At 69.9% G+C, this 57671-nt stretch carries 53 protein-coding genes (1 of these 53 running past the window's edge); 35 read left to right on the top strand and 18 right to left on the bottom strand.

The genetic code is table 11. From position 1 onward, the window contains the following. Positions 1 to 186 precede the first annotated feature (186 nt). The 3 genes from FG385_RS17790 to FG385_RS17800 all read left to right on the top strand — a co-directional run bounded on the left by FG385_RS17790 (position 187) and on the right by FG385_RS17800 (position 2973). A complete protein-coding gene (locus FG385_RS17790) occupies positions 187 to 1740 on the top strand; it encodes an HD domain-containing phosphohydrolase (RefSeq protein ID WP_235022626.1) in 1554 nt (517 codons plus the stop codon). 73 nt (positions 1741 to 1813) lie between these two features. After that, positions 1814 to 2179, top strand: a complete 366-nt coding sequence (locus tag FG385_RS17795) for a DsrE family protein (RefSeq protein WP_139097882.1) — start codon at positions 1814 to 1816, stop codon at positions 2177 to 2179. A gap of 11 nt (positions 2180 to 2190) precedes the next feature. Beyond that, entirely contained in the window at positions 2191 to 2973 is a 783-nt protein-coding gene (locus FG385_RS17800) for a methyltransferase domain-containing protein (RefSeq protein WP_139097883.1), read from the top strand. Here FG385_RS17800 and FG385_RS17805 read toward each other — a convergent pair. Beyond that, entirely contained in the window at positions 2970 to 3239 is a 270-nt protein-coding gene (locus tag FG385_RS17805) for a DUF2631 domain-containing protein (protein WP_235022627.1), read from the bottom strand. The two genes, FG385_RS17800 and FG385_RS17805, sit on opposite strands and share 4 nt — an antisense overlap. A gap of 92 nt (positions 3240 to 3331) precedes the next feature. Here FG385_RS17805 and dxr point away from each other — a divergent pair, with 92 nt between their 5' ends. From dxr to map, 9 genes are all read left to right on the top strand, one after another. Beyond that, entirely contained in the window at positions 3332 to 4540 is a 1209-nt protein-coding gene (gene dxr, locus FG385_RS17810; protein WP_139097885.1) for a 1-deoxy-D-xylulose-5-phosphate reductoisomerase, read from the top strand. 3 nt (positions 4541 to 4543) lie between these two features. Then, positions 4544 to 5767 carry a M50 family metallopeptidase gene (locus FG385_RS17815; protein WP_139097886.1) on the top strand — a complete coding sequence of 408 codons (1224 nt, stop codon included), beginning with the start codon at positions 4544 to 4546 and terminating at the stop codon, positions 5765 to 5767. Positions 5768 to 5813: 46 nt separating this feature from the next. Further along, complete coding sequence (gene ispG, locus FG385_RS17820; protein ID WP_139097887.1) at positions 5814 to 6959, top strand: flavodoxin-dependent (E)-4-hydroxy-3-methylbut-2-enyl-diphosphate synthase; 1146 nt, start codon at positions 5814 to 5816, stop codon at positions 6957 to 6959. Positions 6960 to 7186: 227 nt separating this feature from the next. After that, entirely contained in the window at positions 7187 to 7435 is a 249-nt protein-coding gene (locus FG385_RS34875) for a hypothetical protein (protein ID WP_235022628.1), read from the top strand. After that, on the top strand, positions 7436 to 7756 hold the full coding sequence (locus FG385_RS34880) for a Uma2 family endonuclease (RefSeq protein ID WP_235022629.1): 321 nt from the start codon (positions 7436 to 7438) through the stop codon (positions 7754 to 7756). A 3-nt stretch (positions 7757 to 7759) separates the two neighbouring features. Beyond that, positions 7760 to 8584 carry a helix-turn-helix domain-containing protein gene (locus FG385_RS17830; protein WP_139097888.1) on the top strand — a complete coding sequence of 275 codons (825 nt, stop codon included), beginning with the start codon at positions 7760 to 7762 and terminating at the stop codon, positions 8582 to 8584. Positions 8585 to 8588: 4 nt separating this feature from the next. Then, entirely contained in the window at positions 8589 to 8981 is a 393-nt protein-coding gene (locus tag FG385_RS17835) for a VOC family protein (RefSeq protein WP_139097889.1), read from the top strand. A 48-nt stretch (positions 8982 to 9029) separates the two neighbouring features. Then, complete coding sequence (locus tag FG385_RS17840; RefSeq protein ID WP_139097890.1) at positions 9030 to 9884, top strand: GNAT family N-acetyltransferase; 855 nt, start codon at positions 9030 to 9032, stop codon at positions 9882 to 9884. Positions 9885 to 9901: 17 nt separating this feature from the next. Next, entirely contained in the window at positions 9902 to 10759 is an 858-nt protein-coding gene (map, locus tag FG385_RS17845; RefSeq protein ID WP_139097891.1) for a type I methionyl aminopeptidase, read from the top strand. Here map and FG385_RS17850 read toward each other — a convergent pair. Next, the gene (locus FG385_RS17850) at positions 10722 to 11414 is read right to left on the bottom strand and encodes a FadR/GntR family transcriptional regulator (RefSeq protein WP_139097892.1); all 693 of its coding nucleotides are present in this window, start codon (positions 11412 to 11414) and stop codon (positions 10722 to 10724) included. The genes map and FG385_RS17850 overlap by 38 nt on opposite strands. Positions 11415 to 11496: 82 nt before the next feature. Here FG385_RS17850 and FG385_RS17855 point away from each other — a divergent pair, with 82 nt between their 5' ends. Beyond that, the gene (locus tag FG385_RS17855) at positions 11497 to 12657 is read left to right on the top strand and encodes a CynX/NimT family MFS transporter (protein ID WP_235022630.1); all 1161 of its coding nucleotides are present in this window, start codon (positions 11497 to 11499) and stop codon (positions 12655 to 12657) included. Here FG385_RS17855 and FG385_RS17860 read toward each other — a convergent pair. Continuing rightward, positions 12587 to 13834 carry an MFS transporter gene (locus FG385_RS17860; RefSeq protein ID WP_235022631.1) on the bottom strand — a complete coding sequence of 416 codons (1248 nt, stop codon included), beginning with the start codon at positions 13832 to 13834 and terminating at the stop codon, positions 12587 to 12589. The two genes, FG385_RS17855 and FG385_RS17860, sit on opposite strands and share 71 nt — an antisense overlap. A 128-nt stretch (positions 13835 to 13962) precedes the next feature. Here FG385_RS17860 and FG385_RS17865 point away from each other — a divergent pair, with 128 nt between their 5' ends. Further along, complete coding sequence (locus FG385_RS17865; RefSeq protein ID WP_139097895.1) at positions 13963 to 14901, top strand: LysR family transcriptional regulator; 939 nt, start codon at positions 13963 to 13965, stop codon at positions 14899 to 14901. 45 nt (positions 14902 to 14946) lie between these two features. On the opposite strand, the gene FG385_RS17870 is transcribed toward FG385_RS17865, so the two are convergent. From FG385_RS17870 to FG385_RS17880, 3 genes are all read right to left on the bottom strand, one after another. Next, a complete protein-coding gene (locus FG385_RS17870) occupies positions 14947 to 15387 on the bottom strand; it encodes an SRPBCC family protein (RefSeq protein ID WP_139097896.1) in 441 nt (146 codons plus the stop codon). After that, complete coding sequence (locus FG385_RS17875; RefSeq protein WP_200834510.1) at positions 15371 to 15721, bottom strand: ArsR/SmtB family transcription factor; 351 nt, start codon at positions 15719 to 15721, stop codon at positions 15371 to 15373. Before FG385_RS17875 ends, FG385_RS17870 begins: the two co-directional genes overlap by 17 nt. Positions 15722 to 15798: 77 nt before the next feature. Next, positions 15799 to 17178: a mycothione reductase gene (locus FG385_RS17880; protein ID WP_139097897.1), complete on the bottom strand. Its 1380-nt coding sequence runs from the start codon at positions 17176 to 17178 to the stop codon at positions 15799 to 15801. A 236-nt stretch (positions 17179 to 17414) separates the two neighbouring features. Here FG385_RS17880 and FG385_RS17885 point away from each other — a divergent pair, with 236 nt between their 5' ends. Continuing rightward, entirely contained in the window at positions 17415 to 18251 is an 837-nt protein-coding gene (locus FG385_RS17885; protein ID WP_139097898.1) for a S1 family peptidase, read from the top strand. A 9-nt stretch (positions 18252 to 18260) separates the two neighbouring features. Continuing rightward, a complete protein-coding gene (locus tag FG385_RS17890) occupies positions 18261 to 18695 on the top strand; it encodes a GNAT family N-acetyltransferase (protein WP_139097899.1) in 435 nt (144 codons plus the stop codon). On the opposite strand, the gene FG385_RS17895 is transcribed toward FG385_RS17890, so the two are convergent. From FG385_RS17895 to FG385_RS17905, 3 genes are all read right to left on the bottom strand, one after another. Then, positions 18658 to 19833, bottom strand: coding sequence for an 8-amino-7-oxononanoate synthase (locus tag FG385_RS17895; RefSeq protein ID WP_139097900.1), 1176 nt, complete (start codon positions 19831 to 19833; stop codon positions 18658 to 18660). The genes FG385_RS17890 and FG385_RS17895 overlap by 38 nt on opposite strands. Positions 19834 to 19914: 81 nt before the next feature. Further along, the gene (locus FG385_RS17900) at positions 19915 to 21279 is read right to left on the bottom strand and encodes a DEAD/DEAH box helicase (protein ID WP_235022632.1); all 1365 of its coding nucleotides are present in this window, start codon (positions 21277 to 21279) and stop codon (positions 19915 to 19917) included. A gap of 218 nt (positions 21280 to 21497) precedes the next feature. Next, positions 21498 to 22376 (bottom strand): serine protein kinase RIO, encoded by an 879-nt coding sequence (locus tag FG385_RS17905; protein ID WP_235022633.1) that lies wholly within the window; start codon positions 22374 to 22376, stop codon positions 21498 to 21500. A gap of 277 nt (positions 22377 to 22653) precedes the next feature. On the opposite strand from FG385_RS17905, the gene FG385_RS17910 reads away from it, so the two are divergent. After that, positions 22654 to 23745: an NAD(P)/FAD-dependent oxidoreductase gene (locus FG385_RS17910; protein WP_139097903.1), complete on the top strand. Its 1092-nt coding sequence runs from the start codon at positions 22654 to 22656 to the stop codon at positions 23743 to 23745. Here the strand turns inward: FG385_RS17910 and yaaA are convergent. Then, entirely contained in the window at positions 23732 to 24463 is a 732-nt protein-coding gene (yaaA, locus tag FG385_RS17915) for a peroxide stress protein YaaA (protein ID WP_139097904.1), read from the bottom strand. The two genes, FG385_RS17910 and yaaA, sit on opposite strands and share 14 nt — an antisense overlap. 137 nt (positions 24464 to 24600) lie before the next feature. Here yaaA and FG385_RS17920 point away from each other — a divergent pair, with 137 nt between their 5' ends. Beyond that, positions 24601 to 25335, top strand: a complete 735-nt coding sequence (locus FG385_RS17920; protein ID WP_139097905.1) for a Stp1/IreP family PP2C-type Ser/Thr phosphatase — start codon at positions 24601 to 24603, stop codon at positions 25333 to 25335. A gap of 525 nt (positions 25336 to 25860) precedes the next feature. Here the strand turns inward: FG385_RS17920 and FG385_RS17925 are convergent. After that, complete coding sequence (locus FG385_RS17925; RefSeq protein WP_139097906.1) at positions 25861 to 26124, bottom strand: S1 RNA-binding domain-containing protein; 264 nt, start codon at positions 26122 to 26124, stop codon at positions 25861 to 25863. A gap of 206 nt (positions 26125 to 26330) precedes the next feature. On the opposite strand from FG385_RS17925, the gene FG385_RS17930 reads away from it, so the two are divergent. Continuing rightward, entirely contained in the window at positions 26331 to 28148 is a 1818-nt protein-coding gene (locus FG385_RS17930; protein ID WP_139097907.1) for a glycoside hydrolase family 2 protein, read from the top strand. Positions 28149 to 29010: 862 nt separating this feature from the next. Here FG385_RS17930 and FG385_RS17935 read toward each other — a convergent pair. Continuing rightward, the gene (locus FG385_RS17935) at positions 29011 to 29391 is read right to left on the bottom strand and encodes a peptidase inhibitor family I36 protein (protein ID WP_139097908.1); all 381 of its coding nucleotides are present in this window, start codon (positions 29389 to 29391) and stop codon (positions 29011 to 29013) included. A 192-nt stretch (positions 29392 to 29583) separates the two neighbouring features. Continuing rightward, entirely contained in the window at positions 29584 to 30657 is a 1074-nt protein-coding gene (locus FG385_RS17940) for a LacI family DNA-binding transcriptional regulator (protein WP_139097909.1), read from the bottom strand. A 66-nt stretch (positions 30658 to 30723) separates the two neighbouring features. Here FG385_RS17940 and FG385_RS17945 point away from each other — a divergent pair, with 66 nt between their 5' ends. From FG385_RS17945 to FG385_RS17985, 9 genes are all read left to right on the top strand, one after another. After that, on the top strand, positions 30724 to 31905 hold the full coding sequence (locus tag FG385_RS17945; RefSeq protein ID WP_139097910.1) for an MFS transporter: 1182 nt from the start codon (positions 30724 to 30726) through the stop codon (positions 31903 to 31905). 21 nt (positions 31906 to 31926) lie between these two features. Beyond that, positions 31927 to 33930, top strand: coding sequence for a cytochrome c oxidase assembly protein (locus FG385_RS17950; protein ID WP_139097911.1), 2004 nt, complete (start codon positions 31927 to 31929; stop codon positions 33928 to 33930). Positions 33931 to 34062: 132 nt separating this feature from the next. Beyond that, entirely contained in the window at positions 34063 to 34536 is a 474-nt protein-coding gene (locus FG385_RS17955) for a single-stranded DNA-binding protein (protein WP_139097912.1), read from the top strand. A gap of 150 nt (positions 34537 to 34686) precedes the next feature. Then, the gene (gene ettA / locus FG385_RS17960; protein WP_139097913.1) at positions 34687 to 36363 is read left to right on the top strand and encodes an energy-dependent translational throttle protein EttA; all 1677 of its coding nucleotides are present in this window, start codon (positions 34687 to 34689) and stop codon (positions 36361 to 36363) included. A gap of 46 nt (positions 36364 to 36409) precedes the next feature. After that, on the top strand, positions 36410 to 39235 hold the full coding sequence (locus tag FG385_RS17965) for a hypothetical protein (protein ID WP_235022634.1): 2826 nt from the start codon (positions 36410 to 36412) through the stop codon (positions 39233 to 39235). Between the two features lie 607 nt (positions 39236 to 39842). Beyond that, positions 39843 to 44771: an NAD-glutamate dehydrogenase gene (locus tag FG385_RS17970; RefSeq protein ID WP_139097914.1), complete on the top strand. Its 4929-nt coding sequence runs from the start codon at positions 39843 to 39845 to the stop codon at positions 44769 to 44771. A gap of 120 nt (positions 44772 to 44891) precedes the next feature. Continuing rightward, positions 44892 to 45293: an acyl-CoA thioesterase gene (locus tag FG385_RS17975; protein WP_235022643.1), complete on the top strand. Its 402-nt coding sequence runs from the start codon at positions 44892 to 44894 to the stop codon at positions 45291 to 45293. Beyond that, entirely contained in the window at positions 45286 to 45945 is a 660-nt protein-coding gene (locus tag FG385_RS17980; protein WP_139097915.1) for a hypothetical protein, read from the top strand. Before FG385_RS17975 ends, FG385_RS17980 begins: the two co-directional genes overlap by 8 nt. Positions 45946 to 46015: 70 nt before the next feature. Continuing rightward, the gene (locus FG385_RS17985) at positions 46016 to 48430 is read left to right on the top strand and encodes an HAD-IC family P-type ATPase (protein WP_139097916.1); all 2415 of its coding nucleotides are present in this window, start codon (positions 46016 to 46018) and stop codon (positions 48428 to 48430) included. 19 nt (positions 48431 to 48449) lie between these two features. On the opposite strand, the gene FG385_RS17990 is transcribed toward FG385_RS17985, so the two are convergent. Then, the gene (locus FG385_RS17990; RefSeq protein WP_139097917.1) at positions 48450 to 48839 is read right to left on the bottom strand and encodes a globin; all 390 of its coding nucleotides are present in this window, start codon (positions 48837 to 48839) and stop codon (positions 48450 to 48452) included. Between the two features lie 22 nt (positions 48840 to 48861). Further along, complete coding sequence (locus tag FG385_RS17995) at positions 48862 to 49824, bottom strand: mechanosensitive ion channel family protein (protein WP_139097918.1); 963 nt, start codon at positions 49822 to 49824, stop codon at positions 48862 to 48864. A 349-nt stretch (positions 49825 to 50173) separates the two neighbouring features. Between FG385_RS17995 and FG385_RS18000 the strand changes: the two genes are divergently transcribed. From FG385_RS18000 to FG385_RS18015, 4 genes are all read left to right on the top strand, one after another. Then, a complete protein-coding gene (locus tag FG385_RS18000) occupies positions 50174 to 50692 on the top strand; it encodes an HNH endonuclease (protein ID WP_139097919.1) in 519 nt (172 codons plus the stop codon). Between the two features lie 78 nt (positions 50693 to 50770). Further along, a complete protein-coding gene (locus FG385_RS34385) occupies positions 50771 to 51031 on the top strand; it encodes a hypothetical protein (protein ID WP_235022636.1) in 261 nt (86 codons plus the stop codon). 309 nt (positions 51032 to 51340) lie between these two features. Continuing rightward, complete coding sequence (ctaJ, locus tag FG385_RS18010) at positions 51341 to 51580, top strand: aa3-type cytochrome oxidase subunit CtaJ (protein WP_139097921.1); 240 nt, start codon at positions 51341 to 51343, stop codon at positions 51578 to 51580. Then, positions 51567 to 52052 (top strand): DUF5130 family protein, encoded by a 486-nt coding sequence (locus tag FG385_RS18015; protein WP_139097922.1) that lies wholly within the window; start codon positions 51567 to 51569, stop codon positions 52050 to 52052. Before ctaJ ends, FG385_RS18015 begins: the two co-directional genes overlap by 14 nt. 70 nt (positions 52053 to 52122) lie before the next feature. Here FG385_RS18015 and pepN read toward each other — a convergent pair whose 3' ends face one another. Beyond that, positions 52123 to 54690, bottom strand: a complete 2568-nt coding sequence (pepN, locus tag FG385_RS18020) for an aminopeptidase N (RefSeq protein ID WP_139097923.1) — start codon at positions 54688 to 54690, stop codon at positions 52123 to 52125. Between the two features lie 128 nt (positions 54691 to 54818). On the opposite strand from pepN, the gene FG385_RS18025 reads away from it, so the two are divergent. Next, the gene (locus FG385_RS18025; protein ID WP_139097924.1) at positions 54819 to 55427 is read left to right on the top strand and encodes a mycothiol-dependent nitroreductase Rv2466c family protein; all 609 of its coding nucleotides are present in this window, start codon (positions 54819 to 54821) and stop codon (positions 55425 to 55427) included. Here FG385_RS18025 and FG385_RS18030 read toward each other — a convergent pair. After that, positions 55414 to 56088 (bottom strand): MBL fold metallo-hydrolase, encoded by a 675-nt coding sequence (locus tag FG385_RS18030; RefSeq protein WP_139097925.1) that lies wholly within the window; start codon positions 56086 to 56088, stop codon positions 55414 to 55416. The two genes, FG385_RS18025 and FG385_RS18030, sit on opposite strands and share 14 nt — an antisense overlap. A gap of 137 nt (positions 56089 to 56225) precedes the next feature. Here FG385_RS18030 and FG385_RS18035 point away from each other — a divergent pair, with 137 nt between their 5' ends. After that, positions 56226 to 56696: a ribose-5-phosphate isomerase gene (locus FG385_RS18035; protein ID WP_139097926.1), complete on the top strand. Its 471-nt coding sequence runs from the start codon at positions 56226 to 56228 to the stop codon at positions 56694 to 56696. Next, positions 56696 to 57499 (top strand): Fpg/Nei family DNA glycosylase, encoded by an 804-nt coding sequence (locus FG385_RS18040; protein ID WP_139097927.1) that lies wholly within the window; start codon positions 56696 to 56698, stop codon positions 57497 to 57499. Before FG385_RS18035 ends, FG385_RS18040 begins: the two co-directional genes overlap by 1 nt. Here FG385_RS18040 and FG385_RS18045 read toward each other — a convergent pair. Beyond that, positions 57496 to 57671: the 3' portion of a hypothetical protein gene (locus FG385_RS18045; protein ID WP_139097928.1), read on the bottom strand. 604 nt of this gene lie beyond the right edge of the window; the window shows 176 of its 780 coding nt (coding positions 605-780); its start codon lies beyond the right edge, outside the window; the stop codon is at positions 57496 to 57498. The two genes, FG385_RS18040 and FG385_RS18045, sit on opposite strands and share 4 nt — an antisense overlap.

The raw sequence follows: 57671 nt of genomic DNA on the forward strand, positions 1-57671 counted from the left end.
GGAGTGGCGTGCACGGTGCGGGACACGCGTGGTCAGGAGATCGCGGCGGCGTGCGGGCAGCTCGCCGCCGAAGGCTGAAGTGGACCTGCAGGCGCGGATCCCGCACCTGCCGGTACAGGTCGGGCCTGGGCGAATGTCCGCGAACTGAAGGGGCTACGGGGCGGATCGCGGAGCTAGGCTTCGCAGGTGGAGTTCGCCGATCGGGATGCCGGGATCAGCCTGGCCGAGCTACTGGCGGCGTTTTCGCTGGCGACAGACCTCGGGCTGGGCCAGCCGATGGAGCACGTCCTCCGGTCGTGGCGGATCGCGGCGCGGCTTGCCGCTTGTACCGGGCTGCCGGAGGACCAGCGGCCGTCGCTGTTCTACGTCTCGATGCTCGCCTGGGTCGGCTGTGTCGCCGACGCCCCGGAGGTGGCCGCGTCGTTCGGCGACGACATCGCCTTCCGCGCGGACAGCTTCCAGGTCGATCTCGCCGGACTGCCGGGGCTCGGGTTCTTCCTGAGCCATGCGGGCAGGGGAGGGCCGGTGTGGCACCGGGCGCGCGTCGTCACCACCATCCTGGCCAGCGGCGGCCAGAGCATCGTGCAGGGCATGCAGTCCCACTGTCTGACGACGTCGACGCTGGCGGAGCGGCTCGGACTCGGCACGGACGTGGTGACGGCGCTTCGCCAGTTCTTCACGCGCTGGGATGGGCGCGGTGTGCCGCAGGGCGTGGGCGGCACGGACATCGCGCCGGTCATCCGGCTGCTGCATCTCGCGGACGTCGTCGAGGTCCGGCACCGGACCGGCGGGATCGACGGCGCGCTCGAAGTCGCGAGGGCGCGCCGCGGCCGCCAGTTCGCCCCGGACGTGGTGGACGCGTTCGTCGCGCACGCCCCCGAGGTGCTGTCCGGCGTCGGCGCCGAGGCGGAGTCGACCGACGATCCGCAGCTGCGGTGCCCGCTGACGGAGGGTCGGCTGGACGCGGCGCTCGAGGCGCTGGCCGACTTCACCGACCTGCGCTGCGCGTCACGGGCCGGGCATTCCCGTGGGGTCGCGGAGCTGGTCGGAGAGGCGGCACGGGCGATCGGGCTGCCTCACGGGGACGTCGTCGCCACCCGGCGCGCGGGACTGCTGCACGACGTCGGGCTGCACGGTGTGCCGGTGACGATCCTCGACCGGCCGGGCCCGCTGTCGGCGACCGACTGGGAGCGCGTGCGGCTCAGTTCGTACTACACCGAGCGCGTGCTCGCGCGGCCCGCGGCGCTGGCCAGGCCGGGCGCGATCGCGGCGGTGGCCCACGAGCGCATGGACGGCAGCGGATACCACCGCGGCCTCAGCGGCGCCGCCGTGCCGATGACCGGGCGTCTGCTGGCCGCGGCGTGCATGTACCGGGCGATGGTGGAACCGAGGGCACACCGGCCGGCGCTGCACGGCAAGCAGGCCGCCGGGGTCGTGCGGGCCGGGGTCCGGGCCGGCACGCTCGACGGCGACGCGTCGGAGGCCGTCCTCTCCGCCGCGGGCAACGGCGGCAGGCGCCGGGTGTCGGGCCCGGCCGGGCTCACCCCGCGCGAAGTCGAGGTGCTGATCCTGATCTCGCGCGGCGCGCAGACCGGCGAAGTCGCCGCCCGGCTGGGGATCTCGCGCAAGACCGCCGGCACGCACATCGAGCGGATCTACACCAAGACCGGGGCCTCGTCACGCTCCACCGCGACGTTGTTTGCGCTGCGCAACGGCTTGCTCGACCCTCTCGATCTGTAGGGAGAACACCCGACGACACAGGCGCTTCCCGCTCCTAACGTCCCATCCGAAGACGAGCGGAAAGGAGCGGACCATGTCGAACAAGGCCGTCATCAGTCTGTCGACGGGACTCGAGGACCCGGAGAAGGTCACTGTCGCCTTCCTCGTCGCGGTCGGCGCCGCGGAGACGGGACACGAGACGCTGATGTTCCTGTCCAAGGAGGCGGTCCGCCTCTCCGCGCCGGGCACGGCCGTGGGCACCGCGTGCGCCGGCTGCCCGCCGCTGGCGGACCTCCTCGAGCGCTACGAGACGGCGGGCGGGCGGTACTACGTCTGCCCGATCTGCTTCAACGCCAAGGAACTCGACGCGGAGAACCTCATTCCCGGCGCGGAGCTGAACGGCACCGTCCCGCTGTGGAAATGGATCGGCGACGAGCCCGCGACCACATTCAGCTACTGAAGGAGCCGACGATGACCAGCACTACACACCGGCTCGACACCGCCGAGCTGGAAACCCGGGTCAAGGCCATGTACGAGCAGGTGGCGCTCGAACCCGGCCAGGAGTTCCACTTCGAGACCGGCCGTGCTCTCGCCGAGCGCCTCGGCTACCCGGCTTCGCACCTCGACGCCATCCCGGCCGCGGCGATCGAGTCGTTCGCGGGGGTGGGCTACTTCCTCGACCTGGCCGGCATCCGGCCGGGTGAGACCGTGCTCGACCTGGGCAGCGGCTCCGGCACCGACAGCTTCCTCGCCGCTTTGGCGACCGGGCCGGCCGGCCGGGTGATCGGCGTGGACATGACACCGGCGCAACTGGACAAGGCGGGCACGCTCGCCGCGGCGGCCGGGCTGGCGAACACCGTGTTCCGCGACGGCCACATCGAAGACCCGCCCGTCGCGGACAGGTCGGTGGACTGCGTCATTTCGAACGGGGTCATCAACCTCTCGCCGGACAAACCGGCGGTGTTCGCCGCCGCGGCGAGGGCGTTGCGCCCGGGCGGACGGCTGGCGATCGCCGACATCGTGACGGCCTCGCACCTCCCGGCGGGCGTCACGTGCGACGCCTCGCTGTGGGCGGCGTGCATCGGTGGCGCCGCGCAGCGCGACGACTACTTCGCCGACATCCACGCCGCCGGGTTCGAGATCGACACGGTCCGCGAGAACGACTACCGATTCCTCTCGGACCGGGCCGCCGGGGCCTCGGAGAAGTTCGGGGTCGCGAGCATCAGCCTGCTCGCCAGGCTGCGGCGCGACTAGCGGCGCCAGGCGGTGCGGCGCTTCTTGATGTCCACGAGCAGGGCGATCGCGATCCCGACCGCGGTACCCACCAGCCAGACGTTCTCGGTGTTGTTCTCGTGGTTGTTGTTGATCATTAGGAGCAGCACCACCACGGTGAGCCAGCCCGCGATGCGCGAGGCCTTGGGGAAACCCCCGTGCCAGCCCCACTCGGCCGAGGGCTCATCGCGCGGGTCCACCTTCGCCGGCTCGGACTTCTGCCGCTTGACGACCGCCTTGGTAGCCACGATCACTCCTCGAGAGCCTGCCATCACCTTCGTCACCGATGATCCCACATGCGCCGACACCATGCGTCAGGCGGTTCGGGACAATGGAGGTGATGAACACGACCCGCACCGTCCTCGTGCTCGGCTCGACCGGCTCGATCGGCACCCAGGCGCTGGACGTCGCCGCCCGCAACAAGGACCTGTTCCGCATCGCCGGGATCGCCGCCGGCGGCAGCGATCCGGCGGCGCTGGCCGCGCAGGCGCTCGCCCACCAGGTGGACGCGGTGGCCATCACGAAGGCCACCGCGGCCGAGGACCTGCAGCTCGCGCTCTACGCCGAGGCCCAGAAGCGCGGCTACGCCAGCGGCGACTTCAAGCTGCCCCGGATCTTCGCGGGCACCGGCGCGGTGGTCGAGCTGATCGGCGCCGTCCCGGTCGACGTGGTGCTCAACGGCCTCCCGGGCTCGCAGGGGCTCGAGCCGACGCTCCGCGCCCTCGAAACGGGCGCCACCCTGGCGCTGGCGAACAAGGAGTCCCTGATCGCCGGGGGCCCGCTCGTGCTGAAAGCGGCCAAGCCCGGTCAGCTGGTCCCGGTCGACTCCGAGCACTCCGCGATGGCCCAGGCCCTGCGCGGCGGGCGGGCCGACGAGGTGGACCGGCTCGTGCTGACCGCTTCGGGCGGCCCGTTCCGCGGCCGCGCCCGGAGCGACCTCGAGCATGTCTCCGTCGAGGAGGCGCTCAAGCATCCGACCTGGTCGATGGGCCGGCTGGTCACGATCAACTCCGCGACCCTGGTCAACAAGGGCCTCGAGCTCATCGAGGCGAAACTGCTGTTCGGCGTGCCGTGCGACCGGATCGACGTGGTCGTGCACCCCCAGTCGATCGTGCACTCGATGGTGACCTTCACCGACGGCTCGACGCTGGCCCAGGCGAGCCCGCCCGACATGCGCCTGCCGATCTCCCTCGCGCTGAACTGGCCGGATCGCGTGGCCGGGGCGGCGCACCCCTGCCGCTGGGACGAGGCCACCGCCTGGACGTTCGAACCGCTGGACGGCGCCGCTTTCCCGGCCGTCGAACTCGCGCGGCACGCCGGCACCGTCGGCGGTTGCCTGCCGGCGGTGTTCAACGCGGCGAACGAGGTGATGGTGGCGGCCTTCCTGGCGCAGAACGCCCGCTTCACGTCCATCGTGGACACTGTTGAACAGGTGGTCCTCGCGGCCGCCGAGTGGCACCGCGAACCGCGTGACCTGGAGGATGTATTCGCCGCGGAGCAGTGGGCGCGCGGTCGTGCCGCTGAGCTGAACTCAACCGAGAGGAAGTAGGGCTTGCTCGCCTACGTTTTCGGAGTCGTGTTGTTCGCGCTGGGCATCTGCGTGTCCGTCGCGCTGCACGAGGCAGGCCATATGGTCACTGCCAAAGCCTTCGGGATGAAGGTGCGGCGCTACTTCGTCGGCTTCGGGCCCAAGGTGTTCTCGTTCCGCCGCGGCGAGACCGAGTACGGCGTGAAGTGGATCCCGCTCGGCGGGTTCTGCGACATCGCCGGCATGACCGCGCTCGACGAGGTGACCCCGGAAGAGGCGCCGCGCGCGATGTGGCGGTTCAAGACCTGGAAGCGCACGGTCGTGATGGCCGCCGGGTCGGTGACGCATTTCATCCTCGGCTTCATCGTGCTCTACCTGATGGCCACGACGATGGGCCTGCCGAACCTGACCGGCACACCCAAGATCGCCTCGGTCTCCGACTGCGTGCGCGACGCGCGGACGGACCAGGAGTACGTCAACCCCGTGTGCCAGCCCGGCGATCCGGCCCCGGCCAAGCAGGGCGGCCTGCTTCCCGGCGACCAGATCGTGTCGGTGGCCGGGGTCAGCACGCCGACGTGGACCGACGTGACCGGCAGGATCCAGCAGCTGTCCGGACCGGTGGCGGTCGACGTCAAGCGGGACGGGCGGACGGTGCCGCTGACGATCGACGTCGTGCAGGTCGACCGCCCCGTCACCGACGCGACCAACCCGCAGGGGCCGGAGAAGATCGTCAAGGTGGGCTCGATCGGCGTCACCATGCTCACCAACTTCACCTACAACCCGATCACCGCGTTCGGCGGCGCGGGCCAGTTCACCGCGGACATGTTCGTGCAGACCTGGGACCGGCTGCTCGAGTTCCCCGAGCGCATCCCGGCGGTCGTGCACTCGATCTTCGGCGGCCAGCGTGACCCGAACACCCCGGTCAGCGTGGTCGGCGCGAGCCGGATCGGCGGCGAGGCCGTCGAGGCGGGCCTGTGGTCGCTGTTCCTGCTCCTGCTGGCGAGCCTGAACTTCTTCGTGGGCGTGTTCAACCTGCTGCCGCTGCTGCCGCTCGACGGCGGGCATATCGCGGTGACCTGGTACGAACGGGTCCGCGACTGGGTGCGCGGGCTGCGCGGAAAGGCCGCCGGCGGGCCGGTGGACTACACCAAGCTGTCGGCGATCACGATGGTGCTGGTGTTCCTCGGCGGGGCCGTAACGCTGCTCACCGTGACGGCGGACATCGTCAACCCGATCCGGCTGCAGTAGGTAGGCTGGGCCCGTACGCATCCCTTCGGAAGCCGTAGAGGATTCGATGAGCGTCGCGCTTGGTATGCCTGCCCTTCCGCCTCCCGTACTCGCCGATCGCCGTCCCACCCGCCAGCTGCAGGTCGGTTCGGTCGGGGTCGGCAGCGAGCATCCGATCTCCGTGCAGTCGATGACCACCACGCTGACCGCGGACGTCAACGCGACGCTGCAGCAGATCGCGGAGCTGACCGCGGCCGGCTGCGACATCGTGCGGGTCGCCTGCCCGTCGGCGGACGACGCCGAGGCGCTGCCTGCCATCGCGCGGAAGTCGAAGATCCCGGTCATCGCCGACATCCACTTCCAGCCCAAGTACGTGTTCGCCGCGATCGAGGCCGGCTGTGCCGCCGTGCGGGTGAACCCGGGCAACATCAAGAAGTTCGACGACAAGGTCAAGGAGATCGCGCAGGCGGCGAAGGACCACGGCACCCCGATCCGGATCGGGGTGAACGCCGGTTCGCTCGACCCGCGGATCATGCAGAAGCACGGGAAGGCCACCCCGGAGGCGCTCGCGGAGTCGGCGCTGTGGGAGGCGTCGCTGTTCGCCGAGCACGATTTCCACGACATCAAGATCTCGGTCAAGCACCACGATCCGGTGACGATGGTCCGGGCCTACGAGCTGCTCGCCGAGCAGTGCGACTACCCGCTGCACCTGGGCGTCACCGAGGCCGGCCCGGCTTTCCAGGGCACCGTCAAGTCGGCTGTCGCGTTCGGCGCGCTGCTGCGGCAGGGCATCGGGGACACGATCCGGGTGTCGCTGTCCGCGCCGCCGGTCGAGGAGGTCAAGGTCGGCACGCAGATCCTGCAGTCGCTGAACCTGCGTCCCCGCAAACTGGAGATCGTGTCCTGCCCGTCGTGCGGGCGGGCGCAGGTCGACGTCTACAAGCTGGCCGACGAGGTGACCGCGGGCCTGGAGGGCATGGAGGTGCCGCTGCGGGTCGCCGTGATGGGCTGCGTGGTCAACGGCCCCGGCGAGGCACGCGAGGCGGACCTCGGGGTGGCCAGCGGTAACGGCAAGGGCCAGATCTTCGTCCGGGGCGAGGTCATCAAGACCGTGCCCGAGCACCAGATCGTGGAGACCCTGATCGAAGAGGCGATGCGCATCGCGGAGGAGTCGGGGGAGGGCTCCGGCGAGCCCGTCGTGACCGTCAGCTGACGCGGAGCGCAGTGGAAGACCGCGGTCAGCGCCTGATCACGGGTGGTTAGTCTCGTTCCTGCCGAGGCATTTTACTAATCCGACCAAAAGTAGGCGGACCCCGAGCAATACGTAACCGTTGCTACGCAAGCCGGATAGCCGTGGCTGTGGTCGGATTAGTGGACGGCACCGCGTGCGCCTTCTGCCGCTATCCTTACGAGTAGTCGAGCGCAGGAACGGGGTGGGTCATGAGCACCGCATTCGCGGGTTCCATGCTGGACTGGAACTACCTTCTGGATACCTGGCGGGAGCTGGAAGTCCCCGAGGGGCGGCGGCCGGAGCTGACCGTCGAGGGGATCCAGATGACGCCACCACCGTGGGGACCGCACAACCTGATCGCCGGTTGGGTCAACAGAGCCCTGTTGCCCGCCGTACCGGACGGCTGCGAACTTTTCCAGACACAGGGCGTGGGTATCAAGCAGATCGGCGGCATCTAGGTGCCCGACTTCTGCGTGGCGCCGCGCGAAGCCATTCCACACAATTCCGATCCGGTTCCGGCGGAGCACGTGCTGCTCGCTGTCGAGATCACGTCGAAGAGCAACGCCGAGCACGACCGCAAGAAGAAGCGGTGGGCCTACGCGCATGGTCCGATCCCGCGCTACGTGTTGATCGACCAGTTCGACGATGACGGTCCCGCGGTCACCCTGTTCTCGAAGCCGAAGGAAGGCGTGTACAACCAGACCATCCGGGTTCCGTTCGGTGACCCCGTCGAGATCGGCGACCCGTTCGACCTCACGATGGACACGTCTCGGTTCTGACCGATGGTCACCGAGATGGCCGCCGGGCAGCCTCATCCAGGGTTGCGGCAGCTCGTCTCGCGCTACCTCGGCTACGCCCAAGACGACGTCCCGCTCGGCCTGCACCGGGGCCTGCCGTCGCGGCACGTGACGTTGATCATCAGCCTCGCCGAGCCCATCCGCCTCGTGGGCATGCCGCGGCCCGGCGAACCGCCGGCGGACCTCATGGCGCCAGTCGGCGGCATGCAGCTGAGCCCGGCGCTTATCCGCCAGGACCGGTTCCAGCGCGGCGTCCACGTCGAACTCGACCCGCTCGCCGTGCGGTCGCTGTTCGGGATACCCGCCGCCGAGTTGAGCGAACACGTCGTCGACCTGGCCGACCTGTCCCCGCGGCTCGAGCGGCTGCCCGAGCGGCTCGCCGAGGCCGGCTGCTGGGAGCGCCGCTTCGGCCTCCTCGACGAGTTTCTGCTGGCCGAGGCCGCGGAAGCCGAGTACTCCCCGGAGGTCGGCTGGGCGTGGCGGCGCCTGCGTGCGGCCGCCGGGCGGATCAGGGTCGGCACCCTCGCCGGTGAGGTCGGCTGGAGCCGCCGGCATTTCACCGAGCGGTTCCGCCGTGAGCTCGGGCTCTCCCCGAAACAGGCCGCCCGGGTCCTGCGGTTCGAGCGCGCCGGAGCTCTGCTCAGGCAGGGGCACGGTGACCTGGCCGGGCTGGCGACGGACTGCGGCTACTACGACCAGGCGCACCTGACCAACGAATGGCGCGCGCTGGCCGGCTGTCCGCCCGGCGTCTGGATCGCCGAGGAGCTCCCATTCCTCCAAGACGCGCCCCTGCCAGAAGACCCACGCTAGGGGCATGACACAACCCACAGTCTGGCCGGCCCTTCGCTACGACGACGCGCCGGCCGCGATCCGTTTCCTCGTTGACGTTTTCGGTTTCCGGGAAGCACTCGTGGTGCCCGACGAGCGGGGCGACATCAGGCACGCCGAGCTGCGCTGGCCCGAAGGCGGCGCCGTGATGCTCGGGAGCACCAAGCGCACCGAGAGCGTGCACGCCGAGATGAAGGCGGGCGTCACGTCGGTCTACGTGGTGACCGACGACGTCGACGGGGTGTACGCGCGGGTGCGGCGGGCCGGTTTCGAGCTTGCGGAAGACCTGCACGACACCGACTTCGGCTCCCACACGTTCACCACCCGTGATCCCGAGGGGAACCAGTGGACCTTCGGCACCTACCGGGGCGCGCCGTGACCACCCTCGGTTTCCCGTAACCGGGGTTCATCTGGCAATCTGGACGGTGTGTTGCGGCTTGCCGGTGCACGGCTGCTCGGTGATCGGGACTATCCCGCGGTTCATGCCGTTCTGGCGGCCGACCCGGTCGCCAGTTGCATGGTCAGCGCACGGGTCGAGGTCACAGGTCTCGACCCCTGGCGGCTCGGCGGGGAGCTGTGGGCGGCCGACCACCGTGCCGCCCGCTCCGGTCGCCTGGCCGGGCTGTGCTTCTCCGGCCCCAACCTGATCCCCTTGCGGGGCAACTCCTCCGCCCTGCGCTCGTTCGCCGACCGGGCCCTGCGCAAGCAGCGCATCTGCTCGTCCCTGGTCGGCCCGGCCGAGCAGGTGCTGGGGCTGTGGGACGAGCTCGAGCCGGAGTGGGGCCCGGCCCGTGAGATCCGCGGCGACCAGCCGCTCATGGCGACCGACCGCCAGCCCGCGGTGGCTCCGGACGCGTTCGTGCGGCCCGTCCGGCCCGACGAGCTCGAGCGGTACCTGCCCGCCGCCATCGCGATGTTCATCGAAGAGGTGGGCGTCGATCCCCGCGCGGGTGACGGGGGCGCGAGCTACCGCGCCCGGGTCGCCGAGCTGATCTCCGGCGGCCGGGCCTTCGCGCGGTTCGAGGGTGGCGAGGTCGTGTTCAAGGCGGAGATCGGCGCGCTTTCCCGCACGGTCGGCCAGATCCAGGGGGTGTGGGTGCACCCGGACCGCCGCGGTCACGGTCTCGGCACGGCGGGCACGGCGGCCGTGGTCAGCAGGCTCGTCAACGGGATGGGCCGCACGGCCAGCCTGTACGTCAACTCGTTCAACGCGCCCGCGCTCGCCGCCTACCGGCGGCTGGGGTTCAGCCAGGTCGGCCGCTACGCCACGGTCCTGTTCTGAGTCGTAGGCTGGGGTCCATGTCCCTGCGTGCTCCGCTGAAGCCCGGCGTCCAGACGCCGCGCCGTCTCGTTCCCGCCAGCATTCCGCGCCCCGAGTACGTGGACAAGCCGGCGCCGAAGCGGGACGGCGGTAACGGCGTGCGCACGCCCGAGGTCATCGAGGCCATGCGGGTCGCGTGCCGGATCGCGGCGCAGGCGCTGGACGAGGGTGGCAAGGCCGTCAAGCCGGGCAACACCACCGAAGACGTCGACAAGGTCGTGCACGAGTTCCTGCTCGACCACCAGGCGTACCCGTCGACGCTGGGTTACCGGAACTTCCCGAAGTCCTGCTGCACCTCGCTGAACGAGGTGATCTGCCACGGGATCCCGGACTCGACGGTGATCGAGGACGGTGACATCTGCAATATCGATGTCACGGCGTTCATCGGTGGCGTGCACGGCGACACGAACGCGACCTTCCTCGCCGGCGACGTGTCCGAGGATGCGCGGCTGCTCGTCGAACGCACGCGTGAGGCGACCATGCGCGCGATCAAGGCCGTCCGGCCAGGGCGCCAGCTCAACGTGATCGGCCGGGTGATCGAGTCCTACGCGAAGCGTTTCGGCTACGGCGTGGTGCGCGACTTCACCGGGCACGGGGTCGGCCCGGCCTTCCACACGGCGCCGACCGTGCTGCACTACGAGGACCCGTCGGTGACCACGGTCATCGAGGAGGGCATGACCTTCACGATCGAGCCGATGATCACGCTCGGCTCGATCGACTACGACATCTGGGACGACGACTGGACGGTCACCACGAAGGACAAGAGCTGGACGGCCCAGTTCGAGCACACCCTCGTGGTCACCGCGACCGGCGCGGAGATCCTGACCCTTCCCTGAGCAGCTGGTCGAGGAACCCGCCGGCCTCGGCCGCGGCGCGTGCCGGGTCGCGGTCGGCGATCGCCGCCAGCAGCCCGCTGTGCCCGATCTCGGCGCGGTCGTGCAGCGGGTCGCGCGAGGTCGCGGCGACGCTCGCGCTGACGGCCTCGGTGAGCCCTCGGTACAGCTCGGTCAGCAGCCGGTTGTGTCCACATCGGACGACGGTGAGGTGGAATTCGGTGTCCACGCGGACGAAGTCCTCGTGGCGTCCTTCGTCCCACGCGCGGTCGCGTTCGGCCAGCACCGCCCGCAGCTCGGCGAGATCCTCGTCGGTGCGCGCTTCGGCGGCCAGCCGGGCGCCCTCGACCTCCAGGCTGCGCCGCACCTGCAGCACTTCCCGCAGTTCGGTACCGCACAACCGGCGGATCGCTCCGGAGACCTCGCTCGTGGCGCGCACGTAGGTACCGTCGCCCTGGCGGACTTCGAGCAGTCCGCTGTGGGCGAGCGCGCGGATCGCCTCGCGGATCGTGTTCCGGCCCACGCCGAGCGTTTCGGCCAGCGCGGTCTCGGGCGGGATTCGCCCGCCCACCGGCCATTCGCCGCCGGAGATGGCCTCGCGCAGCTGGCCGATCACCTGGTCCACCAGACCCGCGCGGCGCGTTGTGGCTAGCGGCACGACAATTGTCCCTTCACCCAATCATCCTACGTCTGCGATAGTAGCGGGCGTGGTCGAAACCCCGGTGAAACAAACTCCCCGCGTGCTGATCGGCGGCGGGGTGCTCGGTGCGGCCGTCGTGCTCGCCGCGCTGAACCTGCGGCCCGCCGTGACGGCCACCGGGTCGGTGCTGGACGAGATGCGGGAGTCGCTCGGTGCGAGCGCGACCTGGGCGAGTGCGCTGACCACCGCGCCCGGCCTGTGCTTCGCGGCGGCGGGTTTGGCCGCGCCGTGGGTGGCGAAGCGGGTCGGGATCAGCGCCTCGGTGGCGGCCTCGCTCGTGTTGCTGACCGGCGGGATGATCCTGCGGGTACTCGACGGCCCGCTCGTGGTGCTCGGGGGCACGCTTGTCGCGACGGCGGGAATCGCGCTGGCCAACGTGCTGATCCCGGTCGTGGTGAAGGAGTCGTTCACCGCCAGGATCGGGCTCGTGACCGGCCTCTACACCGGGGCGTTGCAGGCCGGCGGCGCGCTGGGTTCGGCGGTGACCCCGGCGCTCTCCGGCGCCTTCGGCGGCTGGCGAGAGGGCTTGGTGAGCTGGGCCGTGCTGTCGGGTCTCGCGCTCGTCGTATGGCTGGCCGTCGCCCGGACCCGGCCGGCTTCGGGGCATGGTGCGGGCTCACCGGAGACCACCGAGCGGTCGCTGCTGCGCAACCGGCTTGCCTGGATCGTCACGATCTTCTTCGGCCTGCAGGCGTGCCTCGCGTACATCGTGATGGGCTGGCTGCCCGAGGTGTTCATCGACGCCGGCCTCAGCCGTGCCGACGCCGGGCTGCTGGTCGGCCTGGTCTCGATCATCGGGCTGCCGGTCAGCCTGATCGTGCCGCCGCTCGCCGCGCGTCAGGGCAGCCAGAGCTGGTGGATCCTGGCGCTCGGCGTCTTCGGGCTCACCGGCGTCGCCGGGACCATGGTCGCGCCCAGCGCCGCGCCGGTGCTGTGGGGCATCCTGATCGGACTGGGCATGTCCGTGTTCTCACTCGCGCTGACCACGATCGCCCTGCGGGCCCGCACCGGCGGTGACACGGCGCGGCTTTCCGGGATGGCCCAGGGGTTCGGCTACCTGTTCGCGGCCGCGGGCCCCTTCGTGTTCGGCGTGCTGCACGATCTCACCGGCGGCTGGACGGTGCCGTTCCTCATGCTGCTGGTGATCGTCGCGGTGCAGATGGTGTTCGGATTCCTGGCGGGTCGCCCGCGCTACGTCTAGGCAGCAAGAGCGGGGTGCCGAGCAGGAGGACGCCGGAGACGGTGATCGCGGTGAGCGGGCTGGTCAGTGTCGCGAGGATGCCCCAGAGCACCATGAGCGCCGCCTGCGTGAGCTTGCCGCTGATAGTCCACGCGCTGAGGACCCGCGCGGTCTGATCGGCGGGCGCGCGCCGCAGGCGTTCTGTCGCGTAGATGGGGTTGAAGATGCCCATGCAGGTGATCAGCAGGCCCTCGACGACGATGACCGTGAGAAGTCCGGGGATGGCTGGCCGGGTGAAGGCGAGGCCGAGCGGGAAGAGCGATCGCAGCCAGCCGGAGACGATCATGACCCGGTGCTGGCCGTAGCGGGCGACGAGGCGCGCGGACAAGCGGGAGCCGGCGAAGCCACCGACGGCGGGGATGCCGAAAGCGAGACCGTATTGCCAGGCCGGGAAATGGTACTGGCCCAGCAGGAGGACCGACAGGAGCGGGCCGGTGGCCATGATCAGGCCGCCGACCGTCAGGGAGTTGAAGAACAGGCGCCGTAGGACAGGGTCGCGGAGGATGCATCGCCAACCGCCCAGAAGGCCGGCCCCGCGCACCGTGCCGGCCCGGTCCCGGGGTGCCGCGACGTCTCCGCCACGGATGCGGAGGACCCCGAGCGCGGACAGCAGGTAGCTGACGGCGTCCGCGGCGACGGTGATGACCGGGCCGAGCAACCCGATCAGCGCGCCGCCCAGCGGCGGGCCCGCTGCGGTCGCCACCCACGCCGTGGCCCCGAGTCTGCCGTTCGCGGCAAGGAGGTGATCGCCGCGAACGAGGTGTTTCAGGTAAGCGCCGGACGCGGCGGTGAAGGCGATGCTCGCGGTGGTGCCGGTGACCGAGACCACCAGCAACTGGCCGTAGGACAGAAAACCGAGGGAGTAGGCGATCGGAATGCTCGCCATCGCGAGGAAGCGGACCACGTCCATCGCGATCATCACCGGGCGCTTGGACCGATGCTCGACCCACGGTCCGAGGAGGACCGCGACGATCGCCGCGACGGCGAGCCCGGCGGATTCGAGGAGCGACACGGCGAACGCGGGCGCATGCAGGACACGAACCGCGATGAGCGGGAACGCCCCGAAGGCGATCCACGTGCCGTAGGTGCTCACGGCGTAGGCCGACCACAGCCGGCGGAAGCCGGCCCCCAGCTTCACGTGCACAAGACTCCCTCACGACAACCAGCCGTTGGACCCCGCGAGCACAGCAGCGACCGCGGTGGCGGATCAAACAACCGCGCTCCCGGCGAGCCACAACGATCAGTTGGGCACCTAAGCTGCCCTCGATGGATACCGAAGCGGTGCGATCATTCGTCCGGGCAGCCGAGCTCGGACAGCTGCAACACGCCGCCGACGAGCTGGGCGTGACACAGCAGGCGGTTTCGAAGCGGATCGCCGCCCTCGAGCGCGAGCTGGAAATCCGCCTGTTCACCCGGACCGCCCGAGGGGTGGAGTTGACGCTCGACGGTCAGGCGTTCCTCCCACATGCGCGGAGCATCGTCACGGGTGTCGAGCGCGCCATCACCGCGATCAGGCCGAACTCACGGGCCTTGCGGATCGACGTCCTCGGGTTCCGAAGCGGCCAGGCCGTCATCCTCCACGACTACTGGCGGTCGCATCCCGGAACCGACCTCGACGTGGTGACCTTGAGAGCGGCGGACCCGCAGGTGGCGGTCGCCGCGATCCAAGCGGGCGACATCGACGCGTCGTTCCGCACGATCACCGACCCGGCCGCGCTGCCACGCGACGTCCGGATGGTCCACGTGCTCGACTTCCCGCTGGAGTTCCTCGCGGGCCCGAGGCATCCGCTGGCCGCCGCGCGAACGCTGACACCGGCCCAGCTGCGCGGGCACCGGATCTGGGTGCCGGGCATCGCACCCCGATGCGAATGGGGCGTGTTCTACGACCAGCTCGCCACCGAACTCGACCTCCGCATCGACGGGGCGGGCCCGAACTTCGGCGTCGAAGTCGTCCTCGACACCCTTGCGGACTCGGCCGACGTCGCCACCCTCGTCGGCAACCGCGACCGCCTCGTCTGGCCGGCCGGCTACGACCTTCGCCGCATCCCGGTCGTGAACCCGACGATCGCCTACCCGCTGTCGCTCCTCTTCCGCGCCACGGATCCACCACCCGGACTGCGCGGGATCATCGACTACTTCCGAAGCCTGGCAACACTTCCCGAGCCCGTCTGGCGTCCATTCTGGACACGACGTAGCGCCGCCTAGTGAGTCTGGCCCTCAAGCATCCGGTGCTCCGCCGCGGCTCCTTCGTCAGACGGGCAGGCTCGCGAGATAGGCGTCGAACCGGTCGAGGCTGGTGGCGAACCCGGCCCGCGCCTCGGCGCTGAGGTACGCGGCGGGCACGTTGGTCTGATGCGTGATCACCTCGGTACGGCCGTCGCCGAGGTCGTGAAAGGTGATCTCGGTGCGCATACCGCCCTCGACCTCCGGCTCGATCCATACGAGCAGTTCCGGGCGGCGCACCTCGGCGTAGACCGCCCGCATCGTGTAGGTGCCGCCGTCTTCGCCGACCATGGTCGTCTCGAACGCGCCGCCGGGGCGCAGGTCGACGACGATGTTCTCGACCGGCGTCGTCGTGCCCGCCGGGCCCCAGAAGTGGGCGAGGTGCTCGGGTTTGGTCATACAGTCGAACAGCAGCTCGCGCGAACCGTGGTGGACGCGCCGGATGGTGAGCTCACCGGTCTCGGTCATCGTTCGGCCTCCTCAAGGCGGCAAGGTGGGTGCCAAGGCGGTCGTGGCGATCGGCCCAGATCCGCCGGTGGCGCTCGATCCAGCCGGCGGCCGCCGCCAGGCGTTCCGTTTCGAGTACGCAGGGCCGCGATTGCGCGGCCCGGATACGTGAGATGAGCCGGGCCTGCTCGAGCACCTTCAGATGCTTGGAGATCGCCTGCTGGGTCATGCCGAACGGCTCGACCAGCTGGCCCACGGTCGCGTTGCCCCGGGCGAGCCGTTCCAGGATGGCGCGCCGGGTGGGATCCGCGAGCGCGGAGAACACCTGGCTCAACTCGTCTTCGGCCACTGGCATGCCCGGAACAGTACACACAACCGCAAGTTTGTACAACTATCTGGTTGTTGAAGCCGGGCGGCGGCCGGAAGGGGGACTCAGCCGAGGTCGAGGTTCAGCAGCGCGTTCTCGATCAGCTCCGGCAGCGCCGGATGGATCCAGTACTGGCCCCGCGCCATGCTTCGCGCGTCGAGGCCGAAGCTCATGGCCTGGACGAGCGGCTGGATCACGGTCGAGGCGTGCGGGCCGATGATGTGCGCGCCCAGCAGATGCCCGGTCTCCGGATCCGCCAGGAGTTTCGCGAACCCGGTGGTGTCCTCCATCGCCCAGCCGTAGGCGATCCCGGCGTAGTCCTGTTTGGACGTCACGTAGTTCAGGCCACGCCGGCGGGCCTGCTGCTCGGTCAGGCCGACGGAAGCGATCTGCGGTGAGCTGAACACCGCGTGCGGGACGAACCGGTGGTCCGCCTGGATTCGTTCGTCCGGATGCAGCAGATTGTGTTGCACCACATGGGCTTCGTGATTCGCGACGTGCTTGAGCTCATACGGCGAGGAGATGTCGCCGAGCGCGTAGACACCCTCGGCCGAGGTCTGCTGGTACGCGTCCACCACGACGTGTCCACTGTCCATTGTGGTCACACCGGTGGCGGCCACGTCGAGCAGATCGGAGTTGGGGCGCCGGCCGACCGCGACGAGCAGTTCGTCGGTCTCGATGACGTCCCCGCCGGCCAGTTCGACGGCGATACCCGATTCCGTCCGCCGTACCCGGCGCGGCCTGTGGTTGAGCCGGACGTCGAAACGCTCGCTCGCCAGTTCCGTGAACCGCGCGCTGACGTCCTCGTCCTCGCCGCGCAGGAGGGCGCCCGACCGCGCGACCACGGTGACGTCGACGCCGAACGACGAGAACACGTGCGCGAACTCCGCCCCGATGAACCCGCTGCCGATGATCACCAGCCGTGAGGGCAGCTTGTCGAGCCGCATCACGGTGTCGGAGGTGTGGTAGCCGACCTCGTCGAGGCCCTCGATGTCCGGGATGACCGGGCGCCCGCCCGCGGCGAGCACGAACCGGTCCGCGGTGATCGTCTCGGTGCCCTCGGCGAGGGAGACCGCCATCTCCTTGTGCCCGGTGAAGCGGCCTTCGCCCTCGTACACCGTGACGTTGGCGTTGTCCGCGTGGTTGATCCGGTAGTCGTGACCGCCGAGCGCGATCGGGTCGATACGGCCGAAAATGCGATCGCGGACGTCGCGCCACCGCACGTTGAGCAACTCCTCGTCCACGCCGAACCGGCTGCTGATCGCCGGGGTCGCGGCGAGGTCGGCCGTGTGCACGAACATCTTGGTCGGAATGCAGCCGACATTGAGGCAGGTACCGCCGAAAACGCCCTTTTCGACGATCGCCGTCTTCCAGTCCGCGAATCTCGGGTCGGGAATCGAGTTCCCGGAGCCGGTACCGACGATCACCAGGTCGTAGTGGGGCACGCTCTTCCTCCGCGGTCAGCTGGATCCTTTTCGGTGAACCCGCCGGGCGCGGATCTTGTTCCCGCGAGCCGCTCGTCGCCGGCTTGACAGGCCGCGGGGAGACCACCCGATCCAGTGACACCGCCTCGAATGTCGGTCGACTAGGGTTGCGACGGCCGCATCCTTACGCGCCGGAGTCCAGTGAATGCCGAGCGCGACGACATGCACAGGCCGCATCCGGTAGAGAGGGCAGATCCATGGCGAAGCACGCCCGGCGCGACCGCAAGTTCCGTTTCCTGCTCGCGGGCGCTGCCGCGGTCGCGGCGTCCTTACCCGTCGCCGCTGTCGCGGCCACCAGCGGCCCCGCCACGACTCCGCCCGCGCCGCAGGTGCAGCCGCGCATCGTCGGCGGCGACCAGGCCTCCATCGAGGACTATCCGTACGCGGTCTTCCTGACCGACGCCAAGGGAAACCAGTTCTGCGGCGGCGTGCTCGTCAGTTCCTCGGCCGTCGCGACGGCGGCACACTGCGCGTCGGCGGTGTCACAGTCGGATCTGCGCGTCGTGGCCGGCCGCGAGGAGAAGTCCGGTTCGGACGGGGTCGTCGCGCGCGTCGTGCGGGTCTGGACGGAGCCCGGGTTCACCGACCCCGGCAAGGGCGACGACGTCGCGGTGTTCAACCTGGACCGGCGGCTGCCGTACCAGCCGGTCAAACTGCCCAGCCAGTCCGACACCTCCCTGTACAACGCGGGCACGAACGCGACCGTGGTCGGCTGGGGGCGCACGAGCGACGGAGGCGCCCGCGCGACCTCGCTACGCAAGGCCGTCGTCCCGATCGTCAGCGATTCGAGCTGCCTGTCCAGCTACGGCAACTACGACGCGAAGAGCATGGTCTGCGCGGGCTATCCGCAGGGCGGGGTCGACGCCTGCCAGGGCGACTCGGGCGGCCCGCTCGTCGAGGGTGACACGCTGGTCGGCCTCGTCTCATGGGGCGACGGGTGCGCGAAGCCCGGTAAGCCCGGCGTGTACGCGCGCGTCGGCACCTACGCCGACGACATCAGGGCGCAGTCCCAGCAGCGCGGGCTTCTCTGGTAGCAAGGACCGGTGAACGTCACCGGAACCGAGCTGACCACGAGCCAGCTCTACGACCTGCTCCAACTGCGCGTCGACGTGTTCGTCGTCGAGCAGAACTGCCCCTATCCCGAGCTCGACGGCCGGGATCTGCTGCCGGGGACGCGGCATCTGTGGTTGTCCGGTGAACAGGGCGTCGAGTCGTACCTGCGGGTCCTGGACGAGGGTGGGCGCTACCGCATCGGGCGCGTGGTGACGGCGAAACGTGCCCGTGGCCGCGGCCTCGCCGCGCGCCTGATGACCGAAGCGCTCGAGATCGTCGGGGAAGCCGACAGCGTGCTCGACGCGCAGACGTACGCGCAGGGGTTCTACGCGAAGTTCGGGTACGTCCCCGAGGGTGAAGAATTCGACGAGGACGGTATCCCGCACATCAGGATGTGGCGGCGCGTGGCGGCGCGCACGCGCTGATCACCTTCACCGCGGTGTCCACATCGGACTCGCTGAGGTCCGCGCGCGCGGTCAGGCGAAGCCGGGAGATGCCGTCGGGCACCGATGGCGGCCGGAAGCAGCCGACTCGCACGCCCTGCTCGATGCAGCGCGCCGCCCAGCCGACGGCCTCGTCGGCCGAGGGGGCCTGCACCGACACGACGGCCGCGTCCGGCCGGCTGACCCGGAAGCCCGCGTCGGTGAGCTGTTCGGACAGCCGCGCCGCGTTCGCCAGCACCTTGCCGGCCAGGTCCGGTTCGGACTTGAGCACACCGAGCGCGGCCAGTGCGGCGGCGGCGCTGGCGGGCGCGAGACCGGTGTCGAAGATGAAACTGCGCGCGGTCTCCACGAGATGCTTGATGACACGGCGCGGCCCGAGTACCGCGCCTCCTTGCGCGCCAAGAGATTTCGACAACGTCACCGTGGTCACGACGTCGGGTTGACCGGCGAGGCCGGCTGCGTGCACCGCGCCACGGCCCCCTTCGCCGAGCACACCGAACCCGTGCGCGTCGTCGATGAGCAAGGCCGCGCCGTATTTGCGGCACGCCGTGGAGAGCTCGGTCAGCGGCGCGAGATCCCCGTCGACGGAGAACACCGAGTCGGTGACCACGAGCGCGCGGTCCGTACGCCGCGTCGCCAACGCATGCTCGACAGCGGCCGCATCGCTGTGCGCGACGGCGGCGATCCCGGCCCGGGAAAGGCGGCAGCCCTCGATGAGTGAGGCGTGGATGTACTTGTCGGTCACGATCGCCGATTCGGCGCCCGACAACGCCGTCACCGCGCCGAGGTTCGCGGTGAAGCCCGAGGAGAACACCAGCGCCGCCTGGAACCCGCAGAACCGCGCGAGTTCGTGCTCCAGTTCCGCGTGCAGTTCCGTGGAACCCGTGACCAGGCGCGAACCCGTGGCGCCCGCACCCCAGCGCAGCGCGGCCGCCGCGGCCGCTCCGGCCACCCGCTTGTCCCGTGCCAGACCGAGATAGTCGTTGCCGGCCAGGTCCAGTTCGGCGCTCGACGCAGGGCGCGGGTTGAGCCTGCGGGTCAGGCCCGCTTCAGCGCGCCGGTCCGCCTCCGCGTCCAGCCAGTCGAAAACCTGCTCGGGCGGTTTCTGGGCTGCATCCACCCCCGCAGTGTCTCAGGCCCGTCCCACGACGCGGTGGAGGCCACCGTCACACCTCGACGATGGCCTCCCTGAACTGCGCAGTCAGTCGCGCGTGCGGCGCGCCGGGCCGCGACCGTCGCGCCGCGGCGGACGGCCTTCGCGGAACCCGCCCTGACGGTGCCCACCGAAACCGCGGCCACGGCCGCCCTGGTGGCGGTTACCGCGCGGCCCGCCATCGCGGCGGGGCTGCGGCTCACGGCGCCGCTCGGGCACGGGCACGCCACTGGGCTCGCGGGCACCGGTGACCCGGGCGAGTTCCCGGTCCCCGGGGCGCACGACGGTCGACTCCGCGCGCACCCCGGCGCGCTCGGTCATCCGCCGCACCGTGCGGCGCTGGTCGTGCGTGACGAGCGTGACCACCGTGCCGGACGCCCCCGCGCGCGCCGTGCGGCCCGCGCGGTGCAGGTAGTCCTTGTGGTCGGCCGCCGGGTCGACATGCAGCACGAGGCTCACGTCGTCGACGTGGATACCGCGGGCCGCGACGTCGGTGGCGACCAGCACCGGGGTGTGGCCTTCCTTGAAGTCGGCGAGCACGCGGTTGCGCTGGCCCTGGGTCTTGCCACCGTGCAACGCACCGGCCGCGACACCCCTGGCACGCAGCCGCTCGGCCAGCCGGTCGACGTGGTGCTTCGTGCGCACGAACATGATCGTGCGGCCCTCGCGGGCGCCGATCTCGGTGACGATCGACTGCTTGTCCTGGTGCGACACCTGGAACACGTAGTGGTCCATCGTGTCCACGCTCGCGGTGACGGGCGCGACCGAATGCTCGACCGGGTCGGTCAGGTAGCGGTCGACGAGTTTCTTGACGTCCCCGTCGAGCGTCGCGGAGAACAGCAGGCGCTGCCCACCGGGCGGGGTCAGGTCGAGGATCTCCCGGACCTGCGGCAGGAAGCCCATGTCGGCCATCTGATCGGCTTCGTCGAGGGCGATGAAGTTCACATCCGACAGCACGCAGGTGCCCTGCCGCACGTGGTCCGAAAGCCGGCCGGGGGTGGCGATCAGCAGATCGACGCCCCGGTTGAGCACATCGGCCTGTCGCGTGAAGGCCATCCCGCCGACGACGGTGCGGCACCACAGGTTCATCGCCTTGGCCAGCGGGATGAGCGCGTCGGCGACCTGCATCGCCAGCTCACGGGTCGGGACCAGCACGAGCGCGCGCGGGTGCTTCGGACGGGCCTTGCCGCCGCCCAGCCGGCCCAGCAACGCCAGCCCGAACGCCAGGGTCTTGCCGGAACCGGTCTGCGCGCGGCCCAGCACGTCGCGCCCGGCGAGCGCGTCGGGCAGGGTGGCCGACTGGATCGGGAACGGGGAGGTCATCCCCTGCTCCCGCAGGGCGCCGAGCAGCGCCCGCGGAAGGTCGAGGTCTTCGAACGAGGTCACCGAGGTGGACTCGAAGGTGATGCTCACTAACTGCCTCTCGGACGTGGCACGTCGCAAGGAGGCCCAACCGCCCGCTTCGTTCGGGGCGCAGTGTTGTCCTGGGCGTTCACAGGGACGGACCCGGCGCATTAGGTGCGCCTTTGGTGGGTGGATTACCGCGAGCCACGAAAGCTGGCTTGGCCGCGAAGAACAACACTCCACGCCGCCGGTTGCGGTCTGTGATGAGTCTACCTGAAGGGCTGAACTCACCTGAGACCGGCCCGATCACGCAGCTTGGCGACGAGATCGGGCACATCGAGGTTCAGACCGCGTGAGCTGAACCACCCGGCGAGGTTCGCCGCGTCGCGGGCCAGATATTCGGCGCCGCCGGGGTTGGCGAACACATCGACCAGTTGCGGGGTGTCGATGAGCATCAGCCTGCTCTCGTGGACGAGGACGTTGTAGGCGGACAGGTCGCCGTGCGCGAGCCCCTCGGCGGCCAACTGCTCGAGCGCCTTCTCCGCCTGGAACCACAGGTCGGCCAGCTCGTCCTCGCCGGGCCGGAGCTGCGCGAGCCGCGGCGCGGCAGTCCCGTCCTCGTCACCGAGGAACTCCAGCAGCAGCTCGGTACCGTCGCGCTGCACGGGGTACGGCACCGGCAGCCCGGCCGTCCACAGGCGACCCAGCGCGGCGAACTCGGCCACCGCCCACTGCTCCGCGATGAGGTTGCGGCCGAACGAGGTCCGGTTGGCCATCGCCCGGTTCTCCCTCGAGCGGCGCATGCGGCGGCCCTCGAGATAGCCGGAGTCGCGGTGGAACTGGCGGTGTTCGCTCGAGCGGTAGCGCTTCGCGGCGAGCAGGCATTCGCGGGATCGGTCCGGCAGCCCGCGGCGCAGCAGATGCACGTCGGCTTCCTTGCCGGTCTTGAGGATGCCGAGTTCGGTGTCGACGGCGGCGAGGTCGGTGACGAGCCACTCCGGGTACGGCTGCGGGCCGCGCTCGCCGGTGTCCCAGGTCGAGTAACGGTCCCCGTCGCCGGGGAGATCCTGTTCGGGCGATTCGGCCAGCCGGGCACGTTCGTATTCGGTGAGGCGGCCACGACGGGTGTAGGTGTCGTTGTCGAAACGGTCGCGCTTGTCACGCACTGGTGGGTTCTCCTTGCGAGGGTGCCCCACCAGGCGTGACTTCAGCCGAGCGGGGCGAACGGATGGGAAAGGGCACGAGTCAGCACGGGAACAGCCATCGTGTGCCTCCTTTCGTCCGCCGGAACCGTGATGATCTGCTCGCGGCGGCTGCTGGCGCAACCGAATTACCAGTCCGGCCGAAGGCAGGCGGACACGGTCCGTGGCCGACCTGCTCGTGAACACCCGTGTCCGCCGTCGGGTTGGTAACGAACGGCACAGTCGCGGCAGACTGGCGATCGTGCGTGTTGTCGTCATCGGATCGGGAATCGCCGGCGCGAGCGCCGCCTACCAGCTCACGCGGCGGGACGTGGAAGTGGTCGTGGTCGATGCCGGCCGAAGCGGAGTCGCGACCGCGGCCGGCGCGGGCATCGTGTGCCCCTGGACCTCGCGCGGGCCAGAGGAGCACAACCGCGCCGCGTCGGTCGCCGCGGACTACTACCGGACGCTGGTCGCGGAGCTGGCCGACGACGGGGTGACCGGCTCGTCGTTCGAGGTCGTCGGCGGCATGGTCGTCTCGGCGGATCCTGGCGAGCTGGACGAGGCGCATGAGCGGGTGAGCCGGCGAGCGGCGGCGTCCGCGGTCGCGGGCGAAGTGCGGCGGCTCGATCGGGCACGCGAGTTGTTCCCGGCGCTGGCGCCCGAACTCGGAGCGGTGTACGTGGCAGGCGGCGCCCGCGTGGACGGCCGGCAGCTGCGGGAGGCGCTGCTCACGGCGGCGGCCAAGCGGGGCGCCGAGGTGGTGACCGGGGAGGCCCGGTTTACCGGCGGCGACGTGCACGTCAATGGTGCGACGGTGGCCGCGGACAAGATCGTCGTCGCCGCCGGGGCGTGGAGCGCGGACCTGGTCGAGCCGCTCGGCGTCTCCTTGGGGGTGGCGCCGCAGCGCGGGCAGATCAGCCACTTCGAACTGCCGGGTGTGGACACCGGCCCGTGGCCGGTCGTGCTGCCGGTGTCGAGCCACTATCTACTGGCGTTTCCCGGTTCCCGGGTGGTCGCGGGCGCGACGCGTGAGACGGGGTCCGGCTTCGACTACCGGATCACCGCGGCCGGGCAGCGTGAGGTGCTCGAGAACGCGCTCGCCGTGGCACCGGGGCTCGCCGACGCGACTCTGCTGGAGACCCGCGTCGGGTTCCGTCCGGCATCCGAGGACGGGCTGCCCCTGCTGGGGCCGCTGACCGAACGCCCCGACGTGCTGATCGCCACGGGTTTCGGCCCGAGCGGGCTGACGCTCGCCCCGTTCGCGGGAAGGCTGATCGCGGAGTTGGCGCTCGGGGCACGGCCGTCGCTCGATCTCGAGCCGTACCGGCCGGAGCGGTTCAGTGCACGATGACGAGGTCGATCTCGCGGTCGCCGGTGCGTTTGACCTCGAAGCCCGCCTTCGAGGCGGCGGACAGTACAGCCTCGACGGTGGACGGTGCGCGGCCGGTCTTCGCAAGCGCGGCGGCCAGCCTGCCCTTGTAGGCCTTGTTGTGATGGCTGATCGTCTTCCCGGTCGCCGTGACCACGCGCACCGTGACCGCGCCCGGGATACCGGCGAGTGCGGCGTAGGCGCCGGAACGCAGGTCGACGATCAGCTCGTCCATTCCCGCGAAGACCGGCTCGAGAACGGGGCGCCAGAGCGCGCGCAAGGAGCCGAGCGAGGGGAGTGAGCTGTCGCCGGAGAGCCGGTAGGCGGGGATGCGGTCGTCGGCGCGGGCGACGCCGAACAAAGCGGACGCGACGGCGAGGCGCCCGCGCGCCTTCGCGAGCTGGGCCTTGGTGAAACGGCCGATGTCGAGTGCGTCGTAGAGGACGCCGGTGTAGCGCTCGAGCGCGGGCAGCGTCGGCGACGACCACAGCGCGGCGTTGCGCGCGACCTCGTCCTCCTGCCGGCGGGTCAGGCCCAGCGCGCCGAGGCTCGCGGGTACGTCGGCGGCGAGGTCGACGAGCGCGTCGGCCAGCTTCCGGCGGACAGGGTTGAGCTCGGGGTGCGAGAGTTCGTCGAGGTTCAGCGGCGGGCCGTCCCCGCCGGGTGCCTTGGTCTCGGAAGGGGGCAGCAACATCAGCACCACAGCAGGTTAACCGCCCGTGGTCGCGCCGGGTTCGTGGTGGCCGGCCAGCCGATGATCTTGCTCGTGGCACCGTTCGCCGGTCAGCGGGGGTGACGCCGGTGCCGCGCCGGATCGCCCACTGCTTTACTTCACGTATGGAACCCAGTGGGCCACTGACGCTCCGGTATGCCTCTGCCACCGATGTCGGGCAGCGGCGGGATGCGAACGAGGACTCGGTCTTCACCAGTTCACGGCTGCTCGCGGTCGCCGACGGGATGGGCGGCCACGTGGCCGGCGAGGTCGCCAGCTCGGCGGCGGTCGCCGCTGTCACTGCGCTGGACGAGCGGCTCGAGACCCGTGACCTCGAGCCCGCGGAAGCGCTGCCGGAAATGGTGACCGATGCGGTCCGCCGGCTGACCGCGCTCACCGAGGAGGACCCGGCACTGCTCGGCATGGGTACAACCCTGACCGCGCTGCTGTGGGACGGCGCCCGGTTCACCCTGGCCCATGTCGGCGACTCGCGCGCCTACCGGCTGCGTGACGGTGAGCTCGAGCAGATCACCCGCGATCACACCGTGGTGCAGGAGCTGGTCGATCAGGGCCGGATCACGCGGGAGGTGGCCATGACCCACCCGAGCCGCTCGGTGCTCACGAGGGCGCTGCAAAGCGGTGGCCAGGCCGAGCCGGATGTGTTCGCGGTCGAGGTCAAGGCCGGGGACCGGTACCTGATCTGCTCGGACGGTCTTTCGGACGCGGTCCCGCCGGAGCTGCTGGAAGAGACCCTGGCCGCGACCAGCGACCCGGACGCCACCGTGCGCAAACTGGTCGAACTCGCCAACGCGGGCGGCGGCCCGGACAACATCACGTGCATAGTCGCCGACGTCGGCTGACCGGTCCGGGCGCGCTTGTACGGAGAGCGTGTGGAGGCAGCGCCAACCTGCCTCCACACGCTCCCTTCTCCGGCGGCCGCGAACCCGATCCGCTCAGACGGTCGGGAATCGGCGCTTTTCGCCCGGGCGGCTGCGAATCGGTGCCCTCTGCTCAGGCGGTCGGGATTCGGTGCCGTCCGCTCACGCGGTTGCGAATCGTTGTCCTCCCTTCGGGCGATCGGGATTCGGTGCCTTTCGTTCGGGTGGCCGCGAAGCGGTGCCTTTCGTTCGGGCGGTTGCGAGCCGGTGCCGTCCGCCGAGGCGGTCAGGATTCGGTGCCTTCCGTTCGGGTGGCCGGGAATCGCTGCTCTCCGCTCACCCCGGCCAGGAACCGTTGCCCTCCGCTCAGGCGGCCAGGAACCGTTGCCCTCCGCTCAGGCGGCCAGGAATCGGTGCCGTCCGCTCACGCGGTCAGGAACCGTTGCCCTCCGCTCGGGTGGCCGGGAACCGTTGCCCTCCGCTCAGGTGGCCGGGAACCTGATCCGCTCAGGCGCAGGAACCGTCGCCTTTCGCTCGGGCGGCCGCGAACCGGATCCGTCGTTTCTCGACGTCGATCTCCGCGGCCCGTACCGGGATGGTTGAGCCGACCTGCGGCTCGGTCGCGCCGGTGGAGTGCGGTAGCAACCCGTGGACTCCCGGCGCGACTTCGAGAAGTGCGCCGAACGGCAATACCTCGGTCACCTTCGCATTGACCACGCCGCCGTCGCCGTGCTCCGCGAGGAAGGCAAGCCATTGCGTGGACTGGGACATTTTTCACCTCCTCTCGTCACCCAGTCTGTAGGGGAAAGGGGAAGAGGCGGCGGGCCCCTGGCCCGCCGGAGATTCATCGAGCGGCCGGGAACCTTGTCCGCTCATGGCTTTGCGCCGACCCGGCAGTCACCGGAACACCATATCAACGACTCGCGGCCCGGCTCAACGGCTCGCTCGGACGTCGCCGGTTGCGTATCGTGCCGGTCGTGATCGACGTCGAACCCGAGCACGTCTGCCCGCGCCCGCAACTGGTCCGGCAGGGCTGGATCGACCTGTGCGGGCAATGGGACTTCGCCTTCGACGACGAGGATCGCGGACTGGCCGGCGGCTGGCATACCGACGTGGCGGCGCTCGACCGGCACATCATCGTGCCGTATCCGCCGGAGTCCGAGTTGTCGGGCGTGCACGATCCGGCGCCGCACGCGATCGTGTGGTACCACCGCGAGTTCGATATTCCGCCGCTGGCGCCCGGCTTCCGGTTCATCCTGCACTTCGCGGCGGCCGATTACTCCGCGTCGGTCTGGGTCAACGGGGTTCACGTGGGTGGGCACGTGGGCGGGCAGACTCCTTTCTCTTTCGACATCAGCGAAACGTTGCACGCGGTCCAGCAGTCCATTGTGGTCCGGGTGGAGGACCGGCCGGACGATCCCGCGCAACCCCGCGGCAAGCAGGACTGGCGCGCGGAACCCCACGACATCTGGTATCACCGCACCACCGGTATCTGGCAACCGGTCTGGGGTGAGGTCGTACCGGCGACGCACCTGCGCGATCTACATTGGACTCCCGACCTCGTGCACGCGACCGTCAGGTGCGAAGGTGAGTTGTCCGCCGCTGCCGCGACCGTGCGGGTCGTCCTTCGCCACGACGACGACGTCCTCGCCGACCAGTCGGTCCGGGTCGCCGGCACGAGGTTCAGCTTTGACGTCGCGATACCGGCCCTACGCCATGGCCAGGACAGGCTGCGGTTGTTGTGGTCGCCGGAACATTCGCGGCTGGTCGATGCCCTGGTCGAAGTGCACCCGGACGAGGGCCCGGCCGACGAGGTCACGAGCTACCTCGGACTGCGCGAGGTCGGCACGGCGGATGGCAGGTTCCTGCTCAACCACGTGCCGTACTTTCCCCGCCTGGTCCTCGAACAGGGGTACTGGCCACAGTCGCATCTGTCCGCACCGGACGCGCAGGCGCTCCGCCGCGAAGTCGAACTCGTCAAGGAACTCGGTTTCAACGGCGTGCGGATGCACCAGAAGGTCGAGGACCCGCGGTTCCTCCACTGGTGCGACCGCCTGGGCTTGCTCGTCTGGGGCGAAACCGCGAACGCCTACGAGTTCGGACCCGTCGCCGCCGAGCGGTTGACCCGCGAATGGCTCGAGATCCTCGCCCGGGACAGGAGCCACCCGTGCATCGTTACCTGGGTGCCGCTCAACGAAAGCTGGGGCGTCCCCGATATCGATTCGTCGCCCGCGCAGGCTCATTTCGCGCGGTCCCTCTATCACCTCACAAAGGCCATCGACCCCACTCGTCCTGTCATCGCCAATGATGGCTGGGAAATCGCCGAAGCGGATATCTACGGCGTCCACGACTACGCACCCACTGGCTCCTCCCTTCGCGCTCGGTACGGAAACGCTGACGTCATCTTGGAAACCCTGGCCACTGCCCGCCCCGGCGGCCGGAGGCTCGTCCTCGGTGACATCGATCCGGGCCGTCCGGTGATGCTGACGGAATTCGGTGGTCTCACCTACGGCCCCGCGGCGGGTGAGAAATGGTTCGGCTACTCGATCGTCGCGGGCGGGCCTGAGCTCGTGCGGAAGCTCGACGATCTGGTCAGTGCCCTGCTCGAATCTCCGGCGCTGGCAGGATTCTGTTATACGCAACTCACCGACACCGAACAGGAGCGCAACGGCCTGCTCGCCGAGGATCGCACACCGAAAGCCGACGCGGCGGCGATCAGGGCCGTCCTCACCAAACCGGCGAAAGCGCTGCCGGGCGACGAACTCCGCGCCGATCGCGACGAACAATCGGACTGACGGTGGGCGCCGCGTCCGTCCCGTGTGATCGAGCGGGAGGTCGGCTTTCGACCTGTAGAAGCGGACGTAGCCACAGCAGTTGGCGAGGGAGCGGTGAGCGGTAGGCGGCGCCGTTGAGCTCTTAGCAGATGTGAAGCCGCGTGCGGGCTCGCGGGCTTGGCGGTGGACGGGCCTTTCGTTGTGATCTTCTTGTGTCGTCGGTCCGTCCGTTCCTGTTGATGAGCGGCGCGTAGCTCGGTGTGGACGGTGTGTCGCTCGAGGATGAGGCGGCGGGCTTCGGGGAACGGTGATGTGGCTGCCGTCGGTGCCGGTGAGCTGGTAGCGCTCGCCCCGTCGCCGGCAGGCGGCGATGCGGTGAGCAGCGTTGCCGGGATGTGGTAAAGCGCGGAGTTGTGGTGCTTGCCGGAGGTAGTCACGAGCCGGTCGTGGTTCGCGAGGGTGGGATCGGTGCGGTTGGCTTGCGGGGCTACGGGAGGACCCGCGGGTGCACCGTGACAAATGGGGGGCGGAACGGTGCACCCGCGGGCGGGGCCGCGACAAGCGGCCCCAGGACGGCTCGGCCACCGGACTGTGAGTCCCCAGGAGCGGTGGCCGTCCGCCACAACCGGTCCCGCCGGCACGGCGGGTCAGGCGGCTAGTGTCTCGTGATCTTGTTGTCTTTACGCGCGGGCGTGTTTGCCTGCCAGGGCACCGAGTTGGCCCCTGGCGTCGCCGAATTGGCTCGGGGCGTCACCGAGTTGGCTGACCGCTGCGGCCGTGGGCAAACTCAGCGACCGGACCAGCAAACTCAGTGACGCAGCGGGCAAACTCACCGACCGCACGGGCAAACACGGCAACGTAAACCGGACAGGATCACGCAGCACTAGACCATGTCCCAGATCTTCACCGCCCGCACGACGAAAGGCGCTCGGGGAACGTACGTCCCGTGCCCCGGATACGTGATGAAATCACCTTCGGTACTGCATTCGGTGTCCTGATAGACCGTCACGTCCCGGTCCATCTGGTTGACGAACGACCGGGCCTCGATCTGTCCTGGCAGCACGAGACATTCCTCCGGATTGGCTGTTCTCAGATCGAGGCGCTGCACCGCGTCGGCATAGGACTCAGCGGCCCACGCGCAGAACTCGCCCTGCTCGCAGCCGTTGTCGGGACTGCCGGGATCGGCCTGTGCGATGCCGGATCCGGCAAGCAGTCCGAGCGCGGCGATGACGAAGATACGCGGCAGATATGTACGCAGGTTCATGTTTTTCTCTCCCCATGAAAATGGTGGCGCGGCCGGAATGCCGCGGCTCCCTCGTGAACTCAACAATGCCGGGTCGGCCAGGAAATGTCAGCACGAATTTCTACTTCTGTGGATAAGTAGATCCCCTTCGTCCGATCGGGCTACGGTTATCCACAACTTTCCGGAACCCGTTGTGCGCTCCGGGAGATTCTGCTACCGCACGGGCGCGGTCGATCCGCGCACGATCAGCTCGACGTCCAAAGTGGTCGGTGCCGGCGCGCGGCGGCCGGCGAGCAGGCGCAGGGCGAGTTCGCCGGCCAGCTTTCCCTTGCGCACCAAGTCTTGGTGCACCGTCGTGAGCGGCGGGTCCGACCAGTGCGCTCCTGGTGTATCGTCGAAGCCGACCACGGACAGGGCGCCGGGAACGGAGAGTCCACGTTCCTTGGCGACGGCCATGGCCGCCAGCGCGAGTTCGTCGGACATGCACAGCAAAGCCGTCGGTCGAGGGCCGCGGTCGAGCAGCCCGGCGGCACCGGTCATCGCCTCATCTCGCGAAACCCCCGACGCCTCCCAGATCGGCACCTCGCCGGGAGAAATTCCGGCCTCGGCGACGGTGTCGAGGTAACCGCGAAGCCGTTCCCGGTTGTCGCCGAACCGCGAGCGGGCAGCTTCTTCCGCGGACAGCGGTCCGCCGCGTGGGGTGGAAAGACATTGCGCAGAAAGGATTCCGAACCTCCGGTGCCCCAGGTCCAGCAGGTGCCGCGCGGCGGCGACAGCACCCGCCCGGTCGTCCGTGCTCACGCGCGCCGCTCCCGCGACGGCGGGCTGGTCGATGACGACCAGCGGCAGCCTCCGCTGCCGTACCGCGCGCAACGCGGGCGCCCGGTCGGCAAGCGAATACGCGACAGCGAGATCCACCTGCGCGGCCAGCACCCGGTCCGCACGCGGTCCCCCGTCGTCCCCGCCGGGCAGCAGGAGGAGTGCGAGCCCCTCGGGATCGACGGTCGCGGCGAGGGCATCGAGCGTGATCGACAGCGCCGGGTCGGAGAAGGCCGCGGACAGGCCGGTGTCGAGCATGAACGCGATCGCGCCGGTGCGTTTCGTCGCGAGGCTGCGCGCGATCGGGTTCGGACCCGGGTAGCCGAGCCGCTTCGCCGCGCGCAGCACCTCTTCGCGCAGGCGCGCGGAAAGCTGATCCGGGCGGTTGTATGCGTTCGACACGGTCGCCCGGGAGACGCCGACGGCGTCGGCGACGTCGTCCAGCGTCGGGGCTCGCCGGCCTGTCATCGGCACAGTGTAAACGGATGGACTTTCTGAAGCGCTTAAGCGATGGTGGGGTAAGGAGGTGTTGGGATGGTCGGGGACCGGGTCGCGGTGTTCGTGGTGTTCGCGCTGAACGGGGCCGCCTACGGCTCGTGGGCGCCTCGCGTGCCCGCGCTGGCCGAAAGGCTGCACGCCGCACCGGGTTCGTTGGGGCTGGCACTGCTGGGGGGCAGTATCGGGATGGTCGTCGCCGCGTCGATGTCCGGAAGGCTGGTCGAGCGGTTCGGCACCCGTACCGCGATCATCGCCTCGACGCTGCTGACCTGCGTGTTCCTGCCGTTCGTGGGTGCCGCGGGCTCGGTGCCCGCGCTGGGTTTTGTGATGTTCGGCCTCGGCGCCTCGGTCGGCGCGCTGGACGTTTCGATGAACATCGGCGCGGTCGGCGTGGAACGGCGGCTCGGTCGCGCGATCATGCCGTTCTTCCACGCCGGCTTCAGTTTCGGCGGCCTCATCGCGTCCTCGGCGGCGGGGCTCGCAGCCGCGCACCAGTGGTCCCCGTTCCGGCATCTGCTCGTCGCCGGCGCCGTCGTCCTGATCGCGTTGTTGCTGGTCCTGCCAGGCCTGCCGCGAGCGGCGCCGAGGGCCGAACGGGCGGCGCCGATCGCCCGTACCGCCCTGGTTCGCAGGCCCGTGCTGTGGTTGCTCGCGGCGATCGCCTTGTGCTCGGCCATCGCCGAAGGAGCCAGTTCGGACTGGTCGGCACTGCTGCTGGTCACCGCGCAGCACGTCGGACAGGCGGCGGCCGCGCTGGCGTTCGCGGTGTTCTCGCTGACGATGGCGGTGACCCGGCTCGGCGGCGCCTGGGCGCAGAACAGGTTCGGTCCGGTGCGGACGCTGGTCGCGGGGGCGGCGCTCGCCGGACTGGGGCTGGTCCTGGCGGCTGTGGTGCCGGTCGCCGGTCTCGCGTTCGCCGGGTTCGGTCTCGCGGGAGCGGGGCTGGCCGCGTCGTTCCCGATCGCGCTCAGTCTCGCGGGCGCGGCCGGCAAACGGGCCGATGGCAGCGGTGGGGAGCGTGAAATCGCGTTCGTCACGACCATCGCCTACAGCGGTTTCCTCGCCGGTCCGCCGGTCATCGGCGGTATCGCACAGCTGAGTTCGCTGCCGGTCTCCTTCGTCTTGGTCGGTTTCCTCGCCGCGCTCATCGCCCCCGCGGCCGTCGGCGCAGGTCGTGCACGTCACCGTGAACTCACCGCGGCCACGGCCGCCGTCTGAGGCGCGCATACCCTCGTAGCCGTGGAGTCCGAGGTTTCCTCCCGGCGCAAGACGAGCGTCCTTCCGCTGCTGACGATCAGTGTGGTCGTCGCGGCCGTACTCGCGGTCGCCCTGGTCGCGGTCACCGGTGGAGCGACATACGTGATCGAGGGTCTGCCCGATCCGGGCGCTCTCACGCACTACGGCGTCGGCGTGGTGCGCGTGCTGGCGGATGCCGCAGCGGTGGTCTGCGTCGGCTCACTCTTGCTCGCGTCGTTCCTGGTGCCGCCGCAGGCTTCGGGCACGGTCGCCCGCGACGGATATGCGGCGCTGCGCACGGCGGGATCCGCGGCCTGGGTCTGGTTCGCGGCGGCGCTGGCGTCGGTGTTCTTCAGCGCGGCCGACGGCGCCGGCAAGCCGGTCACCGAACTCTTCTCGCCGGTGGTGCTCCTGAATCTGGTCGACGCGATCGAGCAGCCGAAGGCATGGTTGGTCACCGCCGCGTTCACGCTCGTGCTGGCGATCAGTTGCCGGCTCGCGCTGTCGTGGGGCTGGACCACCGTGCTGTTCTTCGTCTCCGTCGCCGCGCTGATGCCGGTCGCGGTGACCGGTCACTCCGCGAGCGGCGGCTCGCACGATATTGCGACGAGCAGCCTCCTCTATCACCTCGTCGCCGCTTCGCTGTGGGTCGGCGGCCTGTTCGCGTTGCTCGCGCACGGCTGGCGGCGCGGCCGGCACCTGACGCTCGCCGCGACCCGGTTCTCGAAGCTGGCGCTCGTCTGCTGGATCACGATGGCGGTGTCCGGGGTGATCAACGCGCTCGTGCGGATCTCGCCGGGTGATCTGCTCACCACCGACTACGGCTTGCTGGTGATCGCGAAGATCGTGGGCCTGGCGATGCTCGGCGTCTTCGGGCAGCAACAGCGTTCGCGCGGCGTCCGGGCGCTGGTGGACGGTCGCGGCGGTGGGCAGTTGCTGCGGCTGGCTGCGGTCGAACTGCTGATCATGTTCGTCACGATCGGCCTCGCGACGGCCCTCGCGCGTACCCCGCCACCGGCCGACGCGGTGACTCAGCCGTCCGTTCTCGAACTGCTCATCGGCTACGACCTGCCCGGTGCGCCAACCGTGTCCCGGCTGCTCTTCGACTGGCGGTTCGACCTGATCTACGGCACGGCGGCGCTGGTACTGGCGGGGCTCTACCTCGCCGGTGTGCGGCGGTTACGGCGGCGCAGGGATTCGTGGCCGGTGGGCCGGACCGTCGCGTGGCTGGCCGGCTGCGCCGTGCTGCTCATCGCGACCTCATCGGGTCTCGGGCGCTACTCGTCGGCGATGTTCAGCGCCCATATGGGTGTGCACATGCTCCTGTCGATGGTCGTGCCGGTACTGCTCGTGCTGGGTGGTCCGGTGACGCTCGCCCTGCGGGCACTTCCGGTCGCGGGCAAGGACTCCCCGCCGGGTCCCCGTGAGTGGCTGCTCGCGTTCGTGCGGTCCCCGCTGGCGAAGGTTCTCACTCATCCGGTCGTAGCACTGCTGCTGTTCGTCAGCTCGTTCTACGTTCTGTATTTCTCCGGACTGTTCGACAGCGCGCTGGACTACCACTGGGCACACCTTCTGATGAATGCACATTTCCTGCTGTCGGGGTACGTCTTCTACTGGCCGGTGATCGGCGTCGACCCCGCGCCTCGCCGCCTCCCGCATCTCGGCCGGCTGGGCATGATGTTCGCCGCGATTCCGTTCCACGCGTTCTTCGGCGTGATCCTCATGTCGACCCAGACCGTGATCGGTGAGTCCTTCTACCGGTCGCTGAAACTGCCATGGGTCACGAATCTCCTTGCGGACCAACGACTCGGCGGGGGTATCGCCTGGGCTTCCGGTGAACTGCCGGTGCTGCTGGTGCTCATCGCGCTCCTCGTACAGTGGGCGCGGGCGGACGAGCGTGAGGCGAAGCGCAAGGATCGTCGCGAGGAGTTGACGGGCGACTCGGATCTGGCCGCCTACAACGCGATGCTCGAGCGGATGGCCGACGAGGGCAAGGCGCATTCCTAGCTCCGCCGTCCTGGTTATCCACATACCCCCGGTTGTCCACAGGAAGGTCAACTGCCTCTTCCCCGCGTGCCTCCTTACCGCCAGGCTTGGTGTCACGGCAGGAAGTTCCGACAGGGGAAGAGGTTGAGAGTGATGGCTCTGGGCGAGACGACGGTGGCCGTGGCCGGCATCGTGACGAGTGATCCGGAGTTCAAGCGGATCGGCGGGGCTCGCCGTGAACTGCTCACGTTCTGGCTGCGTAGCACGGAGCGGCGGTTCGACAAGGACAAGGGCGAATGGGTCGACGGGCGGCATCTGTCGGCCAAGGTGAAATGCTGGGGCCGCCACGCGCTGGCCGTGCGGTCCGCGTTCGTGAAGGGGGATCCGGTCCTGGTCACCGGCCGGATGTCGTGCGCCGAGCATGTCTCCGAGAGCAAGCAGTCTCGGTCTTTACTTGAGGTTGAGGCGACCGCGATCGGGCTGAATCTGATGCGGCGCATCGCGCCGGTCGATCGCGGCGAACGGCCCGACGCCCATATCTCGCACGAGGAAGGGAGGTCGCAACGGCAGGCATTGATCGAGAAGGTAGCTGTCGAGCAGGGCGCCGAACCGGTTCGAGCCGGCTGAGAGCCTGCTGGTGATCGGTGAGACTGCCGGACAAGGCGAGGTCAACGCGCCGCGACGAGTGATGTTCGAGCGGTGAGCAGCGGTTGACGCTGGGTCGTCGGATGGTGACCGCCGTACGGCCGGGTAACGCGCGGCTCTACGATCGACCTTATGGCCGAGTTCATCTACACCATGAAAAAGGTGCGCAAGACCGTCGGGGACAAGGTCATCCTCGATGACGTCAGCACCGCGTTCTACCCCGGAGCCAAGATCGGCGTCGTGGGTCCGAACGGTGCCGGCAAGTCCACCGTGCTGAAGATCATGGCCGGGCTCGATCAGCCGAGCAACGGGGAAGCCTTCCTCCAGCCCGGCGCATCGGTCGGCATCCTGCTGCAGGAGCCGCCGCTCAACGAGGACAAGACGGTCCGCGGCAATGTCGAGGAGGGCCTCGGCGACATCAAGGTCAAGCTCGACCGGTTCAACGAGATCGCCGAGCAGATGGCCACCGACTACAGCGACGCGCTAATGGAGGAGATGGGCCGGCTCCAGGAGGATCTGGACCATGCCGACGCCTGGGAACTGGACTCGCAGCTCGAGCAGGCCATGGACGCGCTGCGTTGCCCGCCTCCGGACGAGGCCGTCACTCACCTTTCCGGTGGCGAGCGGCGCCGGGTCGCGCTGTGCAAGCTGCTGCTGTCCAAGCCGGACCTGCTGCTGCTCGACGAACCCACCAACCACCTGGACGCCGAAAGCGTGCTGTGGCTGGAGCAGTTCCTCGCCAGCTACCCGGGCGCCGTCCTAGCGGTCACCCACGACAGGTACTTCCTGGACAACGTCGCCGAGTGGATCATGGAGCTCGACCGCGGGCACGTCGTCGGCTACGAGGGCAACTACTCGACCTACCTCGAGAAGAAGCGGGAACGATTGGAGGTGCAGGGCAAGAAGGACGCGAAGCTCGCGAAGCGGCTCAAGAACGAGCTCGACTGGGTTCGCTCCAACGCCAAAGCACGCCAGACCAAGTCCCGCGCCCGCCTCGACCGGTACGAGGAGATGGCCGCCGAGGCCGAGCGGAATCGCAAGCTCGACTTCGAAGAGATCCAGATCCCGCCCGGTCCGCGGCTGGGCAGCGTGGTGGTCGAGGTCGAGCACCTGCGTAAGGGCTTCGAAGACCGGCTCCTTATCGACGACTTGTCGTTCGACCTGCCGCGCAACGGCATTGTCGGTGTCATCGGCCCGAACGGCGTCGGCAAGACGACGCTGTTCAAGACGATCGTGGGGCTGGAGAACCCCGACTCGGGCGAGGTCAAGATCGGCGAAACGGTCAAGTTGTCCTATGTGGACCAGAACCGGGCCGGGATCGACCCCAAGAAGACGGTGTGGGAGGTCGTCTCCGACGGGCTGGACTACATCCACGTCGGCCAGACCGAAATGCCGTCGCGGGCGTATGTCTCCGCGTTCGGGTTCAAGGGGCCGGATCAGCAGAAGCCGGCCGGTGTGCTCTCCGGTGGTGAGCGCAACCGGCTGAACCTCGCGCTGACGCTGAAGCTGGGCGGGAACCTGATTCTGCTGGACGAGCCGACCAACGACCTGGACGTCGAAACCCTGGGCTCGCTGGAGAACGCACTCGAGCAGTTCCCCGGCTGCGCGGTGGTCATCTCGCACGACCGGTGGTTCCTCGACCGCGTGGCGACGCACATCCTGGCCTGGGAGGGCGACGACGCCAACCCCGCGAAGTGGTTCTGGTTCGAAGGCAACTTCGAGGGCTACGAGAAGAACAAGATCGACCGTCTGGGAGCGGAGGCGGCCCGGCCCCACCGGGTGACTCACCGCAAGTTGACGCGCGACTGAGCGCGTTCGCGAGCACGCTTGAGCCGACACTGAAGCGGAGTCCCCATTGGCAGCCACGAAGCACATCCGGTCCAGCCCGCCCGCGCTACGCGTCGGCGGCTGGAGCACGGGCGGTAGCGGTGAGCATCCGGCGATCGAGAGCCTGCTGCGGAACGCGGCGGGGCTCGGCCTGCGCGCACCGGAACTGACCGTGATCCTCGGCGAGCGCGCCGCGTCGCTCGCCGAGGCCGCGGGATCGGACAAGCTGTGGGCGCGGGCGGAGAGCCTGGTCGTCTCGGGCCGGGTCCGGTTGGGGCTGCGCGCGGACACCGTCGGACGTGCGGTCGCGGCGCTGCGTTCGGCCGAAGATCTCGGTGAAACGGCGCTGGCCGCCGGGTTGCGCAGCGAGCTGGCCGTCTGCTCGCGCAGTGTCGGCGTGCCGCTGACGGGGCTCGCCGTGCTGAGGCCGGTCCTCGGTGTCGACGCGCTCTCCGGTGCCGCCAAGGCGGCGGCGCTGTGCCAGCTGGTCGGGTGCCTGTCGCAGTTCGGCCGGAAACCGGAACTGGACCGGACGCTGACCGAGGCCGACCGGCTGTGCGCGTCGGACGACGATCTCGACGGGGACGAACGGTTGCTCGCCCGGGCGCTGGTCCGGGTCGCGATCTCCGGGCATCGGCGGCGTCACGCCGACGTGATGGGCGCGGCCGATGCCGCACGCACCGGGCTGGGCCTGCTCGAACAGCTCGAGGATCCGGGTTGCGACGGCGGTGTCGTCCGTGTCCGGCTGATCCTCCAGCTGGTGTGCTCGTTGCTCGACCGGGGCGACACCGAGAACGCCGCGGAGATCGCGGAATCGGTGCTGACCGACTCTCCGCGTGCGGCCGCGGTCGCACCGCTGGGCTGGCTGCGGATGGCCGTCGCGACGCGGGTTCTGCTTCCCTCCGGTTCGGTCGAGGCGGCGGCGGTCGTGCTGCGGGACGCGGTGCACAGCACCGAACGGCATGGCCTGTATTCGCTGACCGCGCGATTGTGGGCGGAACTCGCGTACGTCGAAGAAAGGCTGGGCCGGGCGTCGGAGGCCATCGAGTGCTTGCACCAGAGCCGCGCGGCCGAGCATGTGTATGCGCGGTCGCGCCGCCAGGCGATGGGGTTGCTGGCGGGCGCGTTCGGCACCGGCAGCCAGGCCGAGTTCGACCTTGACGACGTGCTAGCTCCCCGTGCACAGGCTCCCGGTGGTTCGGCGCGCCGGGCGGCTGACGCGGTCGCGGGGGGTTTGGGGGCCGCCTCAGACGTGCCTGGACTGAATGGGGCCGGCACGCACCTTGCCTCGCGTTCCGCGGCGCAGGCAGAGCAGAAGAGGCAGGCCGCGGCCGAGCAAACCGTGATCCTTCCGCGCATCATCGAGCCCAGCGACGAGCGGCGTTCAGCGAGGGTGGTGAGTGCTCCGAAGGCCGGAAAGCGGCGCGCGGAGGACAAAGCGGTTGCCGTCGCGACCGCGAAGGGCGGTGTGGATGCGACCGCACCACCGGTGAGGCTCACGCCGGTGCGGGTCGAGCATCCCGAGGTACCGGATCTGCCGCTCGCGCCGCCGCCTGCCGACGAGCCGGTCGCCGAGCGCAAGGCAGCCGGCCGGCCGGACGAGCCCGCCACGCGGAAGACCCGTCACGACGCCACGCACGGCTCGGTCACCGCGCGGTCCGTCCTGGACCGGCTGGGTATCTCGACCGGTTCCGGCGGTGGCCGCCGCCGCGCGGTGGACGAAACCGATGATTCCCAGCAGACCGCGAACGTCGCGCCGAACAAGGAGGCGGTGGGTCGCCAGGGTTCGGAAGGTCCCGCCTCGACAGGAGCCGCGGCGGGCCGCCAGGGCTCGCGGGAGCTCAGCTCGGCCGGAGGCGTGGCGGATTCCGCGCGCCAAGACGAGCAGTTGGCGGCTGGACGCGACGTCGAGCCCGCCGATTCCGCGCGGCATGACGGATCGGCGGTCGGTGGCTTGGTGGAGTCGGCGCGGCGTCAGGAGTCGGCAAACGGTGGCCCCGCAAACCTCGCGCAGCGTGACGGGTTGGCGGATGGCGGCCTGGCAAAGTCGGCGCGGCGTGATGGATCGGCGGACGGCGGCCTGGTGGGCTCCGCGCGGCGCCAGGAGTCGGCGGACGGCGGCCTCGCAAACCTCGCGCAGCGCGACGCATCGGCCGACGGTGGCCCGGTGGGCTCCGCGCAACCCGAGCCGAGCCCGGAGGCGGACGAGCCCGCATGGCTGCGCGAACTGGCGGACTCCCTGCGGAACGACGAATTGGCGGAGACCCGTGGGTCGGCGGAACCCTCGCGAGGCAAGGAAATCGCGGACTCGGCGCCAGGCGTGAACCGGGCCGAGGTGTCTCGGCACAGGGAGCCGGACGAGTCCACTCAGGACACGCAGACAGCGGACCAGGGCGACCACGGTGAGGAGACCGCGAAGAACCGGTCGAACGCTGGATCCGGCGAGTCCCCGTCCGGATCTCCGGAGCGATCGCTCGTCGTGAACGATCCGTGGTTGCCGCGGCTGAAGTTGCCGCCGTCACTCGAACCGTTCGAGAGCGTCGCAGACGACGTTCCGGCTTCGATGTCGGAGACCCATTTCACCAACACGCCAGTAATCGAGGACGACGGACTCGGCGAACCGTTCCGCGACGGGTACACCGGTTCGCCCGCATTGGAGGAGGACCTGCCTGCCGACGCCGGGCTGGCCGACCTGCTGGCGAGGGCCCTGGCGGAGCATCAGGCCGGCACCTCCAGCGCGGCCGCCCTGGTGAAACGCCTGGGCAATCAGGGCTCCGAGGAGCGGCGCACCCTCAACGGTCACGGTCGCAACGGCGAACCTCCGGCGAACGGCCGCCATCGCGGCGACCGCTGACGGGCGGATGTCGCGAGGCCGTCGCCGTGTCCGCCGGGGAGCCCGGGCTGATACGCCGGTGGGGTGGTCGCTGTTGCGGTGATCGGCCGGGGTGGATGTTGTGTGGGCGGCGCCGGGCTGGCCGTCGCCGTGTTGGCCGGGGAGTCCGCGCTGATACGCCGGTGGGGTGGTCGCTGTTGCGGTGATCGGCCGGGGTGGATGTTGTGTGGGCGGCGCCGGGCCGGCCGTCGCCGTGTTCGCCGGGGAGCCTGCGCTGAAATGCCGGCGAACGGCCGCCATTGCGGTGACCACTGACGGGCGGAAAACGCGAGGCGTCGCCGCGTCCGCCAGGGGGTCCGGGCCGAAACGCCGGTGCAACGGTCGCCGTCGCGGTGACCACGATAGGCGGACGTCCCGAAGGCCGCACCGGCTGTGTTCGCCAGTGAGCCCGCGCCGAAAGGCAGCCGAACGCCCGCCCCCACCGCCCGCGTGGGTGAAGTCCCATCACTAGCACTCGGAGGCGAGGATCGCTCCGTGGCCATAGCCGAAACGCCGCCGAAAGGTCGCACTATGGTGAGGCTGTTCGGCTTGATGGTGTGATCGCTGGCTCAGTGGAGAGTTGCCTGAAATGAGCTCGACAGGTGTTTCGTCCCGCCCTGGTGTGGCTTCCGGGCGGGAAACCGCGCAACGGCGGGCGGACAGTCCCGAGCAGATCCGGGACGAGCTGATCGAGGCCGCGGCCGTCGACGCGCCGGACATCGCGGGCCTCATCCGCCTCTACTACCGCCACCTCCCGGCCGAGGAGGTCGTCGGCGACGACTCGGTCGACCTCGTCGGCGCGGTCCGCTCCCATCGCCAGTTCGCCGCGCAGCGCGTTCCCGGTCGCCCCGGCATCCGCCTCCTCAACCCCACCACCGCGCAGGACGGCTGGACCCGCGAAGCGACCGTGGTGCAGATCGTCACCGACGACATGCCCTACCTCGTCGACTCCATCATCGCGAAGCTCGCGCGCGACGGCATCCAGGTGCACCGCCTCGTGCACCCCATCGTCGTGGTCAGCCGGGACATCACGGGCAAGCTCCTGGAGATCCACCCGTCCGCCGATGTCGGCCGCCCGCCGGCCGGCACCGCCGCCGAATCGTGGATGTACGTCGAGGTCGACCGGATCACCGACCCGAACCGCGCCCGCGAGCTCGAAACGCGACTGACGTCCGTGCTCGCCGACGTCCGCGAGGTCGTCGAGGACACCGACAAGATGGTGCAGTCCGCCCTCGATGTCGCCGCCGAGCTGGGCGAACACCAGAGCGCCGAGCTGCTTCGCTGGCTCGCCAACGGGCATTTCACGTTCCTGGGCTACCGCCGCTACGACCTGTTCGAAGGCGAGCCCGGCGACGACGGCCCGGCCCTGCGCCCCTCGATCGCGGCCGGGCTCGGGGTGCTCCGCGAGGACAACCTCGCCGCCCGCAGCCTCACCACCGGCCCCGACGCCGTCCTCGACGTCACCGAGCCGCTCGTTCTCACGCAGGCGAGCGCGCCCTCCACCGTGCACCGGCCGGTGTACCCGTACTACGTGGGTGTCCGGACGTTCGACGAGCACGGGGCACTGACCGGCGAGCACCGTTTCCTCGGCATGTTCACCACGAGCGCGCTCCACGAAGACGTGCTCGACATCCCGGTGGTGGCGCACAACGTGCGCGAGGTCATCCACCGCGCCGGCTACCCGATGGAGTCCTACTCGGGCCAGCGCATGCTCGAAGTCCTGCAGAACTGGCCGCGTGCCGATCTGTTCTCCGCGGACCGGGACTCGCTCTACTCGACCGCGGTCGGCGCCATCACCCTCTCCGACCGCCGCCGGCTGCGGCTGTTCCTGCGGCGCGACACCTACGGCCGCTTCTACTCCTGCCTGGTGTTCCTGCCGCGTGACCGGTACACGACCCGGTCGCGGCTGGCGATGCAGGAGGTTCTCCTGGCCGAGCTCGAGGGCACCCACCTCGAATACGGCACCCGCGTCGGCGAGACCGCGCTCGCGCAGGTCCACTTCACCGTCCACACCGACCCCAGCCGCAGTGCCGAACCTGACACCCTGCGCATCCAGGAACGCCTGAACGCGGCCGTGCGCAGCTGGGACGACCTGATGGTCGAAGCGATCCTCGCGGAACGGCGCGAAGCGGGCCGGGGCGCCGGCTCGTTCGGCGAGGAGTCCGCGGCCGAACTCGGCCAGCGGTACGCGGGCGTGTTCCCCGAGGCCTACAAGGAGGATTTCGATGCCGCCGAGGCGCTCGCGGACCTTCGGTGCCTGGAGTCGCTGCGTACCGAGCAGGACCTCACCATGTCGTTCTACCTGCCGGCGGGCGCCGAGGCGGGGGAGCGGCGGTTCAAGCTGTACCTCCTCGGCGAGGGCGTCACCCTCACCGCGGTGCTGCCGCTACTGCAGCGCATGGGCGTCGAGGTCGTGGACGAGCGGCCCTACGATCTGCGCCGCGAGGACGGAACCCGGTGGTGGATCTACGATTTCGGGCTCCGGATCAACCGCGAGGTCCTCGGTGAGCTGACCAGCGAGGCCGAGGAAGACCTGCGGGTGCGCTTCCAGGACGCCTTCGCCGCCACCTGGCGCGGGGACTGCGAGGTCGACGGCTACAACTCGCTGGTCCTGCGCGCGGGCCTGACATGGCGGCAGGCCGCGGTGCTACGCGCGTACTCGCGGTACCTGCGCCAGGCGCGCACGCCGTACTCGCAGGAGTACATCGAGGCCGCCGTGCTCGCGCACACCGACATCGCGACGAAGCTGGTCAACCTGTTCGAGCACCGGTTCGACCTGAGCACCGACCCGGAGTCCGACGCGCAGGCCGATCCGCTCATCGACGAGATCACCGCGATGATCGACGAGGTCACCAGCCTCGACGAGGACCGCATCCTCCGGCGCCTGCTCGCGGTCATCACCGCGACCCTGCGCACGAACTACCGCGTCACCGGCGCCGAGGGCGATCCGCGCCCGTTCCTCGCGTTCAAGCTCGATCCGAAGAGCGTGCCGGACCTGCCCGAGCCGCGGCCGCGGTTCGAGATCTTCGTGTACTCTCCGCGCGTCGAAGGCGTGCACCTGCGCTTCGGTGCCGTCGCCCGCGGCGGGCTGCGCTGGTCGGACCGCCGTGAGGACTTCCGCACCGAGATCCTGGGCCTGGTGAAGGCGCAGGCGGTGAAGAACGCGGTGATCGTGCCGGTCGGCGCGAAGGGCGGGTTCGTCGTCAAGCGGCCCCCGGCGCCGACCGGTGACCCGGCCGTGGACCGCGACGCGCAGCTGAACGAGGGCATCGCCTGCTACCGCATGTTCATCTCGGGCCTGCTGGACCTGACCGACAACCGCGTCGAAGGCCACACCTCCCCGGCGAAGGACGTGGTCCGCTACGACCCCGACGACACGTACCTGGTCGTCGCCGCGGACAAGGGCACCGCGACCTTCTCCGACATCGCGAACGACGTGTCGGCCAGTTACGAGTTCTGGCTCGGCGACGCGTTCGCCTCGGGCGGTTCGGTCGGCTACGACCACAAGGCCATGGGCATCACCGCGCGCGGCGCGTGGGAAAGTGTCAAGCGGCATTTCCGGGAACTGGGCGTGAACACCCAGCGCGAGGAGTTCACGGTCGTCGGTATCGGCGACATGGCCGGCGACGTGTTCGGGAACGGCATGCTGCTGTCCGAGCACATCCGGCTCGTGGCCGCCTTCAACCATATGCATGTCTTCCTCGACCCCGATCCCGACGCCTCGGCGACGTTCGCCGAGCGCAAGCGGTTGTTCGCGCTGCCACGGTCCTCATGGGACGACTACGACCGTTCGCTCATCAGTGAGGGCGGCGGGATCTACCCGCGTGCCGCGAAGACGATCACGATCACCCCGCAGGTGCGGCGTGCGCTCGGGCTCGGTGAGGACATCGAGCACCTGTCCCCGGCAGAACTGATCAAGGCGATCCTGCTCGCGCCCGTCGACCTGCTGTGGAACGGCGGTATCGGCACCTACGTCAAGGCCGGGGACGAGACGCACGCCGACGCGGGCGACAAGGCGAACGACGCCGTGCGCGTCAACGGCCGGGACCTGCGCGTGAAGGTCGTCGGCGAGGGCGGCAACCTCGGGCTCACCCAGGGTGGCCGGATCGAGTTCGCGCAGGCCGGCGGAAAGATCAATACCGACGCGCTGGATAACTCCGCCGGGGTGGACTGCTCCGACCACGAGGTCAACATCAAGATCTTCCTCGACCACCTGGTCGCCGCGGGGGAGCTGGACCGCGAGCACCGCAACGCCCTGCTGCACGAAATGACCGACGAGGTCGGAGAGCTCGTGCTCCGGGACAACTACCAGCAGAACGCGATGCTCGGGGTGGGCCGCTCGCACGCCCCGGCGATGCTGTCGGTGCACGAGCGGCAGATCGCCGCGCTGGAGGCCGACGGTGCGCTCGACCGCGAGCTGGAGTCGCTGCCGAACGAGGCCGAGTTCCGGGCGCGGGAAAAGGCGGGGGACGGGCTGACCTCGCCGGAGCTGGCGACCCTGCTCGCGCATGTCAAGCTGGATCTGAAGGACGAGCTGCTCGCGAGCGAACTGCCCGACGCCGAGGTCTTCGCCCGCCGCCTGCCCGAGTACTTCCCCGAACCGCTGCGGGAACGCTACGGCCACGAGGTCGGCGAACACCCGCTGCGCCGCCAGATCATCTCCACGATGCTCGTCAACGAGGTCGTGGACGGCGGCGGCGTGTCCTACGCCTACCGGCTGTCCGAGGAGATGAACGCGACGGCCACCGACGCCGTGCGGGCGTACACGGTGGTCACCCGGGCGTTCGGGCTCGACTCGCTCTGGCAGGCGATCAACGAGCTGGACAACGACGTGGACACGGCCATCACCGACGCGATGATGCTCGAGACGCGCCGCCTGCTGGACCGCGCCTCGCGCTGGTTCCTCGCCAACCGGCCGCAGCCGCTGGCCGTGGGCGCGGAGATCAGCCGGTTCGGCGAGGCCGTGGGGCAGCTCGCGCCGAAGATGCGCGGGCTGCTGCGCGGGCGCGAAGCCGAGGCGGTCTCGGAGCGGACGAAGAAGTTCCGCGGTGAGGGGTGCCCGCGCGAGCTGGCCGACCGGGTCGCGGTGCTACTCGACGCGTACGGCCTGCTGGACATCGTCGAGGTCACCGAACTCGCCGAGCGTGAGGCCCGGGTCGAGACCGAGCGCAGCGCGCAGGAGACCGCCGAGCTGTACTACGCGATGTCGGCGCACCTGAACGTCGACCAGCTGCTGACCTCGATCAGCGCACTCGAACGCGGCAACCGCTGGCACGCTCTCGCGCGGCTTTCCCTGCGTGACGACGTGTACTCGTCGCTGCGGGCGATCACGCTCGATGCCTTGCGCCACAGCGATTCCGAAGACAGCCCGGACGAGAAGATCGCGCAGTGGGAGAAGGCGAACGCCTCGCGGCTGGCGCGGGCCCGGGTCGCGCTCGACGAGATCGCCCGGTCGGGCAGGCTGGACCTGGCCACGCTGTCGGTCGCCGCGCGGCAGCTCAGGAGCACGGTGAGGTAGCGGGTGTACGTCGCGATGGTCCGGCCGCGATGGTCGGACATGGACGCGTTCGGGCACGGTACCGATCCGACCGAAAGTAGGCCGACCGTGATCAACCGGAAGCGGACCTACGCAAGGCGGATCGCCGTGGCTGCCGGTCGGATTGGTACCGATCGACACGGTAACCATGCGCGCATGGTGACCTTGCTCGAAGAGGCCCGCGTGCCGCTGCTGTTCGGCGACGCGGGCCGGGCCGGGGTGGGCGAGTTCGCCAAGGGGATGGTCGTGGTGCGGCTCACGGTCGACTACCGGGCGCCGGTCGTGGTGGACTCCCAGGAGCTGCGGGTCGAGGTGTCGTTGCGGGAGTTGAAGTTCGCCTCGGTCACGCTCGACTACACCGTCTACAGTGGACCCTCGGTCGAGGACCCGGTAGCCGTGGTGGCGGATACCGTGCTGGCGCCGTACGATCTCGCGACCAGGCGGCCCCGCCGGTTCATCGGCGCGGAGCGAGCGTTCTTGAAGGACAGGCTGGCTGATGACTGAAAGCACGAGAGCGCGCACGACCGAGCTGCGCGTGCCCGACGCGGCCGACCGGGAGACGTTGAGCGCGTTCGTCGCGCGGGCCGTCCGGCTCGACGGGCAGTGCGCGGTGCGGTTGCGCAACCGCGACGACCAGGTCGTCGAAGCGTGGGTGGTGACGCCGTTCGAGGTACTGGCCACCCGCGCGGTGCACGGGCAGGTCCAGCCGCGGGACGTCACGGTCTCCGGTAACGAGCTGCTCGCCGCGCTGACGGTCGCGCCGGGCGAGCGGATGGACCCCGGGCCCGCGCGGGATCTGTCGTGGCACGCGGAACTGCCGGTCGGCAGCGAGTGGCGGCCGGTGGACGAGCTGCCGGTCGAGGTCGTCGGTGAGCTGACCGACCGCGGCGTCGCGCTCGCGCGTGAGAACGTGGGCCCGCACGGCACGCCGCCCGCTTCGCTGATGGATCAGACGGTGCTCACGGTGACCGGTGGCGAGCTGACCGTCAAGATCCCGATGCGGTGCCTGTTCGCCCTGTCGGGTATGGGTTTTGCCGATTCGTCGATCGCCGGTGACGTGGTGCGGGTGACGGCGACGAGCTCCTGGTTCCGGCTCGACGCCCGGTATGGCGCGGTGCTGCGGCGCCGGCAGGCCCTCTTACCGCTCCTGTTCTGAGCGGCGGTGACCTTCGGCCCTTCTCCGCGAGTTGCGGTCACGAGCATCCTGTCGATCTCCGGGGTTCGCCATGGGAAGGGAAAGACTCACGGTGACCGACGCCGAGCGTGGGCTCAGCGCCGCCGAGGTGGCGAGCCGGTTCGCGGCCGGGCAGGTGAACGACGTCCCGGTGCGGGCGAGCCGCACGGTCGGCCAGATCGTCCGCGCGAACCTGCTGACCCGCATCAACGCGATCCTCGCCGTGCTGCTGGCGATCATCCTGCTGACCGGTTCCGTGCTGGACGCCATGTTCGGCCTGTTCATCGTGTTCAACAGCGGGGTCGGCATCGTCCAGGAGCTGCGGGCGAAGCGGACCCTGGACCGGCTGGCGATCGTGAGCAAGGCCCGGCCGCGGGTTCGCCGGGACGGGGCGGCCATGGAGATCGACGGGTCCGCGGTCGTGCTCGACGACGCGATCGAACTGGGTCCGGGTGAGCAGGTCATCGTGGACGGCGTCGTGCTCACCTCGGCGGGGCTCGAACTCGACGAATCGCTGCTCACCGGCGAGTCGGACCCGGTGCCGAAAGGGCCGGGTGATCAGGTGCTGTCGGGGAGCTTCGTGGCCGCGGGCAACGGCGTCTACCGCGCGAGCCGGGTCGGCCGCGACGCGTACGCGGCCAGGCTGGCCGAGGAAGCCGGGCGGTTCACCCTCGTCCATTCGGAACTGGCCGCCGGCGTCAACAGCATCATCCGGTTCATCACCTGGCTGCTCGTCCCGGCGGGCGCGCTGACCGTCTGGAACCAGCTGTCCGGGCACGATCCGCTGGACAGGGCGCTCGCCGGCATGGTCGGGGCGCTCGTGCAGATGGTGCCCGAGGGGCTGGTGCTGATGGTGGCGATCGCGTTCGCGGTCGGGGTGATCCGGCTCGGCCGCCGCCAGTGCCTCGTCCAGGAGCTACCCGCGATCGAGGGCCTCGCCCGGGTCGACGTCGTCTGCGCCGACAAGACCGGCACCCTGACCGAGAACAGGATGCGCGTGATCGAGGCGCGGGCGATCGCCGACGGCCCGGTGGCCGACGCACTGGGCGCGCTGGCCGCTGCCGATCCGATGCCGAACCCGAGCATGCGGGCCCTGCGCGAGGCGTATCCCGAGGTGCCGGACTGGCAGGTCGAGGCGGTCGCCCCGTTCTCGTCCGCGCGCAAGTGGAGCGGCGCGAGCTTCACCGGCCACGGCAGCTGGGTTCTGGGCGCGCCGGACGTGTTGCTGGCGGACGGCGACGCGGAGCGGGCCGAAGCGGAGCGGATCGGGGCGCGGGGGCTGCGGGTGATGCTGCTCGCCCGCACACCCGGCCCGTTGACCGCCCCGGGCCCGCTCCCGGAGCTCAAACCCGCCGCACTCGTGGTGCTCGAACAGCAGGTCCGGCCGGACGCCCGCGAGACGCTGAAGTTCTTCGCCGACGAGGACATGTCCGTGAAGGTGATCTCCGGTGACAACGCCGTGTCGGTGGGCGCGGTGGCCGCCTCACTGGACTTGCCGGGTGCCGATCATGCGGTCGACGCGCGCGCCCTGCCCGCCGACGCCGCCCGGTTCGCGGACGCCGTCGAGACCGGCACGGTGTTCGGCCGGGTGACTCCCGCGCGGAAGCGGGAGATGGTCGGCGCGCTGCGGTCACGCGGGCACACGGTCGCGATGACCGGCGACGGGGTGAACGACGTGCTCGCGCTCAAGGATGCCGATATCGGCGTGGCGATGGGCACCGGCAGCCCCGCGGCGCGCAGCGTGGCGCAGATCGTGTTGCTGGACAACAAGTTCGCCACCTTGCCGCACGTGGTCGCCGAGGGCAGGCGGGTGATCGGCAATATCGAACGGGTCGCGACCCTCTTCCTCACCAAGACCGTGTACGCGGTGCTGCTTGCGCTGATCTTCGTCATTCCCGGGCTGATCGGGCTGGAGAAGCTGACCTACCCCTTCCTGCCGCGCCACATCACGATGATCTCGTGGTTCACGATCGGCGTGCCCGCGTTCGTGCTTTCGCTGGCCCCGAACCACGAACGGGCGCGCGGCGGTTTCGTGCCCAGGGTGATGCGCTCGGCCGTGCCGGCGGGCGTCATCGTCGCGGCCGCCACGTTCACCGCCTACCAACTGGTGTCCGATGTGGACAAAACGAAGTCGGCGACGACGGCACTGATCACGCTGATCACGGTCTCGCTGTGGATCGTGGCGATCGTCGCCCGCCCCTACACGTGGTGGAAAGCGCTTCTCGTCGCGACCATGGCCGGGCTGTCGGCTCTGATGTTCATCCTTCCGCTCAGCAAGGCGCTGTTCGTCCTGGACCCGAGTGACACCCGGGGCACGCTGACAGGTCTGGCCTGCGCCGCCGCCGGGATAGTCCTGATCGAAACGGCTCGCTGGTTCGATCGCCGGCTCAGGGCCAGAGCAGCCGCTCGTCCCGGTCCGGATCGCCGACGGCGCGGCCGACCTCGCCACGACCGTCCGCGATCGTGATCTTCACGGAGCGGCGCTTTCAGCCCCAGCTGTTCATCATGCTGTTCGCGGCCATTTCGAGGTACGCCCACAGCTGCCGGTCGAGTTCCGGAGGCAGCTCCGCCTCGTCGACCGCGATCCGCATCAGGCGCAGCCACGCGTCGCGTTCGATGGGGCCGATCTTGAACGGCGCGTGCCGCATCCGCAGCCGCGGGTGACCGCGGCGGTCGGAGTAGGTGTGCGGGCCGCCCCAGTACTGCATCAGGAACAGCCGCAGCCGTTCCTCGGCCGGGCCGAGGTCTTGTTCGGGGTACAACGGGCGCAGGATTTCGTCCTCGGCGACCTCGGCGTAGAACCTGGCGACGATCTTGTGGAACGTCGGTTCGCCACCTACGGCGTCGAAGAAGGACTGCGGTTCGGGTTCGGACACGCCTCCATTGTGCCGTTAGCGGTTAGGCGAGGAACCGGCCGAGGGGTGGTTCGAAGCCTGCCTCCTCGAGCCCGGACATCACGCGGGCCCGGAGCGCGCGCTGGACCGACCACTGTTTTCCGGGCCGGACCTTGACCATCAGCCGCATCGTGATGCCCTCCGGGGTCACGCTCTCCACGCCGAGGACCTCCGGCGGCTCCAGCACGTCGGCCGACAGCGGCTCCGAGGCCACCGCGGCGTTCGCGATCGTCGCGAGCACGTGGAGGGCTCGCTCGACGTCCGCCGTGTAGCTCAGCGGCACGTCCACGACGGCGTTCGCGAAGCCCTGGCTCGAGTTGCCGACGCGCAGCACCTCGCCGTTGCGGACGTACCAGACGGTGCCCTTCAGGTCACGCAACGTCGTGATGCGCAGCCCGACCGCCTCGACGGTGCCGCTGGCTTCGCCGACGTCCACGACGTCGCCGACGCCGTACTGGTCTTCGATCATCATGAACATCCCGGACAGGAAGTCCTTGACCAGGTTCTGCGCACCGAACCCGAGCGCGACCCCGACGATCCCCGCCGAGGCGATGATCGGGCCGAGGTTGATGCCGAGTTCGCCGAGCACCTGGATGAACGCGAGCCCGTAGACGATGAACGAGGTCAGCGATTTGAGCACCGAGCCGATCGTCTTCGCGCGCTGCCGCCGCCGCTCGATCACGGTCGGGCCGAGCAGATCCGGCGCGCGCTCCCGCAGCGGGCGCAGCAGCGCCGGCATCCGGCGGTTGTTGCCGCTGGGGATCTCGGTGACCCGGTCGATGATCTTCCGCAGCACCAGCCGGATCAGGAACGCGACGATCAGGATCAGCAGGATCTTGACGGGCGTGGCCACGAGCCAGCCGGCCGAGGCCGACAGCCACTCGTTGTGCGTCACCTGATACACCTGGTAACACCAGCTGCCCTGGTCGTTCACGCATTGCGGGGTTTCGGTCAGCAACGGGTTCACGGAGCTACGTGGTCCCTTTCTCGCCTCGTGTGCCCTGGTTCACGTGAACGTCCGGCGGATGTCACAGGACACGTCTTCGAACACAGGTGCATTTCCGGGGTGATCTGTGGTCTGCTATGGCTGCACCGGTGGAGGTGGTCGAGTGCCAGACCGACAACCGAACCCTCCCGGCGCCGACGACCACAATCCCGTGGCCGGGCCGGCGCCGGAGGTAGTCCTGTGTGCCTATCCGGGTGGGGCCGCCCCCAGCGGCCACCATGCCAGTGGGCCGCCTTCGCGCGGCGGAGGGCGAAACGCCCGTCCGCCCGGACAGCGTAGAGGCCGGGACCCGGCGGTCGGCATGGCCCCCATGAGCTGGGGGCGAAGGCGGGTCCTCCTGCTCAACGCCACCTACGAGCCGCTCACGGCATTGCCGCTGCGGCGGGCCGTGGTGCTGGTGATGTGCGGGAAGGCCGACGTGGTGCACGGCGATCCCGCGGGCCTGACGCTGCACGCGGCGACGGTGTCGCTGCCGGTGCCTTCGGTGATTCGGCTCTCCAGCTACGTCCGGGTGCCCTACCGCGCGCAGGTGCCGCTCACCCGGGCCGGGCTCATGCACCGGGACCGTTACCGCTGCGCGTACTGCGGTGGCCGGGCGGACACGATCGACCACGTCATCCCGCGCAGCCGTGGCGGCCCCCACAGCTGGCAGAACTGCGTGGCCTGCTGCGCGAAGTGCAATCACCGCAAGGCCGATCGGCTCCTGACGGAACTGGGCTGGCATCTGCGGATCGTGCCGACGGCGCCGCACGGCCCGCATTGGCGGCTGCTCGTGCACAGCGGGGAGGCCGACCCGTTGTGGAAGCCATATCTCGGCGTCGCCGCCTAGCGCACACCGAAGCCCCGGGCCGGGAAGCGGCCCGGGGCTTTCTGGTGCCCGGAGTCCGGAGTGTGCGTTCAGGAAGCGGTGACGCGGGTGCCACAGGTCACGCGCGTCCCGCGGGTGACCCTGGTGCCGCGCGTCACACGGGTGCCGGCGGTGACGCGCGTGCCACGGGTGACCCTGGTGCCTCGCGTGACCCTCGTACCGGCGGTGACCCGCGTGCCACGGGTGACCCGCGTGCCACGGGTGACCCGGGTACCCCGGGTGACGCGCGTGCCGGCGGTGACCCTCGTCCCACGGGTGACCCGGGTGCCCCGGCTCTGGAACGTGTCGATCAGTGACTGAGAGTGGTCGGCGTTGGGCTGAGCGGGGGTAATTACGAGGTTCATGTTCTGTCCTCCGGGGACCCAGTGCGTTACTTTGCGGGTAGGGGAGCTGGGCGCAAGGCCCGTACAGGTGAAAAACTACGAGGATTCCCCGGCGGGGACAACCCGATAGCGTTGAGTGCGGCCAGCCGTACGGTGAGTTGCAACCATTCGCGTAAACCCCTTACGGCCCATCGCGCGAACCCAAGAGCGGCACACGGCGGACGGCAGCCTTCGCGCGATGAACGGTCCCGCCGTCCGGCGAAGCGGCATCAGCTAAGGTGACCGCGTGAGCATCGTCCAGACATTCCTGGTCTTCGCGCTGATCCCGGGAGGCGTTTACGGGGTGGTCGCGCTTCTGACTTTGCGCTCGAAGTTCGCCGCCACCCCGCGGTACCGGCCTGGCCAGGCCTGGGACTACCCGCCGATGTGGTGGAGCGGCAACCCCGAGGGCATCGGCGCGCACCGGCAGGTGAGCTCCGGCGAAACGTCGCTGACGGCAGTGGGAGGTGCCCGTGGCAGCTGGTGAGATGGTCGAGCAGAGTCAGGCTCAGGCTGGGGAACCGGAGTTCGGCGTCGGAATCCTGCCGACCGGGCGGCGCTCGGTCGCCAGGATGTACGAGTCGGCAACGCCGGCGAGCCCGTTCAGCGTCCAGCAGTTGGCGCGTCTCGACGAGGCGCTGACGCTGGCGAGCCGCGAGACGGGCATCGACTTCAGCGTGTACCTGGGCGACCTGGGCGCCGACTCGCGGGCGGGGGCCGAGAAGCTCCACGGGTCCATCGGCACGGCCGCACCCGGCTCGGTGCTGATCGCGGTGTCGCCCGGTGAGCGCGTCGTGGAGATCGTCACCGGCACGGACGCGCTCCAGCGCGTGCCCGACCGGGCTGCGAAGCTCGCGGTGATGAGCATGGTCGCCTCGTTCAAGGAGGGCGACCTCATCGGCGGCCTGGTCTCCGGCCTGCGCATGCTGGCCGATCAGGCGGGCTCCGCGCCCGCCTGACGGTTCGACCCGATGCCGTGAGGGGCCCCCTCATGCCCTTATGGGCTGTGAGGGGGCCCCTCACGGCATTTCAGCTCTCGTCGAACTCCCGGGCCGCGAGCGCCCGGACGATGCCCGCGCGGCCCTCCGACACCAGCCGTCGCAGCGCCGCCGGGCGTTCTCCGGCCAGCCACGTGTCGGAAGCGTCCACCGTGGCCGCATCGACCGCCCACGCCGGGAACAGCCCGACCACGACAGGCTGCGCCCGTTCGCTCGAACGCCGCTGCCACACCTCGTCGATCACCTCGAAGTACTTCTCGACGTACTCGCCCAGCAGGTGCTTCTGGCCCGGATGCGAGAAGCCGCCGATGATCGCGTTGCTCACCGCGTTGGGCAGTTCGTCGTCGTAGACCGCGCGCCGCCACGCGTCCGCCTTCGCCTCCGCCGTCGGCAGCAGGGCACGGGCGCTCTCGGCGCGCCGCCGGCCCGTTGCCGTGTCGTCACGTGCCAGCTCGGCGTCGATCTCGGCGGCACCAGCCCTTCCGTGCGCCACCAAGGCGCTCAGCAGCCGCCACCGCAGATCCGCGTCGACCGTCAGCCCGGCCAACGGCGCCGAACCGTCGAGCCAGCCCGCGAGCAAGTCGAGCTTCTCGCCGTCGAGCACTGAACCGGCGAGCGAGTTGGCGAACGCCAGCTGGTGGTCCGAGCCCGGCTCGGCCGACCGCGCCAGCTCGAGCAGCCGGGCCGTGAGCTCCGGCCAGCCCCGTTCGGTCGCCCAAGCCCGTTCCGCGTAGGAGTTCAGCGCCGTCTGTGCTTGCAGCAGCAGCCGCTGCACGACCCCGACCTCGGTCTCGGCGTGGATCCCGTGCGAGACGATCGCGACGAAGTCCCGCGCCTTCAGCTCGGCCTCCCGCGTCATCTCCCACGCCGCCGACCAGCACAGCGTGCGCGGCAGCGGTTCGGTGACGTCGGCGATCCGGTCGACGAGCGTGGTGAGCGAACCGGTGTCCAGGCGCATCGTGCAGTAGGTCAGGTCGTCGTCGTTGACCAGGACGAGCTTCCCGGCCGCGGCGCCGACGAGCTCGGGCACCTCGGTGACCTCGCTCGCGACGTCCAGTTCCACCCGCTTGATTCGAACGAGCTTCCCGGCTGTGTCTTTGCCGTCGTCGTAGACGCCGACCGCGATCCGGTGCGTGCGCAGCTCACCCGCGCCTGGCTTCGCGCCTGTCTGCACGACCGAGAACGACGTGAACTTCCCTTCGCCGTCGGTTTCGAAGCGCGGGCGCAGCGAGTTCAGGCCTGTGGTCTCCAGCCACTGCGCGCTCCAGCCGGACAGATCCCGGCCCGACGCCTGCTCCAGCGCCGCGAGCAGATCGGCCAGCGTGGCGTTGCCCCACGCGTGCTTGCCGAAATACACCCGCAGCCCGGCGAGGAAGTTGTCCAGCCCGACGTAGGACACCAGTTGCTTGAGCACGCTCGCGCCCTTGGCGTAGGTGATCCCGTCGAAGTTCACCTCGACCGCCTGCAGGTCGACGATGTCCGCTGCGATCGGATGCGTCGAAGGCAGCTGGTCCTGCCGGTAGGCCCACGACTTCTCGATGTTCGCGAAGCTCGTCCACGCGTGCTCGTACTCGGTCGCCTCGGCCTGCGCCAGCACGCTCGCGAACGTCGCGAACGACTCGTTCAGCCACAGGTCGTCCCACCAGCGCATGGTGACCAGATCGCCGAACCACATGTGCGCCATCTCGTGCAGCAGGGTCTCGGCGCGGCGCTCGTAGGAGTAGCGGGTGACCCGGCTGCGGAACACGTAGTCCTCGAGGAACGTGACCGCACCGGCGTTCTCCATCGCGCCCGCGTTGAACTCGGGCACGAACAGCTGGTCGTACTTGGAGAACGGGTACGGCGTGTCGAAAGCCTTGTGGTAGAAGCCGAAACCCTGCTTGGTCTCGGTGAACAGGCGCTCGGCGTCCATATGCTCGGCGAGCGAGGCGCGGCAGTAGATGCCCAGCGGGATGGTGCCGTGCTCGTCGCCGTACTGGTCGTGCCACTCGGTGTACGGGCCCGCGACGAGCGCCACCAGGTACGTCGAGATGCGCTCCGAGGTCGCGAACACGGTCTTCGTGGCGCCTTCCGGCGTCTTCTCCGTGGATTCGATCTTCGCGTTCGAGACGACCTTCCAGTCGCTGGGCGCGATCACGGTCATCCGGTAGACGGCCTTGAGGTCCGGCTGGTCGAAGCAGGCGAACATGCGCTTGGCGTCGGCGGTCTCGAACTGGGTGTAGAGGTAGACCGCGTCGTCCACCGGGTCCACGAACCGGTGCAGGCCCTCGCCGGTGTTCATATAGCGGCAGTCCGCGCGCACGACGAGTTCGTTGGCTCCGGCCAGTTCCGGAAGTGCGACACCGTCGTCCTCGACGTAGCCCGACACGTCCAGCTCGCGTCCGTTGAGGTTCGCGGCGCGCACCCGCGCGGCCACGACGTCCACCCATGAGGCGGCCCCGGCGCGGGCGGTGAACCGGATCGTGGTGGTCGAGTCGAACGTCTTCTCGCCGGGACGGCCGTTACCGTCGGTGAGATCGAGAACGATGTCGTAGGACTCGACTTCCAGCAGGTCCGCGCGCTGTTTTGCTTGGTCGCGGGTCAGGTTAGGGGCGGGCACAGGCACCTCATAGCACTAGCGGTGGTCGATCGATGTGTCTTGCCATCCAATCACGGATGCCGGGGGGAACAAGCGCAATGGGACAGCTGTTGGGGAAGTTGAACGCCGAACTACAGGGAGAGACACCGATGCCCGATCGCACACGCGTCGACTTCTACTTCGACCCGGTCTGCCCGTTCGCCTGGATCACCTCGCGGTGGATCCTGGAAGTGGACAAGCAGCGCGACCTCGACCTGAACTTCAAGGTGATGAGCCTCGCGATCCTCAACTCAGGGCGTGACCTGCCCGAGCAGTACCAGGAACTGATGGAGAAGGCCTGGGGCCCGGTCCGCGTCGCCACCGCGCTCGCCCAGACCGCGGACCAGAAGTCGGTGCGCGAGTTCTACACCGAGTTCGGCACCCGTTACCACAACCAGAACGACAAGGACATCCCGACGGTCCTCAAGCAGGCGCTCGAGGCTGTCGGCGCGTCCTCGGATCTCGCCGCGGTGGCCGAGTCGGCCGAGTACGACGAGGCGCTGGAGGAGAGTCACCACGAGGGCATGGACCCGGTCGGCATGGACGTGGGCACCCCCACGATCCACATCGACGGCGTCGCCTTCTTCGGCCCGGTGCTGTCTTCGATCCCGCGAGGCGAGGAGGCGCTGAAGATGTTCGACGGTGCCGTCGCGATGGCGACCTACCCCGACTTCTTCGAGTTGAAGCGCACGCGTACCGGCGAGCTCAACTTCTCCTGAGTTCATCGCGTTGGCGCCGCACGAATGCGGCGTCAACGGGTTCGCCGTGCCCGGGCACGACGGTCGCCGGGTCCCGCGCGAGCAGCCCGTCGAGCGCGTGCGGCCAGTCCTCGACGTGCGAGTCCGGGCCGATTGACGGCGGGGCGCCCTGCTCGACGAGATCGCCCGCGAAGAGGACCTGCGCGTCGGGCACGTCCACGGCCACGTCGTGGTCGGTGTGGCCGGGCCCGGGGTGCAGGAGCGTCACCTTGCGGCCGCCGAGATCGAGGGACACCTCGCCGGTGAGCACGTGCGTCGGCGGCACGAGTTCCGCTTCGAGAAGCCGTTGGGCCCGCTCGTGTTCGTGCTGGCGGCGGAAGTTCGCGACCCAGGTGGCACGGTCGGCGCCCATGGCTGGCCCGCACCGCTCATGCGCCCAGACCGGGCACGGCTGGAACGGTTTCGTGCCGAAGTGATGGTCGAAATGCGCATGCGTGAGCACGACCAGCCACGGCGCCGTGGTGATCTCCCGGATCGCGGCGGCGAACTCCGCACCCTGGACCTCGTCGCCACCGGTGTCGACGACGAGGCAGCGTTCCGCGCCGACGACAAGCCCGAGTGTCTGGTCGAGGTGCTCGTAGCGCCGCGCGAAGACTCCTTCGCCGAGCTCAATCCACCGCATGAGGGCCAAAGGTAGCCGCCCGCAGCATCGGCGCCACCCCACTGACTCCGGGCTTTGCCGTGAGGGACCCCCTCATGCCCTTATGTGCCGTGAGGGGGTCCCTCACGGCACGCCGGCAGGGATGGCAGACTCCAGGCGTGCGTGTCTACTTGGGATCCGACCATGCCGGTTTCGAGCTGAAGAACCACCTCGTGGCCTACCTGAAGGGGCAGGGGCACGAGGTCACCGACATCGGCCCCGCCGTCTACGACGCGGCCGACGACTACCCGGCGTTCTGCATCGAGACCGCCCGGCGGGTGGTGGCCGACGAGGGCAGTCTCGGCATCGTCGTCGGCGGTTCGGGCAACGGCGAGCAGATCGCGGCGAACAAGGTGCCGGGGGCCCGCGCGGCGCTGGCCTGGAAGCCGGAGATCGCGCAGCTCGCGCGCGAGCACAACCACGCCCAGCTGATCGGCATCGGCGCGCGGATGCACACGGCCGACGAGGCCACCGCGATCGTCGACACCTTCCTCGCGACCCCGGTGTCGCCGGAGGAGCGGCACGCCCGGCGCGTGCAGCAGTTGCTGGACTACGAGCGCACCGGCACCCCGCCCGCCCTCCCGGCCTGATGCCCGAAGGCCACACCCTCCACCGGCTCGCCCGGCTGCACCAGCGGCGCTACGCGGGCAAGCCGGTGGCGGTGAGCAGCCCGCAGGGCAAGTTCACCGATGCATCCACTGTGGATGGTCACGTCCTGGTCCGGGCGGAGGCGTACGGCAAGCATCTGTTCCACCGGTACGAGGCCGGCACCGTGCACGTCCACCTGGGCCTGTACGGCACGTTCAGCGAGGCCAAGCTGCCGGTGCTCCCGCCGGTCGGGCAGGTGCGGATGCGGCTCGCCGGAAGTACACATTGGACGGACCTGCGCGGGCCGAACCGGTGTGAGCTGCTGAGCCCGGACCAGGTCGACGCGATCAAGGCCCGCCTCGGGGCGGACCCGTTGCGCCGGGACGCCAGGCCGGAGCAGGCCTTCGAGCGGATCTCGGCGTCGAGGACGGCGATCGCCGCGCTGCTGATGGACCAGGCGGTCGTCGCTGGCGTCGGCAACGTGTACCGCGCGGAGTTGCTGTTCCGGCACGGTGTCGCGCCGATGCTGCCCGGCCGGGCGCTGGATCCGGTGCTGTGGAAGGAAATGTGGGCGGACCTGGGCACGCTCATGCGCCACGGCGTGCGGACCGGCCGGATCGACACGGTCGCCGACGAGCATATGCCGGAGGTCACCGGCCGGGCGCCGCGCGAGGACCGGCACGGCGGCGAGGTGTACGTCTACCGCCGCGCGGGCCTGCCCTGCCTGGTCTGCGGTACGCCGGTCGCGCACCAGGAACTGGCCGGCCGGAACCTGTACTGGTGCCCGGCCTGCCAGCCCGGTTAGAAGTCGAAGCCCCCGCCGAAGTCGCCCCCGCCGAAGTCCCCGCCACCGAAGTCTCCGCCCATGTCGCCACCGGCGTCTCCGCCCATGTCGCCGCCGTCACCACCGGCGTCGGCCATCGCGTCCTCCTGGCCGGCGTCGTACCCGGACTCCCAGGCCTGGGCGCTCGCGATCC

It is taken from the genome of Amycolatopsis alkalitolerans (assembly GCF_006152065.1).
Taxonomy (GTDB): Bacteria; Actinomycetota; Actinomycetes; order Mycobacteriales; family Pseudonocardiaceae; genus Amycolatopsis_E; species Amycolatopsis_E alkalitolerans.

Coding starts and splice junctions, on each gene's coding strand:
- FG385_RS17875 (WP_200834510.1), bottom strand. CDS start 15,721: ATGCCAGTGGCCGAAGACGAGTTGAGCCAGGTGTTCTCCGCGCTCGCG.
- FG385_RS17870 (WP_139097896.1), bottom strand. CDS start 15,387: ATGACCGAGACCGGTGAGCTCACCATCCGGCGCGTCCACCACGGTTCG.
- FG385_RS17945 (WP_139097910.1), top strand. CDS start 30,724: ATGGTCGGGGACCGGGTCGCGGTGTTCGTGGTGTTCGCGCTGAACGGG.
- FG385_RS17835 (WP_139097889.1), top strand. CDS start 8,589: ATGACACAACCCACAGTCTGGCCGGCCCTTCGCTACGACGACGCGCCG.
- ettA (WP_139097913.1), top strand. CDS start 34,687: ATGGCCGAGTTCATCTACACCATGAAAAAGGTGCGCAAGACCGTCGGG.
- FG385_RS18030 (WP_139097925.1), bottom strand. CDS start 56,088: ATGCGGTGGATTGAGCTCGGCGAAGGAGTCTTCGCGCGGCGCTACGAG.
- map (WP_139097891.1), top strand. CDS start 9,902: ATGTCCCTGCGTGCTCCGCTGAAGCCCGGCGTCCAGACGCCGCGCCGT.
- FG385_RS17865 (WP_139097895.1), top strand. CDS start 13,963: ATGGATACCGAAGCGGTGCGATCATTCGTCCGGGCAGCCGAGCTCGGA.
- FG385_RS17830 (WP_139097888.1), top strand. CDS start 7,760: ATGGTCACCGAGATGGCCGCCGGGCAGCCTCATCCAGGGTTGCGGCAG.
- FG385_RS17970 (WP_139097914.1), top strand. CDS start 39,843: ATGAGCTCGACAGGTGTTTCGTCCCGCCCTGGTGTGGCTTCCGGGCGG.
- FG385_RS18025 (WP_139097924.1), top strand. CDS start 54,819: ATGCCCGATCGCACACGCGTCGACTTCTACTTCGACCCGGTCTGCCCG.
- FG385_RS17885 (WP_139097898.1), top strand. CDS start 17,415: ATGGCGAAGCACGCCCGGCGCGACCGCAAGTTCCGTTTCCTGCTCGCG.
- FG385_RS17980 (WP_139097915.1), top strand. CDS start 45,286: ATGACTGAAAGCACGAGAGCGCGCACGACCGAGCTGCGCGTGCCCGAC.
- FG385_RS18000 (WP_139097919.1), top strand. CDS start 50,174: ATGAGCTGGGGGCGAAGGCGGGTCCTCCTGCTCAACGCCACCTACGAG.
- FG385_RS17795 (WP_139097882.1), top strand. CDS start 1,814: ATGTCGAACAAGGCCGTCATCAGTCTGTCGACGGGACTCGAGGACCCG.
- FG385_RS34875 (WP_235022628.1), top strand. CDS start 7,187: ATGAGCACCGCATTCGCGGGTTCCATGCTGGACTGGAACTACCTTCTG.
- FG385_RS17940 (WP_139097909.1), bottom strand. CDS start 30,657: ATGACAGGCCGGCGAGCCCCGACGCTGGACGACGTCGCCGACGCCGTC.
- FG385_RS17925 (WP_139097906.1), bottom strand. CDS start 26,124: ATGTCCCAGTCCACGCAATGGCTTGCCTTCCTCGCGGAGCACGGCGAC.
- ispG (WP_139097887.1), top strand. CDS start 5,814: ATGAGCGTCGCGCTTGGTATGCCTGCCCTTCCGCCTCCCGTACTCGCC.
- FG385_RS17800 (WP_139097883.1), top strand. CDS start 2,191: ATGACCAGCACTACACACCGGCTCGACACCGCCGAGCTGGAAACCCGG.
- dxr (WP_139097885.1), top strand. CDS start 3,332: ATGAACACGACCCGCACCGTCCTCGTGCTCGGCTCGACCGGCTCGATC.
- FG385_RS17935 (WP_139097908.1), bottom strand. CDS start 29,391: ATGAACCTGCGTACATATCTGCCGCGTATCTTCGTCATCGCCGCGCTC.
- FG385_RS18040 (WP_139097927.1), top strand. CDS start 56,696: ATGCCCGAAGGCCACACCCTCCACCGGCTCGCCCGGCTGCACCAGCGG.
- FG385_RS17985 (WP_139097916.1), top strand. CDS start 46,016: ATGGGAAGGGAAAGACTCACGGTGACCGACGCCGAGCGTGGGCTCAGC.
- FG385_RS17920 (WP_139097905.1), top strand. CDS start 24,601: ATGGAACCCAGTGGGCCACTGACGCTCCGGTATGCCTCTGCCACCGAT.
- FG385_RS17955 (WP_139097912.1), top strand. CDS start 34,063: ATGGCTCTGGGCGAGACGACGGTGGCCGTGGCCGGCATCGTGACGAGT.